61 protein-coding genes and 4 tRNA genes (1 of these 65 only partly in view) are annotated in these 55191 nt (G+C 64.0%); 39 read left to right on the plus strand and 26 right to left on the minus strand.

The features are described from left to right. Positions 1-506 (minus strand): SulP family inorganic anion transporter (locus tag CXY75_RS12015; RefSeq protein WP_146069459.1); only part of this gene is annotated, 506 nt, incomplete at its 3' end. Between the two features lie 132 nt (positions 507-638). Here CXY75_RS12015 and CXY75_RS12020 point away from each other — a divergent pair. Both CXY75_RS12020 and CXY75_RS12025 read left to right on the plus strand, forming a co-directional pair. Beyond that, positions 639-1001 carry a MerR family transcriptional regulator gene (locus tag CXY75_RS12020; protein WP_104083066.1) on the plus strand — a complete coding sequence of 121 codons (363 nt, stop codon included), beginning with the start codon at positions 639-641 and terminating at the stop codon, positions 999-1001. 114 nt (positions 1002-1115) lie between these two features. Then, positions 1116-1685 carry a hypothetical protein gene (locus CXY75_RS12025; protein WP_104083067.1) on the plus strand — a complete coding sequence of 190 codons (570 nt, stop codon included), beginning with the start codon at positions 1116-1118 and terminating at the stop codon, positions 1683-1685. Position 1686: 1 nt separating this feature from the next. Here CXY75_RS12025 and CXY75_RS12030 read toward each other — a convergent pair whose 3' ends face one another. Then, positions 1687-2058, minus strand: coding sequence for a DUF1294 domain-containing protein (locus CXY75_RS12030; RefSeq protein WP_104083068.1), 372 nt, complete (start codon positions 2056-2058; stop codon positions 1687-1689). Between the two features lie 118 nt (positions 2059-2176). Then, positions 2177-2914 (minus strand): flavodoxin family protein, encoded by a 738-nt coding sequence (locus CXY75_RS12035; RefSeq protein ID WP_233201868.1) that lies wholly within the window; start codon positions 2912-2914, stop codon positions 2177-2179. A gap of 149 nt (positions 2915-3063) precedes the next feature. Between CXY75_RS12035 and CXY75_RS12040 the strand changes: the two genes are divergently transcribed. The 5 genes from CXY75_RS12040 (at position 3064) to CXY75_RS12060 (ending at position 8751) form a co-directional block, all read left to right on the plus strand. Continuing rightward, positions 3064-3136, plus strand: a tRNA-Arg gene (locus CXY75_RS12040). 255 nt (positions 3137-3391) lie between these two features. Continuing rightward, positions 3392-4573 carry an ROK family transcriptional regulator gene (locus tag CXY75_RS12045; protein ID WP_104083069.1) on the plus strand — a complete coding sequence of 394 codons (1182 nt, stop codon included), beginning with the start codon at positions 3392-3394 and terminating at the stop codon, positions 4571-4573. A 143-nt stretch (positions 4574-4716) separates the two neighbouring features. After that, complete coding sequence (mmsA, locus tag CXY75_RS12050) at positions 4717-6237, plus strand: multiple monosaccharide ABC transporter ATP-binding protein (RefSeq protein ID WP_104083070.1); 1521 nt, start codon at positions 4717-4719, stop codon at positions 6235-6237. A 38-nt stretch (positions 6238-6275) separates the two neighbouring features. Beyond that, the gene (gene mmsB / locus CXY75_RS12055; protein WP_104083303.1) at positions 6276-7577 is read left to right on the plus strand and encodes a multiple monosaccharide ABC transporter permease; all 1302 of its coding nucleotides are present in this window, start codon (positions 6276-6278) and stop codon (positions 7575-7577) included. Positions 7578-7641: 64 nt separating this feature from the next. After that, positions 7642-8751, plus strand: a complete 1110-nt coding sequence (locus CXY75_RS12060; protein ID WP_104083071.1) for a sugar-binding protein — start codon at positions 7642-7644, stop codon at positions 8749-8751. 338 nt (positions 8752-9089) lie between these two features. On the opposite strand, the gene CXY75_RS12065 is transcribed toward CXY75_RS12060, so the two are convergent. The 3 genes from CXY75_RS12065 to upp form a co-directional block, all read right to left on the minus strand. Next, entirely contained in the window at positions 9090-9497 is a 408-nt protein-coding gene (locus CXY75_RS12065; protein ID WP_233201900.1) for a MarR family winged helix-turn-helix transcriptional regulator, read from the minus strand. Between the two features lie 375 nt (positions 9498-9872). After that, the gene (locus tag CXY75_RS12070; RefSeq protein WP_104083073.1) at positions 9873-10574 is read right to left on the minus strand and encodes a winged helix-turn-helix domain-containing protein; all 702 of its coding nucleotides are present in this window, start codon (positions 10572-10574) and stop codon (positions 9873-9875) included. Between the two features lie 499 nt (positions 10575-11073). Next, positions 11074-11706, minus strand: a complete 633-nt coding sequence (upp, locus tag CXY75_RS12075) for a uracil phosphoribosyltransferase (RefSeq protein ID WP_104083074.1) — start codon at positions 11704-11706, stop codon at positions 11074-11076. Between the two features lie 44 nt (positions 11707-11750). Between upp and tadA the strand changes: the two genes are divergently transcribed. Next, positions 11751-12227, plus strand: coding sequence for a tRNA adenosine(34) deaminase TadA (tadA, locus tag CXY75_RS12080; protein WP_233201869.1), 477 nt, complete (start codon positions 11751-11753; stop codon positions 12225-12227). Positions 12228-12230: 3 nt separating this feature from the next. Here the strand turns inward: tadA and CXY75_RS12085 are convergent, their stop codons facing one another. Continuing rightward, positions 12231-13193 carry a cation diffusion facilitator family transporter gene (locus CXY75_RS12085; protein WP_104083075.1) on the minus strand — a complete coding sequence of 321 codons (963 nt, stop codon included), beginning with the start codon at positions 13191-13193 and terminating at the stop codon, positions 12231-12233. A gap of 70 nt (positions 13194-13263) precedes the next feature. Here CXY75_RS12085 and proC point away from each other — a divergent pair, with 70 nt between their 5' ends. Then, positions 13264-14112, plus strand: coding sequence for a pyrroline-5-carboxylate reductase (gene proC / locus CXY75_RS12090; RefSeq protein ID WP_104083076.1), 849 nt, complete (start codon positions 13264-13266; stop codon positions 14110-14112). A gap of 47 nt (positions 14113-14159) precedes the next feature. Here the strand turns inward: proC and CXY75_RS12095 are convergent, their stop codons facing one another. The 3 genes from CXY75_RS12095 to CXY75_RS12105 form a co-directional block, all read right to left on the minus strand. Beyond that, positions 14160-15704, minus strand: a complete 1545-nt coding sequence (locus tag CXY75_RS12095; RefSeq protein ID WP_233201870.1) for a chromosome partitioning protein — start codon at positions 15702-15704, stop codon at positions 14160-14162. A 158-nt stretch (positions 15705-15862) separates the two neighbouring features. Then, positions 15863-16534: a TrkA family potassium uptake protein gene (locus CXY75_RS12100; RefSeq protein WP_104083077.1), complete on the minus strand. Its 672-nt coding sequence runs from the start codon at positions 16532-16534 to the stop codon at positions 15863-15865. Next, the gene (locus tag CXY75_RS12105; RefSeq protein WP_104083306.1) at positions 16527-17918 is read right to left on the minus strand and encodes a TrkH family potassium uptake protein; all 1392 of its coding nucleotides are present in this window, start codon (positions 17916-17918) and stop codon (positions 16527-16529) included. The genes CXY75_RS12100 and CXY75_RS12105 overlap by 8 nt, the downstream gene beginning before the upstream one ends. Before the next feature lie 143 nt (positions 17919-18061). On the opposite strand from CXY75_RS12105, the gene CXY75_RS12110 reads away from it, so the two are divergent. The 4 genes from CXY75_RS12110 to CXY75_RS12125 all read left to right on the plus strand — a co-directional run bounded on the left by CXY75_RS12110 (position 18062) and on the right by CXY75_RS12125 (position 19422). Next, entirely contained in the window at positions 18062-18511 is a 450-nt protein-coding gene (locus CXY75_RS12110) for a helix-turn-helix transcriptional regulator (RefSeq protein ID WP_104083078.1), read from the plus strand. A gap of 132 nt (positions 18512-18643) precedes the next feature. Beyond that, positions 18644-18742, plus strand: a complete 99-nt coding sequence (locus CXY75_RS12115; RefSeq protein ID WP_003792170.1) for a 30S ribosomal protein bS22 — start codon at positions 18644-18646, stop codon at positions 18740-18742. 114 nt (positions 18743-18856) lie between these two features. Then, positions 18857-19126, plus strand: a complete 270-nt coding sequence (locus CXY75_RS12120) for a glutaredoxin family protein (protein WP_104083079.1) — start codon at positions 18857-18859, stop codon at positions 19124-19126. Further along, on the plus strand, positions 19123-19422 hold the full coding sequence (locus CXY75_RS12125) for a Dabb family protein (RefSeq protein ID WP_104083080.1): 300 nt from the start codon (positions 19123-19125) through the stop codon (positions 19420-19422). Before CXY75_RS12120 ends, CXY75_RS12125 begins: the two co-directional genes overlap by 4 nt. Before the next feature lie 152 nt (positions 19423-19574). Here the strand turns inward: CXY75_RS12125 and aspS are convergent, their stop codons facing one another. Then, positions 19575-20903, minus strand: a complete 1329-nt coding sequence (aspS, locus tag CXY75_RS12130; protein ID WP_104083081.1) for an aspartate--tRNA(Asn) ligase — start codon at positions 20901-20903, stop codon at positions 19575-19577. Between the two features lie 340 nt (positions 20904-21243). Between aspS and CXY75_RS12135 the strand changes: the two genes are divergently transcribed. From CXY75_RS12135 to ccsB, 5 genes are read left to right on the plus strand one after another with little or no spacing between them, the layout of a single operon-like run. Beyond that, a complete protein-coding gene (locus CXY75_RS12135) occupies positions 21244-21888 on the plus strand; it encodes a histidine phosphatase family protein (RefSeq protein WP_104083082.1) in 645 nt (214 codons plus the stop codon). 8 nt (positions 21889-21896) lie between these two features. Next, entirely contained in the window at positions 21897-22496 is a 600-nt protein-coding gene (locus CXY75_RS12140; protein ID WP_233201871.1) for a TlpA disulfide reductase family protein, read from the plus strand. Then, a complete protein-coding gene (locus CXY75_RS12145; RefSeq protein ID WP_104083084.1) occupies positions 22493-23254 on the plus strand; it encodes a cytochrome c biogenesis CcdA family protein in 762 nt (253 codons plus the stop codon). The genes CXY75_RS12140 and CXY75_RS12145 overlap by 4 nt, the downstream gene beginning before the upstream one ends. Beyond that, on the plus strand, positions 23238-24935 hold the full coding sequence (locus CXY75_RS12150) for a cytochrome c biogenesis protein ResB (RefSeq protein ID WP_104083085.1): 1698 nt from the start codon (positions 23238-23240) through the stop codon (positions 24933-24935). Before CXY75_RS12145 ends, CXY75_RS12150 begins: the two co-directional genes overlap by 17 nt. Then, positions 24928-25977, plus strand: a complete 1050-nt coding sequence (gene ccsB / locus CXY75_RS12155) for a c-type cytochrome biogenesis protein CcsB (RefSeq protein ID WP_369826727.1) — start codon at positions 24928-24930, stop codon at positions 25975-25977. The genes CXY75_RS12150 and ccsB overlap by 8 nt, the downstream gene beginning before the upstream one ends. A 23-nt stretch (positions 25978-26000) precedes the next feature. On the opposite strand, the gene CXY75_RS12160 is transcribed toward ccsB, so the two are convergent. From CXY75_RS12160 to CXY75_RS12175, 4 genes are all read right to left on the minus strand, one after another. Beyond that, a complete protein-coding gene (locus CXY75_RS12160; RefSeq protein ID WP_233201872.1) occupies positions 26001-27005 on the minus strand; it encodes an o-succinylbenzoate synthase in 1005 nt (334 codons plus the stop codon). Positions 27006-27107: 102 nt separating this feature from the next. Then, complete coding sequence (locus tag CXY75_RS12165) at positions 27108-27368, minus strand: hypothetical protein (RefSeq protein ID WP_104083086.1); 261 nt, start codon at positions 27366-27368, stop codon at positions 27108-27110. Then, entirely contained in the window at positions 27365-27700 is a 336-nt protein-coding gene (locus tag CXY75_RS12170) for an ATP-dependent DNA ligase (protein ID WP_104083087.1), read from the minus strand. Before CXY75_RS12170 ends, CXY75_RS12165 begins: the two co-directional genes overlap by 4 nt. 9 nt (positions 27701-27709) lie before the next feature. Further along, a complete protein-coding gene (locus CXY75_RS12175; protein WP_104083088.1) occupies positions 27710-28780 on the minus strand; it encodes an RNA polymerase sigma factor RpoD/SigA in 1071 nt (356 codons plus the stop codon). Positions 28781-29001: 221 nt separating this feature from the next. Here CXY75_RS12175 and CXY75_RS12180 point away from each other — a divergent pair, with 221 nt between their 5' ends. Genes CXY75_RS12180 through CXY75_RS12190 form a run of 3 tightly spaced genes read left to right on the plus strand, consistent with a single transcriptional unit; the run spans position 29002 to position 32143 of the window. After that, positions 29002-29913 carry a 1,4-dihydroxy-2-naphthoyl-CoA synthase gene (locus CXY75_RS12180; RefSeq protein ID WP_104083089.1) on the plus strand — a complete coding sequence of 304 codons (912 nt, stop codon included), beginning with the start codon at positions 29002-29004 and terminating at the stop codon, positions 29911-29913. Position 29914: 1 nt separating this feature from the next. Further along, entirely contained in the window at positions 29915-31087 is a 1173-nt protein-coding gene (locus tag CXY75_RS12185; RefSeq protein ID WP_233201873.1) for an AMP-binding protein, read from the plus strand. Positions 31088-31138: 51 nt separating this feature from the next. After that, positions 31139-32143: a 1,4-dihydroxy-2-naphthoate polyprenyltransferase gene (locus CXY75_RS12190; protein ID WP_369826721.1), complete on the plus strand. Its 1005-nt coding sequence runs from the start codon at positions 31139-31141 to the stop codon at positions 32141-32143. Here CXY75_RS12190 and CXY75_RS12195 read toward each other — a convergent pair. Then, on the minus strand, positions 32117-32413 hold the full coding sequence (locus CXY75_RS12195) for a DUF4229 domain-containing protein (protein ID WP_104083091.1): 297 nt from the start codon (positions 32411-32413) through the stop codon (positions 32117-32119). The two genes, CXY75_RS12190 and CXY75_RS12195, sit on opposite strands and share 27 nt — an antisense overlap. A 72-nt stretch (positions 32414-32485) precedes the next feature. Between CXY75_RS12195 and CXY75_RS12200 the strand changes: the two genes are divergently transcribed. From CXY75_RS12200 to CXY75_RS12215, 4 genes are all read left to right on the plus strand, one after another. After that, entirely contained in the window at positions 32486-32938 is a 453-nt protein-coding gene (locus tag CXY75_RS12200; protein WP_104083092.1) for a PLD nuclease N-terminal domain-containing protein, read from the plus strand. Beyond that, the gene (gene menD, locus CXY75_RS12205; RefSeq protein WP_104083093.1) at positions 32931-34643 is read left to right on the plus strand and encodes a 2-succinyl-5-enolpyruvyl-6-hydroxy-3-cyclohexene-1-carboxylic-acid synthase; all 1713 of its coding nucleotides are present in this window, start codon (positions 32931-32933) and stop codon (positions 34641-34643) included. Before CXY75_RS12200 ends, menD begins: the two co-directional genes overlap by 8 nt. A 298-nt stretch (positions 34644-34941) precedes the next feature. Further along, the gene (locus CXY75_RS12210; RefSeq protein WP_104083094.1) at positions 34942-35409 is read left to right on the plus strand and encodes a hypothetical protein; all 468 of its coding nucleotides are present in this window, start codon (positions 34942-34944) and stop codon (positions 35407-35409) included. A gap of 22 nt (positions 35410-35431) precedes the next feature. After that, positions 35432-35788 (plus strand): hypothetical protein, encoded by a 357-nt coding sequence (locus CXY75_RS12215; RefSeq protein WP_146069460.1) that lies wholly within the window; start codon positions 35432-35434, stop codon positions 35786-35788. 30 nt (positions 35789-35818) lie between these two features. Here CXY75_RS12215 and CXY75_RS12220 read toward each other — a convergent pair whose 3' ends face one another. Continuing rightward, the gene (locus CXY75_RS12220; RefSeq protein WP_233201874.1) at positions 35819-37051 is read right to left on the minus strand and encodes an isochorismate synthase MenF; all 1233 of its coding nucleotides are present in this window, start codon (positions 37049-37051) and stop codon (positions 35819-35821) included. A 78-nt stretch (positions 37052-37129) separates the two neighbouring features. On the opposite strand from CXY75_RS12220, the gene ubiE reads away from it, so the two are divergent. Genes ubiE through CXY75_RS12235 form a run of 3 tightly spaced genes read left to right on the plus strand, consistent with a single transcriptional unit; the run spans position 37130 to position 40354 of the window. Further along, positions 37130-37831 carry a bifunctional demethylmenaquinone methyltransferase/2-methoxy-6-polyprenyl-1,4-benzoquinol methylase UbiE gene (gene ubiE, locus CXY75_RS12225; protein ID WP_104083096.1) on the plus strand — a complete coding sequence of 234 codons (702 nt, stop codon included), beginning with the start codon at positions 37130-37132 and terminating at the stop codon, positions 37829-37831. Between the two features lie 22 nt (positions 37832-37853). Next, positions 37854-38924 (plus strand): polyprenyl synthetase family protein, encoded by a 1071-nt coding sequence (locus CXY75_RS12230; protein WP_233201875.1) that lies wholly within the window; start codon positions 37854-37856, stop codon positions 38922-38924. A 47-nt stretch (positions 38925-38971) separates the two neighbouring features. After that, complete coding sequence (locus CXY75_RS12235; RefSeq protein ID WP_104083097.1) at positions 38972-40354, plus strand: FAD-dependent oxidoreductase; 1383 nt, start codon at positions 38972-38974, stop codon at positions 40352-40354. A 355-nt stretch (positions 40355-40709) separates the two neighbouring features. Here CXY75_RS12235 and CXY75_RS12240 read toward each other — a convergent pair whose 3' ends face one another. Next, a complete protein-coding gene (locus tag CXY75_RS12240) occupies positions 40710-41198 on the minus strand; it encodes a YajQ family cyclic di-GMP-binding protein (protein ID WP_104083098.1) in 489 nt (162 codons plus the stop codon). A gap of 291 nt (positions 41199-41489) precedes the next feature. Between CXY75_RS12240 and CXY75_RS12245 the strand changes: the two genes are divergently transcribed. From CXY75_RS12245 to CXY75_RS12255, 3 genes are all read left to right on the plus strand, one after another. Beyond that, positions 41490-41574 (plus strand) — tRNA-Tyr (locus CXY75_RS12245). Positions 41575-41654: 80 nt separating this feature from the next. Next, positions 41655-42482 (plus strand): inositol monophosphatase family protein, encoded by an 828-nt coding sequence (locus CXY75_RS12250; protein WP_104083099.1) that lies wholly within the window; start codon positions 41655-41657, stop codon positions 42480-42482. Positions 42483-42685: 203 nt separating this feature from the next. Beyond that, a complete protein-coding gene (locus CXY75_RS12255; RefSeq protein WP_104083100.1) occupies positions 42686-43846 on the plus strand; it encodes a M23 family metallopeptidase in 1161 nt (386 codons plus the stop codon). 220 nt (positions 43847-44066) lie between these two features. Here CXY75_RS12255 and CXY75_RS12260 read toward each other — a convergent pair whose 3' ends face one another. Further along, positions 44067-44858 carry a GTP pyrophosphokinase family protein gene (locus CXY75_RS12260; protein ID WP_233201876.1) on the minus strand — a complete coding sequence of 264 codons (792 nt, stop codon included), beginning with the start codon at positions 44856-44858 and terminating at the stop codon, positions 44067-44069. Next, on the minus strand, positions 44834-46531 hold the full coding sequence (locus CXY75_RS12265) for a glycoside hydrolase family 13 protein (RefSeq protein ID WP_104083101.1): 1698 nt from the start codon (positions 46529-46531) through the stop codon (positions 44834-44836). The genes CXY75_RS12260 and CXY75_RS12265 overlap by 25 nt, the downstream gene beginning before the upstream one ends. A gap of 126 nt (positions 46532-46657) precedes the next feature. Between CXY75_RS12265 and CXY75_RS12270 the strand changes: the two genes are divergently transcribed. Together CXY75_RS12270 and CXY75_RS12275 are read left to right on the plus strand one after the other, a co-directional pair. Continuing rightward, positions 46658-46729, plus strand: a tRNA-Thr gene (locus tag CXY75_RS12270). A 31-nt stretch (positions 46730-46760) separates the two neighbouring features. Next, positions 46761-46834, plus strand: a tRNA-Met gene (locus CXY75_RS12275). On the opposite strand, the gene CXY75_RS20760 is transcribed toward CXY75_RS12275, so the two are convergent. Then, positions 46832-46963, minus strand: coding sequence for a hypothetical protein (locus tag CXY75_RS20760; protein WP_255411788.1), 132 nt, complete (start codon positions 46961-46963; stop codon positions 46832-46834). The genes CXY75_RS12275 and CXY75_RS20760 overlap by 3 nt on opposite strands. Before the next feature lie 58 nt (positions 46964-47021). On the opposite strand from CXY75_RS20760, the gene CXY75_RS20105 reads away from it, so the two are divergent. Together CXY75_RS20105 and CXY75_RS12280 are read left to right on the plus strand one after the other, a co-directional pair. After that, entirely contained in the window at positions 47022-47186 is a 165-nt protein-coding gene (locus tag CXY75_RS20105) for a hypothetical protein (RefSeq protein ID WP_199182447.1), read from the plus strand. A 251-nt stretch (positions 47187-47437) separates the two neighbouring features. Continuing rightward, on the plus strand, positions 47438-48334 hold the full coding sequence (locus CXY75_RS12280) for a carbohydrate kinase family protein (RefSeq protein ID WP_369826722.1): 897 nt from the start codon (positions 47438-47440) through the stop codon (positions 48332-48334). 68 nt (positions 48335-48402) lie between these two features. Here the strand turns inward: CXY75_RS12280 and CXY75_RS12285 are convergent, their stop codons facing one another. The 3 genes from CXY75_RS12285 to CXY75_RS12295 form a co-directional block, all read right to left on the minus strand. Next, the gene (locus tag CXY75_RS12285; RefSeq protein ID WP_104083102.1) at positions 48403-48975 is read right to left on the minus strand and encodes a HEAT repeat domain-containing protein; all 573 of its coding nucleotides are present in this window, start codon (positions 48973-48975) and stop codon (positions 48403-48405) included. A gap of 99 nt (positions 48976-49074) precedes the next feature. Further along, positions 49075-49521: a GNAT family N-acetyltransferase gene (locus CXY75_RS12290; RefSeq protein WP_158251191.1), complete on the minus strand. Its 447-nt coding sequence runs from the start codon at positions 49519-49521 to the stop codon at positions 49075-49077. Between the two features lie 48 nt (positions 49522-49569). Next, entirely contained in the window at positions 49570-50835 is a 1266-nt protein-coding gene (locus tag CXY75_RS12295; protein ID WP_104083104.1) for an ATP-binding protein, read from the minus strand. A gap of 246 nt (positions 50836-51081) precedes the next feature. Here CXY75_RS12295 and CXY75_RS12300 point away from each other — a divergent pair, with 246 nt between their 5' ends. From CXY75_RS12300 to CXY75_RS12310, 3 genes are read left to right on the plus strand one after another with little or no spacing between them, the layout of a single operon-like run. After that, positions 51082-51528: a MaoC family dehydratase N-terminal domain-containing protein gene (locus tag CXY75_RS12300; protein WP_104083105.1), complete on the plus strand. Its 447-nt coding sequence runs from the start codon at positions 51082-51084 to the stop codon at positions 51526-51528. Further along, positions 51525-51962, plus strand: coding sequence for a MaoC family dehydratase (locus CXY75_RS12305; protein ID WP_104083106.1), 438 nt, complete (start codon positions 51525-51527; stop codon positions 51960-51962). Before CXY75_RS12300 ends, CXY75_RS12305 begins: the two co-directional genes overlap by 4 nt. A 4-nt stretch (positions 51963-51966) precedes the next feature. Then, positions 51967-53130 (plus strand): UDP-N-acetylmuramate dehydrogenase, encoded by a 1164-nt coding sequence (locus CXY75_RS12310; RefSeq protein WP_104083107.1) that lies wholly within the window; start codon positions 51967-51969, stop codon positions 53128-53130. 8 nt (positions 53131-53138) lie between these two features. On the opposite strand, the gene CXY75_RS19505 is transcribed toward CXY75_RS12310, so the two are convergent. After that, complete coding sequence (locus CXY75_RS19505; RefSeq protein WP_146069461.1) at positions 53139-53543, minus strand: hypothetical protein; 405 nt, start codon at positions 53541-53543, stop codon at positions 53139-53141. A gap of 10 nt (positions 53544-53553) precedes the next feature. Then, positions 53554-54981 carry a PspC domain-containing protein gene (locus tag CXY75_RS12320; protein WP_104083109.1) on the minus strand — a complete coding sequence of 476 codons (1428 nt, stop codon included), beginning with the start codon at positions 54979-54981 and terminating at the stop codon, positions 53554-53556. Between the two features lie 117 nt (positions 54982-55098). On the opposite strand from CXY75_RS12320, the gene CXY75_RS12325 reads away from it, so the two are divergent. Further along, positions 55099-55191: the 5' portion of an ATP-binding protein gene (locus tag CXY75_RS12325; RefSeq protein ID WP_104083110.1), read on the plus strand. It continues 1320 nt past the right edge of the window; 93 of the gene's 1413 nt are visible here — the first part of the coding sequence; its start codon is at positions 55099-55101; its stop codon lies off the right edge, out of view.

The raw sequence follows: 55191 nt of genomic DNA on the forward strand, positions 1-55191 counted from the left end.
ATCTCGTCGACGAACTTTGCGGTCATGAGCGATTCGAGGATTCCGACCAGGGCCATGCCGAGGGCGTAGGGGGCGATGATGGTGATTGTCTCCCAGTTGAGCGGAATGTTCGGGAGGAACAGTTCCGGCAAGCTCTTTGGAAGTTCGCCCTGGTCGCCGATCGTGGGCACGGTGATGGCGGTCGTGACGGTTACGACGGTGAGCACAACGATGGCCACGAGTGGGGCGATGACGAGGGCGATGGCGCCGGTGGCGGCGGTAATCATGGCGGGGCGCCCGCCGACGAATGAGATGGTCACGGCCATGACGAACGAGGAGAACAGGCCGACGCGCGGGTCGACGCCGGCGATGATCGAGAAGGCAATTGCCTCGGGGATGAGGGCCATGGCCACGACGAGGCCGGCGAGCACCTCGCGGGTGAGTAGGCGCGGCGTGCGTAGCGCGGTGCGAACGGATGGTTCCGCTTTGTAACGGTCGGCTGAAGCGGATTTTTGAACGATGGCCATGTGGCCTCCAGAAGCTGGGCAGCATACGCGGCCAAATGGATAGGAAGAGTTTAAGTGGGCGCCGCAGTGCGCACCTCCACCAGTCAACGAGGACATCCGGTGACATTAGGCGCAATAGGGTCCGCGGTCACGATGCACATTGGCGAACTCGCCGAGAAAACAGGGCTGTCGCTGCGAACGATTCGGCACTACGACGAGGTTGGCCGGCTGAAGGCATCCGCTCGTACCGACGGTGGTTTTCGGCTCTACTCACCCGACGACTTCACCCGGCTGATGCTCATTCGCCGCATGAAACCGCTCGGCTTCACCCTCGACGAGATGACAGCCCTGCTCACGGTCATCGACACCCTGCAAAGCGGCGAAGCGGATGCTGAGAGCCCAGAGACGAAGCGGCAACTGGATGCCTTCATCACCGAAACCGTTGCGCGCCGCCAGAAGCTCGAGGAACACCTCGGCATGGCCGACGAGTTCCTCGCCCTGCTCCGCGCGCAGTAGCACTCTGATTCACCGATAAAATAGAGATCACCTGCACGAGGAAGTGGTGGCGCAATCATCTGGAACCGGTCCCGGCGTCGTGCTGACGCTCACGCGCACCTCGGTGAACCCGACGTGAACGCTGCGCTGCCCGACCTCGAACGCACGGTTGACGAGGGGCTGCTCATCGCGGTGTCTGCCGTGCGCATGGCCGTGAAGAACGACATTATCGTCGGCGCGCTGCGGGAGCACGACGACTATGACCCGGGGCGGTACGCCGACAACGCCCGAAAAGAGCTGCACTATTTGGCCCGCCAGAATGAAGAGTATGCGCAGCGGGTCAGCCGCATGACCAAGGACCTCGCGTCGATGAAATGGCGCCTGGGCCTGACCGACGACCAGCGACACGACCTCAAGCAATTCGCCTTGCGACTACGGGTCCACGAACGCTTGAGTGTTGCCCTCGACGCCGTGGCCGATGACGACGATCAGGTGGCCCGCATCGTGGCGAGCGCTCAACGGTCGGCCAGCGAAGAGGTCAGTTCGGCCGTCTCATCGAAGCTGATCGAGTTGGCCGTCGATCAGCGCGAATCAGACTATGCCGAGCATCGCGGTGAGCGCATGGAAGCATTTGTGCTGATCAACCTGGCCATTCTGAAGGCCAAGCACGATGCAGATACCGGTGAAGAACTCAACGAATACTGACCTATCGACGTGCCTCGAGCAGCGCTGAGCTCAACGCGATGAACAGAAGCACATTGAGCACAACGGTGAGCCAGAAGGCGCGACGAAAGCTTGTTTTCTTTGTTTTGTGCCGAAATACCTGCTGGGCCACGATGGCACCAGGCCAGCCGCCGACAAAACCCCACAAAAGCAGCGTTCGTTCCGGCACCCGTCGTTGCCTGGTGCCGGACCGACGTTTATCCACCAGATAGAGCGTGAAACAGATCAGGCTCGCGACCAGGTACAGCCCGGCTACCCAGACAGGGAGTGTCCAATACCAACTGACGGCCAGGTAGATCAGCGCGAAACCGACGATCGCAGGGTAACTGCCCCGGCGGGAGCTGGCGATGACCATGGACTCATGCTACGGCGACCAGCCCGGCAGAAACTGTTGCCGCCCGTGTCGGCGCTCGCCGGTCGCCGAAACTGTGTGGCGCACCACGGGGTTCCCCCGTTTGTGGCGTGCTGGAGTGTTATCGATATTCCGGGTTCGGTTCGAACCCGAACCGTTCGCCGCGGTCCCAGTCCTTGAACAGATTGCCGAGCGCCGGGATACCGCCGTTCGATTTCAAAATTGAGGCGAGGTGCATGAGGTTCCAGCTCATGAAGGTCGTGTTGCGGTTGGTGAAGTCGTTCCCTGGGCCGCCCGATCCCTCATCGAGGTAACTCGGGCCTGGACCGATTTCGCCAATCCAGCCGGAGTCGGCGGCTGGAGGAATTGAGTAGCCAATGTGCTGCAAGCTGTAGAGCAGGTTTGACGTGCAGTGCTTCACGCCATCCTCGTTGCCGGTGATGATGGCGCCGCCGACCTTGCCGTAGAAGATGTACTGGCCCTTGTTATTGAATTCGCCCGAGTGGGCGTACAGCCGTTCCACGATCCGTTTGGTCACCGAGCCGTTGTCGCCGAGCCAGATCGGCCCGGCCAGCACGAGAATGTCGGCGGCCAGCACCGTCGGAAAGAGCGTGGGCCAATCATCCGTTTGCCAGCCGTGTTCGGTCATGTCTGGATAGACGCCGGTGGCAATGTCATGGTCGATGGCGCGGATCAGGTCGACCTGCACGCCCTGCTCCCGCATGATGTTCGCGCTCAGATCGATGATGCCCTGAGTATTGCTGATCTCGGGGCTGCGTTTGAGCGTGCAATTGATGAAGACGGCGCGCAGGCCGGAGTAGTCAAAGGCTGTGCGTTGGGCATCGCTGGTCTCGTTCACCCGGTTAGTAAACCACTCGATCCGCAGCGACAATAGGGGTTGATTTTGTCGTCGCTAGCGCGCCACGGCCGGGCGTCGGCGCGGAGAGCTCTCGATAGCTGGTATAGTTTTCAAGTTGTCTCCGGTCGTAAAGGTCGCGGGATTGACATGCGCTCGTAGCTCAACGGATAGAGCATCTGACTACGGATCAGAAGGTTGGGGGTTCGAATCCCTTCGGGCGCACATCTATAGCCCCGTCCGACATTGCGTCGGACGGGGCATTGTTGTTTCTCCCGAAAATCTCGTCGCCACTTTCATTCGCCACATTGGGTCCGATGAGGTTGCCGAGTATCCGCGGCCAAGGCGCTCGGACGTGTCGGTGGCCGGCCGCGGGCCCTCTCACCCGCGAAGATCAACCTGTCCGTCTACCGCTATCGGCCATTCACAATTTGCGTTCATTTATTGACGACATAACCAAAATGCTGCACTCTTAGAGACATGCCGGTTCGCCAAAAAAGGAATCCAGGGTCGCAGAGTGCTCTGCGGCTTTCAAACCAACAGCGTATTCTGTCCAACCTGGTCTCATCCGGGCCCACGACGCAGGCAGATATTGCCCGTGGTACCGGACTCTCTACCGCCACGGTCTCGAACATTGTGAAAGTACTCGTCGATTGCGGCCTGGTCTCGACGTCGCCCACAACGAGCTCCGGCAGGCGAGCCCGGTTGGTGAGCCTCAAGTCGACGGACGGCGCGGTCTCGGTGGGAATTGACTTTGGGCGCCGCCACGTGCGGATCATCGTGGCCACGCTCGATTACCGGGTAATCGCCGAGAAGGAAATCGAGATCCCGCTCGGCTGCACGGCGGCCGAGGCGCTCGACATCTCAGCCAACCTGCTCACCTCCACGCTCGCGCAGGCTGGCGTGCAGCGCTCGGCCGTGCTCGGCATTGGCGTCGGCGTGCCAGGGCCCATCGACCGCCGCACAGGCACCGTCGTCAAGGGCGCCATCCTGCCCGAGTGGGTCGGCTTTACGGTGGGCATGGCGGAGGCGAGCTTCGAACTGCCGGTGTATCTCGAGAACGACGCCAACCTCGGCGCCCTCGCCGAGTCCACGTGGGGCCCGCACGCTGGCACGCCTACCGTCGTCTTCGTTAAGATAGGCACAGGTATCGGCGCCGGCCTCATCTTCTACGGCAAGCCGTACTCCGGAAACATCGGTCTGACCGGGGAAATCGGCCACACTCCCATTCACGAGCACGGACTGCTGTGCCGCTGTGGTAACCGCGGATGCCTCGAGACGGTGGCCTCGACGACCATCATGATCGAGCTGCTCTCGCATGCTCTCGATCGGCCGGTGCGCACGCGCGACATCGTGCGTCTCGTGCTCGACGGCGACGAACGCGCCATCCGCGTGGTCGACGACGCCGGCTTCGCCGTCGGTCGGTCGATCGCCGCCATGGCCAATCTGGTCAACCCGCACACCATTATTGTCGGCGGTCCACTGACCGATCTAGGGGAAATGCTACTGCGTCCGATCCGCAGCGGACTCGAACGCTATGCGGTGCCGATGATCGTGGAGACCACGGAATTGGTGATGTCATCCCTGGGCGAGCGGGCCGAGGCGCTCGGCGGCGCGGCGTTAGTGCTGCAACAATCGGGGATTCATTCCACCCTGACCTGATCGTTATCAAAGCCTTGTGTTTATAAGTTGACGACAAGGGATGTGAGAGCTAGGTTCTAATTCGGGACTTCAAAACGTGGTCCAGCCAGACGAGGAGGTCAGACGTGGAGACGGCTCACAGCAGTCACCCAACCATCCTGGAGATGAAGTCCATCACCAAGGAATTTCCGGGTGTGAAGGCTCTCGATCAGGTGTCGCTCACCGTCAGAGCTCAGGAGATCCACGCGATCTGCGGCGAGAACGGTGCGGGCAAGTCCACGCTGATGAAGGTGCTCTCCGGCGTGTACCCCTTCGGAACCTACGACGGCGAGATCGTCTACGAGGGCTCGGTTGTGCGCTTCCGCGACATCAAACAGAGCGAGGCCGCTGGCATCGTCATTATCCACCAGGAACTCGCGCTCATCCCAGAGCTTTCGATCACCGAGAACATCTTCCTGGGCAATGAGCCCGGCCGCCGCGGCATCATCAACTGGGTTGAAGCTCAGCGCCGGTCGGTCGAATTGCTGGCCCGCGTCGGCCTCGATGACGACCCAGACACGCAGGTCAAGAACATCGGTGTCGGCAAGCAGCAGCTCGTCGAGATCGCCAAGGCCCTCAATAAAAACGTGAAGTTACTCATCCTCGACGAACCCACCGCCGCGCTCAACGAAAACGACTCACAGCACCTGCTCGATCTGATCCTCGGTCTTAAGGGCAAGGGTGTTTCGTCGATCATGATCTCCCACAAGCTCAATGAGATCGAACAGATCGCGGACCAGATCACCATCATTCGCGACGGTAAGTCGATCGAGACGCTCGATGTGAAGGCCGACGGTGTCGACGAAGACCGCATCATCCGCGGCATGGTTGGGCGCACGCTCGGAAATCGCTTTCCCGAGCACACCGCCAAGATCGGTGAGGTCTTCTTCGAGGTGCGCAACTGGACGGTGCAGCACCCGCTCACCAGTGAGCGTCTCGTGGTGAAAAACTCAAGCTTCACCGTGCGCCGCGGCGAGGTCGTCGGGTTCGCCGGGCTCATGGGTGCCGGCCGCACCGAGCTCGCGATGAGCCTGTTCGGCCGCTCCTACGGCAAGTTCCTCTCTGGCCAGGTCTTCAAAGACGGTGAGGAGATCAAGTTGCGCACCGTCTCCGAGGCGATCGGCCACGGCATCGCGTACGTGAGCGAAGACCGCAAATCGCTCGGCCTCAACCTGCTCGACACCATCAAGCGATCCGTCGTGTCGGCCAAGCTGAGCAAGATCTCCCGCGGCACCGTGGTGAACGAGCTGGAGGAGGCGCGCATCTCCGAGGGCTACCGTACGAGCCTGCGCATCAAGACCCCCACCGTGGAGGAGGGCGTCACTAAGCTGTCCGGCGGAAACCAGCAGAAGGTCGTGCTGGCCAAGTGGATGTTCACCGATCCCGACCTGCTCATCCTCGACGAGCCGACCCGTGGCATTGATGTGGGGGCGAAAGCCGAGGTCTACCAGATCATCCGCGACCTCGCGGCGCGGGGCACTGGCATCATCATGATCTCCTCTGAGCTGCCCGAACTTCTCGGCGTTTCCGACCGCATTTACACGATCTTCGAAGGAAAAATCACCAGTGAACTCCCGGTCGCCCAGGCCGATCCCGAAACCCTCATGCGCAGCATGACCTCGGCCTCACAGAAAGTAGTCGCGTAATGAGCGCACCTGTTACCGAGAAACGCGGCGGATTCGACATCCGCGACCTGAAGAAACTGTTCGGTGGCGGTGGTTCGCTCAAGCAGTTTGGCATCCTCGGTGCCCTCGTTGTCATCATTATCTTCTTCCAGATCTGGACGGGGGGTAAGACCCTGCAGCCCGGCAACATCATCAACATCGTGCAGCAGTACTCCTACATCTTGATCCTGGCGATCGGCATGGTGATGGTGATCATCGCTGGCCACATCGACCTCTCGGTCGGTTCGATCGCAGCTTTTACCGGCATCATCGTGGCTCTCTCCATGCAGGAATGGAACTTCCCGTGGTGGGCCGGGATCATCCTCGGCCTCGTTGTCGGAGCGCTGATCGGGGCCTGGCAGGGATTCTGGGTCGCCTATATTGGGGTCCCGGCGTTCATCGTGACGCTGGCTGGCATGCTCATCTGGCGCGGTGGCAACCAGTTCATCGGCGACTCGGCCACTGTGCCCGTCGGCTCCGGTTTCCAGGTCATCGGCAAGGGCTACCTTCCCGAGATCGGACCGAACTTCGGTCTCAATAACCTCACGATGCTCCTCGGAATCCTCGTCGTGCTTATCCTTATCGGCCTCGAGGTGCTCGGCCGCCGCACCCGCAAGGTGATGGGCGCGAAATCCGAGCCCATCTGGCTCAGCACGCTCCGTGTCATCGTCCTCGGCGGCGTCGTCTTGGTGGCCGCCTACCTGTTCGCCACCGGCCGCGTTGGCACCAGCTTCCCGGTCTCCGGCATCATCCTCGCCGTGCTGGTTGTGGCGTACTCGTTCCTCACAAACCGAACGATCATCGGCCGTCACATCTACGCGGTCGGCGGCAATAAGCACGCGGCCGAGCTGTCGGGCGTCAACTCGAAGCGCGTCGACTTCTTCGTGATGATGAACATGGCCGTACTGTCCTCGCTGGCCGGCATGATCTTCGTCGCCCGCTCGCAGGCTTCCGGCCCGTTTGACGGAACCGGCTGGGAGCTCGACGCGATCGCCGCAGTGTTCATCGGCGGTGCGGCAGTCTCCGGTGGTATCGGAACCGTCGCTGGCTCCATCATCGGTGGACTCGTCATGGCCGTGCTGTCGAACGGCCTGGCGCTCAAAGGCATTTCGTCTGACCTCGTGCAGATCATCAAGGGCCTCGTGCTCCTGATCGCCGTCGGCGTCGACGTCTACAACAAGTCGCAGGGACGTCCGTCGATCATTGGACTGATGACGCGCAACAAGAGCGGCCAAGGGCAAACCGACAACTCCACCTCGGCGCAGGTCACGCCGGGTGGTGGAACGCCCGACACCGCGGTGCCGGCCGACCTCAAGAACTAATGCTCACCCACTGATTCAGACATCCACCCCCTGCACGACCACACACAGAAAAGAAAGAAATCCAATGAAGAAGATCCTTCTTGCTGCGACCGCCGTCATGGCCGTCGCAGCACTCGGCCTCACCGGCTGCAGCTCCAACACCGGCCGCGGCAGTGCGACAGGCACCGATGCGCCAGCGAGTGGCTTCCCCGCCGACTCTCTCATCGGCGTCGCACTTCCCGACAAGACTAGTGAGAACTGGGTTCTCGCCGGCAGCCTCTTTGAAGAGGGACTCGCCGGCGCCGGCTTCGAGGCCGACGTGCAGTACGCCGGTGCCAGCAATGCGGTCGCCGACCAGCAGCAGCAGATCTCCACGATGGTTACCAATGGAGCCAAGGTCATCATCATCGGCGCCAAGGATGGCGCGCAGCTCGGCACCCAGGTCGCTGACGCCAAGGCTGCTGGCGTGACAGTTATCGCGTACGACCGCCTCATCCTGAACACCGACGACGTCGACTATTACGTCGCCTTCGACAACTTCAAGGTCGGCCAGCTCCAGGGCCAGGCTCTCCTTGACGGCATGGCAGCGAAGTTTCCGGACAAGACCACCTACAACGTGGAGCTCTTCTCCGGTTCCGCCGACGATTCGAACTCCGCGGTCTTCTTCAACGGCGCCATGGACGTGCTCCAGCCGAAGATCGACGATGGAACGCTGAAGATCGTGTCCGCCCAGACCGACATCAGCCAGACGGCAACCGATGGTTGGAAGCCGGAGAATGCCCAGCGTCGCATGGACACCCTCATGCAGGGCACCTATCAGACCGAGTCCATCGATGGCGTTCTCTCGCCCAACGATACCCTCGCTCGCGCCATCATCACCTCGGTGAAGGATGCCGGACAGGCCGAGATTCCCGTTGTGACCGGTCAGGACTCCGAGGCTGCCTCGATCCCGCTGATCATGTCGGGCGACCAGTACTCGACCATCTACAAGGACACCCGCGCGCTGGTTAAGGAAGCCATCGCCATGGCATCCTCTCTGCAGACCGGTGGCGAGCCGACCGTCAACGACACTAAGTCGTACGACAACGGCAACAAGATCGTCCCCGCCGACCTGCTCACGCCGGTCATCGTTACCGCGGCGAACGCTGCCGAGGCGTACGCGGAGAACCCCGAGCTGTCTTTGCTCACCAAATAGCACCCGTTAGACACGAAGAGACCGGTCGGCCCTTGGGCCGGCCGGTCTCTCATGTTTTCAAGCGGGGACCATCCGCAGCGCAGCGCGATGCTGTGTGGTTACGCAAGATTGCGGGCTTTCGTGCCGTAGCTGGGCTAACATCGTCAGGAGTGAGCAATCCTCCACAAATCTGTCAGCGTTTATCGTCAGTGATCCAAACGTGTTTGGACCCAAATTTCTCACCGGGCAATGTTCGGGCGCTCGGTGAGGAAGGCATTCCTGCAAAGGATTGCCTCGGTGGGACGAGGGGTAGGGCCCTCGTCCCATCGCCCCACCCTGCGGTAGGCGCCCGACAGGGATCAGGCTTCGGGGATCGAGTCCTCGTAGCGCTCGCTGGGGCAGTCGATGCGCAGCTTGTCGCACAGCACGGCTAATTGAACCAGTTCGGCTTGGGTCAGAGACTCGCCAATGCGCTCGGTGATCGACCCCATATGCGCCACGGCAACCCGGCGAAACAGCGCTAGGCCTGCGTCGGTGAGCTCAATGATAGCGCCGCGCCCGTCGGCGGGGTCGATGTGCTTGTGCAGGTACCCGCGTGACACCAGACGATCCACGAGGCGACTCACGCTCGGCTGGGTCAGGAGTACGTGCTGGTTGAGATCGCGTAAACGGATGCGCCGGTCCGGCTGCCGAGACAGGTTGAACATCACGTCGTATTCGTTGAGGGAAATTTCCTTGGATGGAAAATTCGCGGCCAAGCTGCGCATGACGGCGACCTGGGCCCGGAACAGTGATTCCCATGCGGTCACCGCGATCGTCCGATCCACCACCTGCGGCTCCTTACCTCGTTCTCTCAAGGATAGAGACTCGGTGGACATCCGGTGCACCGTGCGGCGGTCGTGCCGGCAGCATCCGCTTGACCAGGCAATAGTCAGCTATTTGGCATGAAACTCGCAGATGATTTTCTGGACGAAAGGTGGCGCCCGTTACCTATTCGTTATATATTTTAGGTGCGTCAACCGTTTGCTGTGGCGGACGACGTGAAATGTGATTGCAGGACACTCTTGGTGCAAGGGAAGAGGGTCAGTCGTAGCCTCTGCGACTGGCCCTCAGTTCGTTAACGCCACCGCGTTGCCGACCGTTTAGAACAGGTCGGGGCTCGGCGTTGTCGACTGACGGATGGCGACGTCTGCGTGACGGTCAAAGCGGTAGCCAACGCCGCGCACCGTGCGCACGATGTCTTCGTAGCGCCCGAGCTTGGAGCGTAAGCGGCGTACATGCACGTCGATGGTGCGCTCGTTCGGAGTGTCTTCTTCGTCGGCGGAGTTCCACAGCGAGGAGATGATCTCGGCCCGGTCGATGGTGCGGCCCTCACGCAGCACGAGGTACTGCAGCAGCTCGAACTCCTTGTAGGTCAGCGCGGCCGTCTCGTTGTCAAGAATGACGCGCTTGCGGGAGATGTCGACGACGACGCCACTGTGGGCCCGGTCAAGCTCTTTGGGTTCTGCACGGTGCGCAGCGAGTGCGGCCGGATCCTGCAGCGCCAGGCGCACGACGTCAACGTCGCGTCCGCCTGAGCCCTGAGGCGCCAGGGCGACGGCGGCATAGGTTTCGGCCGAGGGGGCAATGTCGGCGGCCAGGGCCTTCAGCGCCTCGACAATGCGGTTCAGGCTCGTGCCGGCGGCAGCCGCCTTGGCCTCGTCGATTCCGACATACAGCACGAAGCCGCGAGCCTCGGTGCCGCTGGGCACTGCACGAATGCGGGGGGCGGGCACCGGCGGGGCGAGGGTCAGATCGGGGCGGGCGAACGTCGGGCGAGTGGCGTGGATGTGTGCGAGAGACATGGGAGAGGTCCTTGACTGTTCGTTCGAAGGGAGCCCAGCGGATGCGCGGAAAGCGCGAGTGCGTGCAACGAGGCTCGGAGTGTGACCCAAGGGGCCGGAGAACGGATGCGACAGATGGGCATCCGTGGCGTCGGCCTGAACTATCAGGCAGGGGACGCGAAGGGGAAGGTCTCGGTTAGCGGCACATTCGGCAACAGCGGATGGCGGGGATGCCGGCCATCATCATGGCGGCAGTCCCGGGGGCCTCGAGGGAGGTCAGGGGGCGTGCGCTGGTTGTCATAACTGCGAGTAAAGCGGAATGTGACGTCGTGTGTCAATTTGATGTCGCGGTAAGTCGCCGAATGACGTGCAACACGTTCGCAGCGTGCTGCCTATTTAGGCGATTCCGTGCAAAATTACGCCTTTGTAAAATATTGCATGATGGAACTTGAATTAATCAAAGATTATTGATGTGATACCGCCCTGGCGTGTTGTGGGTCGCAGGACCTGCGCAGGCGGGTTAGACCAGACCGTACAAGCGGTCTCCGGCATCACCGAGACCGGGCACGATATAGCCCAGCTCGTTGAGCTTCTCGTCGACGGCACCGAGCACGATGGTCACTTCGCGGCCGGCCAGTGCCTTTTCGACGGCAGCGAGTCCCTCAGGGGCCGCCAGAATGCAGATTGCCGTTACGTCAACAGCACCGCGGTCGAACAGAAAGTTGATCGCGGCGATGAGCGAACCGCCGGTGGCGAGCATCGGGTCGAGCACAAAACACTGCCGATCCGACAGGTCGTCGGGCAGGCGTTCAGCGTAGGTCGTCGGCTGCAGGGTCTCCTCGTTGCGGGCCATTCCGAGAAAACCAACCTCAGCGGTCGGCAACAACTTGACCATGCCCTCGAGCATGCCAAGTCCGGCGCGCAGAATCGGTACGACGAGCGGCTTGGGATCGCTGATCCGCACACCCTGGGCGGCCGATACTGGTGTCTGCACCGTGACGGCTTCCACCCGAACGCCGCGCGTTCCCTCATAAGCGAGCAGCGTCATGAGCTCTTCGACCAACGATCGAAACACTGGCGACGGTGTGTTCTTATCGCGAAGCACGGTGAGCTTGTGCGTGATGAGCGGGTGGTCGGCAACGTGAACTCGCATAGGCTCGATTCTACTAGAGGCACACCGACGGGTTGAGGTGACACATGGGCGCGGCAGACCAGCACGAAGAGTGGATGCTGCTCGCCCTGAGCGAGGCGCGCGCGGCCCTGGCATCCGACGACGTGCCGGTCGGAGCCATCATTGTCGACAGCGCCGGCACCGTCGTCGGCCGCGGTCGCAATGAGCGCGAGTTGCACCAGGATCCCACTCTGCACGCCGAAATCGTGGCCATCCGGCAGGCGGCGGCCAACACCCGGGATTGGCACCTGACCGGCTGTACCCTGATCGTCACGCTCGAGCCCTGCGTCATGTGCGCCGGAGCCATCCTCGCGGCCCGGTTACCGACGGTGGTCTTCGGCGCCTGGGACGAAAAAGCGGGGGCGGCTGGGTCGGTCTACGACGTGCTGCGCGACCGGCGTCTTAACCATCGCGTCGAGGTCTTCGCTGGTGTCAGTGCGGGGGAGTGCGGCACAATCCTGCGGCAATTCTTCGACGATCCCGCCCACCGAGCCCCACGCTGAGCCCTATTCGAGTCCCTTGATGACGATCGTGTCGGTCGGTGGATTGGCCTGCGCCGGGTCGAAGTAAATGTCAGGCTCAAGATAGATCGTGCGGGCCAACGGCACGGCAGCGCGAATACGGCTTTCGACGGCGTTGATATTGGCGGCGACGTCGGCAAACCGGTGGCCGCCATCGAAAGCGACCTTGGCTCCGACCAGAATCTCGTCCGGGCCCAGGTAGAGGGTCTTCAGATGTAGGATGCGCTTAGTCTCAGGGCCGTCGAGAATGGCCGCCTCGATCGCGTCGAGGTCTTTTTTGCTGGCACCCTCCCCGACCAGCAGACTCTTGGTCTCAATGCCGAGAATGATCGCGACGAGCACGAGTAGTGCGCCAATGAAGAGGGTGCCGATGGCATCCCAGATTGGCTCATCGGTAATGATGGTCAGTCCGACGCCCGCGAAGGCGAACGTGAGACCGGTCAGCGCTGCCGCGTCTTCGAGCAGCACGACGGGCAGCTCGGGTGCCTTGGCGTGTCGAATGAACTGCACCCAAGTTTCGGCGCCTCGCACATGATTCGATTCTTTAATCGCGGTGCGCAGGGAAAATCCTTCGAGCACCATGGCGATCAACAGCACCAGAATCGGCAACCAGGCATTTTCGAGCGGATGCGGGTGCTGCAGCTTGTCAAACCCCTCATAGAGCGAGAACACACCGCCGATCGAGAACAAAATGATCGAGACGACAAAAGCATAAACGTAGCGTTCCCGACCGTAGCCAAACGGATGCTCCAGGTCGGCCCGCTTCTTCGCCTTGCGACCGCCCAGCAGCAGGAGTAGCTGGTTGCCGGCATCCGCTACCGAGTGCACCCCCTCGGCGAGCATGGAGGACGAGCCGGAGAAACCCCAGGCAACGAACTTCGTGATGGCAATACCCAGATTGGCCGCGAAGGCAGCCACGATTGCCTTGTTTCCGCCCGATGCGCTCATGAAATCATCTTAGAACCGTGCAGCCAAGCAATTCTGGGCGTCCCGGCGAGCGGAAAAGTAGACTGGACCGATGACTTCTTCCTCGAATGTGACTCTGCCCACAATCGCCTTTCTCGGTGCCGGATCCATGGCTCGCGCCATTCTGGCCGGTCTGCTGAAGCCCGGCGTGACCGTTGAGGGCGGCATTCGCGTCACCAACCGCACCGCGGCCAAGGCCGCCGAACTGGCCGACACCGACGGTGTCACCGCCTACGCGACCGAGGTCGATGCCGACGCGAATCTCCAGGCTATCGATGGCGCCCAGATCGTCATCATTGCCGTCAAGCCGTACATGGTCGCCGATGTGCTGACCGAAATCGGCTCGTCCCTGGCACCAGGAACGCTCGTCTTGAGCGTCGCGGCCGGCGTGACCATCGACACCTTCGAGTCGCTCCTGCCGAGTGCCGTGCACGTCATCCGCACCATGCCCAATACCCCGGCCGTGGTCGGCATGGCCGTCACCGGCATCAGCGCCGGCACTCGGTCGAGTGACGCCGACCTCGAACTCACCCGCAGCCTGTTCGCCACCGTCGGCGACGTTCTGATCGTGCCGGAGAGCAAGCTCGACGCCCTCAGTACCATCTCCGGATCCGGCCCGGCCTACGTGTTCTACCTGATTGAACAGCTCACCGAAACGGCCATCACCAAGGGGTTCACTGCTGAAGAAGCCGCCGTCATGGTTAACGGCACCTTCCTCGGCGCGAGCGCGCTGCTCGCGGTCTCTGACAAGTCGCCGAGCGAATTGCGTCGCGAGGTGACCAGCCCGGCCGGCACCACAGAGCGCGCCGTGTGGGAACTCGAAAAGGGCGGCCTCAAGGCGCTTTTCGACACCGCAACGGATGCGGCCCTCGCGCGCGCGCAGGAACTCGCCGCCTCCTAGACGTCCGCGCGAGTCAGGTCTGAGGAACGGCTCGCAGAAGCCCGGCGCTACAGCCCCTCGGCGATGGCGGCCGTCGCCTGCAACCAAGCGGCACGGGTGCGTGCTGCCAGCGCGTCGACGTTGAGCGGTCCACCGCCGACCAGTGAGGCGTCGTAGGGAACATCGACAACGGTACGGGTGAGTTGGCGAAAGTGGTCGTGCAATCGCGCGGAGAGCTGTTCATCGGCCGTCTTCGACGGTGACGCGAGCACGGTCACGGCCTGCGCGACCTTATCGGCATGCCCCTTCTGGCGCAGTCCGTCGAGCAGTGACGCCGCGCCGTAGCCGGTGTCCTCACGGATAGTCGAGACGATCACCAGCTGGTCGGCCGTCTCCACGGCGGCCTCCCAGTTGCTCGCCCGCATGTTGTTGCCGGTGTCGATGACGAGAACGCGGTAAAACCGGCTGAGCGTCGTATGCAGTTTGCGGAATGCAACATCATCAATGCTCGCCGCCCCGGCCGGGTCGAGGTCGGAGGCGAGCGCGTCGAACTGGGCATCGCCCTGCGACCGCACGTAGTTGTCGAGATCGCCGACCCGCGAGCGAGCATCGCCGAAGCGATCCAGGTCGCGCAACAGGTCGACGGCGGTGTTGGTGTGCCGGGCGGCTTGGGCGCGCACGCCCAGGGTGCCCATGGTCTCGTTGTTGTCCCAAGCGAGGGTGTAACCGCCGCGATAGATGCCGAAGGTCGCGGCGATGAGCAGTGTTGCCGTGGTCTTATGTGCCCCTCCCTTGGGGTTGAGAACCACGATCGTGCGGGGGCCGTTGAGGCTGCGCTGCACGGCGGTGATGGCGCTGCGCTGCATCTGCTCGGTCGAACTCGGCGCCAGGGAAACCAGGCCGCCCGTGAAGCGGCGCATTGCGCCCTGCCAGCCGTGCTCGGCCGGTCCGGTGGGTGCTGGTGGACGGGAGCTGAGAAAATCCGCGAGGTTGGGAGGAACGTTGGCCGTTGGCGTCGCGACGGCGGCAGCCGGTGATGTGACGAACGGCGAGGTGGTAGCGCGCACCGAGCTATTTGGAGCCGCAACGACGGATACCCGCGGTTCCGGTTCAATCTCCAGCGGGGCGAGCAACGAATCGAACAGCGAGCTGGCGGGCTGCGCTGCGGACGGCTGGAGAAGAGCGGCAAACGGGGTGGGGTCATCCGCTTCAACCGATGCAACGGGTACGGCCGGCCTGGGCGCGCCGGTGTCGACCTGAGCCGGCAGTGGCACGGTGTGCGCTGGCTTCGGATGCCGCGCCACGACGACCGGTCCGGCAGATTCAACTCGTCCGTTGGGGTGCACGGTGAGGGGCCAATCGCCCTGTTCGTCACTGACTTGCAGCAGTACGGACTGCCCGCGGGTGCGAGCGGTCTCCACCACGAGGCCAATGATTTCTTCGCGCACACCGGCTTCGTCGTCACCGGTCACAGTGCGGGTAGAGCCGTCAATGGTGACCTCACCGGTCGTATCCGTTTGTACTGCGGCGATGATGTCAGCCGCGGCGTCGGAAACCGTGAATGCGGCCTCGGGCACAGCCGCATCGGGGAGCGCGGGAACGTTTCGTGACATGGGTGAGCCTTTCCGTCCTCGGATATGCCGCCGCTGGCAGCCTCGGGGTGAGCTGCGACGGGTTATGTCCGTAGTAGGAGAATAGCCGGTTGCCGTCCCCAGATTGGAGGAAAATTCATCGAATCAACGCACATTTCACCGGAGCGGATGCTCATCGGTTATGATCCGAGCGCCGCAAACCGTTCGATATCGGCCTCGGCGCCCGACACGATGATGAGGTCATGGTTGGACACCACGGTCTGCGGGGTCGCATAGGTGAATGGTTTGCCGGGGCTCTTGACCCCGACCACCGTTATGTTGTACTTGCGGCGCACCGAGGAATCGACGAGGCTGAGGCCGCGAATAGGCTTCGGCGGATACATCTTCACCAGGGCGAAATCGTCGTCGAACTCGATGAAGTCGAGCATTCGGCCCGACACTAGGTGGGCGACTCGTTCGCCGGCTTCCGCCTCGGGATAGATCACGTGGTTGGCGCCGATTCGTTCGAGAATTTTGCCGTGCGACTTGGAGATTGCTTTGGCCCAGATCTGCTGAATCTTCAGGTCAACCAGGTTGGCGACGATGAGCACGCTGGCCTCGACCGAGGAACCGACGGCACAGACCGCGATCGAGAAGTCCTGTGCACCGATTTGCTGCAGGGCCTCGAGCGAGCGGGCATCCGCTTGAACCGCGTGGGTGACCCGCTCTGACCATTTCTGCACGAGTGCATCGCTGGTGTCGACGACGAGCACTTCGCGGCCGAGTCGGTCGAGCTGGCCGGCCGTGGCTGCACCGAAGCGTCCCAGCCCGATAACGAGTACGGGGGCGTCGTGTTTGATGCGATCAACCAACGATGGGTCTCTCTTCCGGGCGTTTGAACAATTGCCTGCTGTGACTTGCGGCCAGTGCTGCCGCGAGTGTCACTGTACCAACCCGTCCCATGAACATCGTCGCGGCCATGACGTAGACACCCTCGGGTGGCAGGTCAGCCGTGAGCCCGGTCGAGAGCCCGCAGGTCGCGAATGCGCTGATCACGTCGAATAGCACAATGTCGAATGGTTGTTTGGAGATGTGCAGAATCAGGATGCTCGCAACGGCTACGGTCGTCGCGCCCCAGAGCACCACGCTGACCGACAGGCGAAGAATATCGCTCGGGATTCGCCGACCGAATGCCTCCATCTCCTGCTTGCCGCGAGCTTCTGCAAACGCGGCCAGAAAGAGGATGGCCAGGGTCGTGACCTTAATACCGCCGGCGGTCGACGCTGACCCGCCGCCGATGAACATGAGCATGTCGCTCAATAGCAGGCTCGAGCCGTGTAGGTCGCTGATGTCGATGGTTGCGAAGCCGCCGGACCGGGTCATCACCGACATGAACAGCGACTGAAAAATGGTGTCGCCAGCACCCAGCGACCCGAAGGTTTTTGGATTGTCGAATTCGAGAATGATGTAGAACACCATGCCCAGAATCATGAGCGCGATGGTGGTCACGAGGGTCAGTTTCACGTGCACTGACCACCGGCGGGGGGTGCGCCAGCCGCGGGCGAAAGCGTAGATCACCGGAAAGCCCAGGCTGCCGAGAAAGACGCCGATCATGAGCGCGCCAAGAAACCAGTAGTCCCCGGCGAACTGGTCGAGTCCGCCAGCGTTGGGGTTGAAGCCGGTGTTGGTGAACGCCATCGCGGCATAGTAGAAGCTGTGCCAGATCGCTTCGCCGGTCGCGACGCCGGCTCCCAGCATTCGGGGAAAGAGCAGGGCCGCGACGCCGACCTCGATCACGAGCGCGCTGATCGCGACGGTCAGCAGCAGGCTGCCGACCTCGCCCAGCCGTACGGTTTGCCCCTCATTGACCGGACCGGCATGAATGCGGGAGGGGTTGGAGTCGCTCGCGGCCATGAGCTTGGCCCGCAGCCCCAGTCGACGCGAGATGACCAGGCCCATCAGCGACGCCAGGGTTAAAACGCCGACGCCGCCGATATTGACGCCGACGAAGACGAGAATGTTGCCGAACGCCGACCAGTGCGTGGCCATGTCAACGGTGGTGAGACCGGTGACACAGATAACCGAGACGGCTGTGAACAGGGCGTCGTGTAGCGGTGTCATGATGCGGTCCGCCGAGGCGACCGGCAGTGAGAATAACAGGGTGAACAGCATGATCAGGGCGGTGAACACCAAAATCGCGAAGCGCGATGGCGACTTGTGCGCGAGGGCGTCCACACCGTCGCGTATTCGCGCCAAGACGGAAATCGGGTGCGGAAAAAATGGTTCGGTTCCGGTTCTAGACAACACCTGGAACCCTCCGATTGACCTGCGACCCGTGAGTTTGACATGGTACTACCGCCCGGTAGTGATTTCCCAGTGCTACTGACTACCCTGAGGTTATGGCAGACATCTTTACCGTGGTGGCGGACTCGGCAAGGCGCGACATCTTGCGCATCCTTTTGGAACGAGCCACTCCCGGCGAGCCCGTTGGCGATGTGCACCGCGAATTGAGCGTGTCTGACATTGTCGGACACCTCGGGCTGAGCCAGCCGACGGTGTCCAAGCACCTCAAGGTGTTGCGCGAGGCCGGTCTGGTCACGGTGCGCGAAGACGGGCAGCACCGCTTCTATCGGCTGGAGTATTCGCCGCTCGAAGAGATCGAGGACTGGTTGATTCCATTTCTCAGCGTCGACTTCAACCAGGTCGTAAAGGGTGCCGAGCTCGAGGCTGGTCTCAAGGATGAGCAACGGGCCTTTGCTTCGGCCATCGGTAAGGCCTTCGCCGACGCCTCCCAGATGTCGCATGTTGTGAAGGACGCAACCGCGAAAAAATGGCGCAGAAACAGCTGAAACTGCGCCATCCGGTTGGTCAATCGGGCCCAGATTCGGCCACTGAGTAGTTGGAGGCGGTTTTGTCCGATAGAATGGTGTTTTCGTGTCAGTCGCGGGCCCCGCGGCTAAACCAATACTTGTGAGGTCCGTGTGGGTTCTGTAATTAAGAAGCGACGCAAGCGTATGGCGAAGAAGAAGCACCGCAAGCTGCTTCGCAAGACTCGCCACCAGCGTCGTAATAAGAAGTAGAACGGCTCCTCGTCGTTCTGTGAGCAAAGCGCTAGCCCCTCGGGACTGGCGCTTTTTGCTGTCTCGTGATCGGCGTCGGTGTCAGCGTTGGGTTCGTCGGCCTAGGCTGGAGTAATGGCTAGCGCACACCTGACCCTGATCGGTAAGCCCGGTTGCCACCTCTGCGATGACGCACGTGACATGATCGGCAGCGTTCTGGCCCAGCTCGAAGGCGAAGCGTCTGCCCCAGAGATCACGTTCGAGGAACGTTCCATTCTCGATGATGCCGAGTTGCACGACCTTTACCTGGAGGACATCCCGGTGCTCCTCATCAACGGCAAGGTGCACAACTACTGGCGCATCGATCCCGTGCGCTTGCGCACAGCCCTACTGGAGGTCTCATGACCATTCGTCACATTGTCTGCTGGAAGCTCAACGCCCTCACCCCGCGCAAGAAGGCCGACGACGCCGCCGCGATAGCCGCCGGCTTGCAGGCGTTGGTTGGTGTCGTTCCTGAGATTCGCGTGCTGACGGTGGGACCGGATGTCGCCGGTGACGAAAACTGGGACGTCGCACTGATCGCTGATTTTGACGACCTCGAGGCCCTCGGTCGCTACCAGAATCACCCAGAGCACAAAAAGGTCGGCGCGTTCATCCGCACCGTCGTCGCCGACCGCCTGGCCGTCGACCTCAAGGTCTAGCTGACGCCAGCGCTAGTTCCGGGCCGCGGACATCCGCTGGCGTGGCTAATGCCGGTAAATTTGCGACACGCCGGGTCAGACGGATGCTCCCACCCGGCGTGTCGCAAATTTTGCCGGTTTTACGCACCAGCGAGTCGGGCCAGCGGCTGGGATTACGGCTCCAGGCGGGTCGGGCCGCGGAACAGGTAGGTGACCTCGCGAATCGATGTCTGGTGCAACATGAGCATCAAGACCCGGGCCAGGCCCATGCCGAACCCTCCGTGCGACGGAACACCGTAACGGAAGAAGTCAAGGTACCCCTCGATCTCCTTCGGGTCGAGGCCCTTCTCGATCGCCTGCGCTTCGAGCACCTCGATGCGGTGCTCGCGCTGGGCGCCGGTGGAGATCTCGGTGCCGTTGAAGATGAGGTCGTAGCTCTTGGTGATCGAGGCGTCACCTTCGTGACGCATGTGATAAAACGGGCGGATGCTCGAGGCGTAATCCGTGAGGAACACGAATTCGTGCCCGTATTTCTCGGCCACATACGCGGCGATCTGGCGCTCGCCCTCCGGGTCCATGTCGTCGTCGTCGCGGGGAACCTCGTAGCCGCGGCTTTTGACGATCTCCTTGGCCTCGGCCAGTGGGATGCGCGGGAATGGCGTGCTCGGAACGGTCACCTCAACGTCGAACAGGGCGAGCACCTCGTCGCCGTGCTTCGCCTTGACGGCGGTGAAACCGGCGACCATGAGGTCTTCGTGCAGCTGCATAACGTCGTCGTGGCTGTCAATCCAGCTGATCTCGGAGTCAACGCTGGTGAACTCGGTGGCGTGGCGGCTGGTGAACGAAGGATCGGCGCGGAACGCCGGCCCGACCTCGAAGATCTTGCCGAAGCCGGCCGACTGCGCCATCTGCTTGAAGAACTGCGGGCTCTGCGCGAGGTACGCCGTGGTATCGAAGTAGCCCACCTCGAACAGCTCGGCGCGCGATTCACTCGCGCTCGCCATGAGCTTCGGGGTGTGCAGCTCGATGAAGTCGTGCTCGATCCAGTACGTGCGTAGCGCGTGCTCGAACGTGGTCTGGATGCGGAAGATGAGGTTCTGCTTGGGGTTGCGCAGGTCGAGAAAGCGCCAATCCATGCGCTTGTCGAGGCTCGAGTCGGCCGCTATGGGTGTCTCGGGAATGGCAGCAGACACCACGGTGAGGGTGGCCAGCTTGATTTCGATGCCGCCGAGCTTGACGCGCTCGTCGTGCTTGAGCGCCCCGGTGACGGTGACGAAGGTACCCTGGGCGAGGCCCGAGATGCTGGTGGCCGGCTCGTCGGCAACGACGACGCCCTCGGCATCCGTTGTGCGGGGGTTGACCAGCTGCACAGCGCCGGATTCGTCGCGGAGAACGACGAATTGCACTTTTTTCTGGTCGCGCACCGTGTCGACCCAACCCGACACCGAAACGGGGCCGTCGTCGAGAGCGGACAGATTCTTGATTAATACGCGCGAAGTCACTGTTCGAGTTTAGCCGGAGCCGCTCGCGCGGCCAGCGCGACCTGCGCCGGTAGGTGCGAGTATGGGGCAGGGGTGAGGACATCGGCAGGCGCAGGACAAGACGCGGCACGCTTGCGTTTTCAGAAAATGGCTGAGAACGTAACGTTCCTGGTGAGCTGGGTGGCGGGTTCCTTGGCGTTCCTGGAATCATGAATGAGGGGCTGTGGACCGGCTTCATCTTCATGGCGGCGTGGGTGCTCTTCGTCGTGCGCGACATCCTGGGCTGGTTACATCGTGTTCCGCGGTCGTGGAGGAGCGCCTCACGGCGGTTTCTAGGTTGAGCCCTCCGTAGAATAGTTAGGTGGTAGCCAGTCAAGTGCATCTCGTGCGTCACGGTGAGGTTTTCAACCCCGAACGCGTGCTCTACGGACGGCTGCCGAACTATCGACTCTCCGAACAGGGTGTGCTCATGGCCGCCGCCGCCGCCGCCGAATTGGTCGAGCGCGGACGCCCCGTCGTTCGCGTGATCGCCTCGCCGCTGCAGCGCGCGCAGGAATCGGCGGCCCCCATCGCCGCAGCCTTCGCGCTATCGCTCGACACCGAGGAACGCATCATCGAACCGACCAACGCGTTCGAAGGCAAGCGGATGCGCGGCCCCGATGGCGCGCTGCGCGACCCCCGCAACTGGCCAGCCTTGATCAACCCCCTGCGGCCGAGCTGGGGCGAACCTTTTCGTGCGGTCGCCAAACGGATGCTCGCGGCGGTCGACGACGCCTGGAACTCGGTCGACGACGGCGACGTCGTTCTGGTCAGCCACCAGCTGCCGATTTGGATGGTGCACCGATACCTCGCCCACGAACGCCTAGCCCACGACCCGCGCAAACGCCGGTGCGATTTGTCAAGCATCACTACGGTCTCCTGGCACGGTGACCATTTCGCCGAAACCGGCTATGCCAGCCCAGCGGTGGCCTTGCTCAACCCGAGCAACGATGTGGGCGCCGTATGAGGCGCCGTATGGTCCCTCTGCTGGCAGGTCTCGCCACTGCCGCATTCCTTCTCGCCGGATGCTCCTCCGATCCGCTCGCCGAGCAGTACCGCGAAGGATCCAGCAAGGGCTTCATTGCCGGCGACGGCAGCGTCACCGAGATCCCCCTCGAAGGCCGCGGTGAGGCCATCGAGTTCTCCGGCGTGACCGAGACGGGTGAAACGGTCAGCAGCGCCGACGCGCTCGGCGAGGTTCTGGTCGTCAACTTCTGGTACGCGAGCTGCGCGCCGTGCCGCGCAGAGGCATCCGATCTGCAAAGCCTGAATGCCCAGTTCGAAAACGAGGGCGCGAGTTTTCTCGGCGTCAACGTGCGCGACCAGGCCCCGAACGCGATTGCCTTCAACGAGACGTACAGCGTGACCTACCCCTCGGTGCTCGACGTCGACACCGGGGCCATGCAGCTCGCGTTTAGCGGCAGCATCCCGCCAAACGCGGTGCCCACCACCCTCGTACTCGACGCCGAGGGGCGGGTCGCCGCCCGCATTCTCGGGCAGGTCACCTCGCCGTCTATTTTGGAAACTCTGATTCGCGACACCATCGCAGAGACTGACGGCGGCGCCACCGAGTGAACAATCCCTTCGGTGAGATCGTGTTCAGCGGCCAGTTGCTCTTCGCCATTCCCATCGCACTCCTCGCCGGGCTGGTATCGTTCGCCTCCCCCTGCATTTTGCCGCTCGTTCCCGGCTACCTCGCTTACATCGGTGGTTTCACCGACGGTCGCACCGGCGCCTCCAAGCGGGATCGGCGCGGCCGCACCCGGCTGCTGGCTGGCGTCGGCCTCTTCGTGCTCGGCTTCACCGTGGTGTTTGTGCTGACCGGCGTCGTCTTCGGTGCCGCCGGATTCTGGCTGAACTCCTACCGCGACCTGATCACCCGACTGGCCGGTGTCGTGGTCATTCTGCTCGGTCTGGTTTTCGTCGGCCAGTTCGGGGCGATGCAGCGCACCATCAAGACCAACTGGCGCCCCAAGATGGGTCTGGCCGGAGCGCCAGTGCTCGGCGCGGTGTTCGCGGTCGGTTGGACGCCGTGCACCGGCCCGACGCTCACCGCCATCAACTCGCTCAGCCTCGGCACCGGTTCGCCCTGGCAGGGTGGCCTGCTCGCGCTGTTCTACTCCCTCGGCCTTGGCATTCCGTTCTTGTTGATCGCTCTCGGTCTCAACTGGGCCACGGGATCCGTCGCATTCCTGAAACGGCATATACGTGCCATCAACCTGTTCGGCGGCGTTCTGCTCGTCGTCATTGGAGTACTCATGGTGACCGGAATCTGGAACACCTGGCTCCTCGATTTGCAAGGGGTGATTGGCAACTTTGTCCCGGCCATCTGACCACTACGATTCTCGCCCGCAGACACCGCAGGCCGGTATTGTGCAGCCCAAGCTCAGCCTGATCGGCTGGCTCCGCTGGTTCTGGCGTCAGCTCACGAGCATGCGCACGGCTCTTTTCTTGCTGCTCATGCTCGCCATCGCGGCCATTCCCGGCTCGCTCGTGCCGCAACGAAGTTCCGACCCGAACGGGGTCACGCAGTACTTCGCCGACAACCCCGATTTGGCGCCGACGCTCGACAAGTTGCAGGCCTTCGACGTCTACACCTCGGCCTGGTTCTCGGCCATCTACCTGCTGCTGTTCATCTCGCTCATCGGCTGTGTCATACCGCGAACAAAGCACCACTTTTTGGCCCTACGCGCCAAGCCGCCGGCCACGCCGGCCCGCCTGGCGCGGCTGTCGGGTTTCACCGAACGCGATGCACCAGCGCGAACGGATGCCACAGCCGCGATCACCACCGCCAGCGCCCTCCTAAAATCCAGCGGATACCGCGTCGCCCGGTTCAATGCTGCCGGAGAATCATCCGTCTCGGCCGAACGTGGCTACCTGCGAGAGACCGGCAACCTGACCTTTCACATCGCCCTGCTGGGCGTACTGGTCACCGTCGGATTCGGCGGCGGCTACGGATTCAGCGGCCAGCGCGTGCTGGTGGAGGGCCAGACCTTCGTGAACACCCTGCTCGCCTACGACTCCTTTAACCCGGGCCGTTTCTTCGACGACACCACGCTCGACCCGTACACGTTGAGCCTGGATGACTTTTCGGTGTCGTACGAACAGCGCAACCTCCAGGCCTATGGCCAGCCGATCGACTTTACCGCCGACGTGTCCGTCACGCCCAAGAACGCAAAGCCCAATCCCGCCGAGGTCAAGGTCAACGGTCCGCTGCGCACCAACGGCACGAGCATCTACTTGCTCGGCAACGGCTACGCGCCCACCATCCAGGTCACCGCCCCCGACGGCACCGTCGTCTTCTCCGACTCTGTGCCGTTTTTACCGCAAGACGCCAACCTCACGTCGCTGGGCATCGTCAAGGTTCCCGACGGGCTGACCGAACAGCTCGGCATGATCGGATTCTTCTACCCCACACAAGACAAAGCCGAGTCCGGCGCGAACTTCTCCAGCTATCCAGACCTCGAATATCCGTTGCTCACGCTCAACGTCTACACCGGTGACCTCGGTCTTGATGACGGCGTGCCGACATCCGTGTATGCCCTCGTTACCGATGACCTGACCCAGCAGACCGGCGGCAAGACCGGTGTTGCCTCCATCGAGCTCAAGCCGGGCGAATCGGCAGAGCTGCCCGATGGCCTCGGCACCGTCAGCTTCGTCGACAACGACCCGGCCGCCTCAGCTGCCGGCGATTTCAAGCAGTCGGTTCCGCGCTTTGCAAGTTTTGACATTCACCACGATCCCACCCAGATTTGGCTGATTTCCTTCTCTGTACTCGTCTTGTTCGGCCTGTTTACCGGGCTGATGGTGCCGCGTCGCCGGGTCTGGGTGAAGGCGACCACCGCCAGTGACGGAACGGTGCACCTCGAATACGCCGCCCTGGCACGAGGCGACGACCCTGCCCTCGAAACTGCCGTCACCGCGCTCGCCGACCGGCACGAGAAGCTGTTGAACAACGCCCAACCCACCGCTACCCCCCGAAAAGATTTAGGCTTACAACGTGAATCTGACTGACTCCGCACTGCTCAACTCGTATTCGGTGTACGCGCTGTACTCGGCGATGGCCGTTTACGCCCTGGCCTTCATCGCCTTTGCGGTTGACCTGGCCCGCCGATCGAGTGCCGTCGATGCCATCGAGGCGACCGACTTGCTCGAAGCGGATGCTGCTTCCCCGGCCAGAGCCGGCGGCACGCTGACTCTGAAGCGGCCAGTGTTGTCGCGCATCAGTGCCCGGATGGACAACGATGCGGCCCTGCCATACGGCCGGTCGTCGAGCCTGCGAATTGGCGTCTCCCTGACCGTTCTGGCCTGGGTACTGCACCTCGCAGCCACGGTCATGCGTGGTTTTGCCGCCGACCGGGTGCCGTGGGCGAACATGTATGAGTTCGCTATGACCGGCACCCTGCTCATCATGACCGTGTTCCTGCTCGTGTTGCTGCGCTCCGACCTGCGTTTTCTCGGCACCTTCGTGACCGGCCTGGTGCTCGTGCTGCTCGGCATTGCCGCGCTGCAGTTCTACGTGGAGGTGGCGCCGCTGCCGCCGGCGCTGCAGTCGGCCTGGCTGGTGATTCACGTCTTCGTAGCGTCACTCGGAACCGGACTATTCGCCCTCGGCTTTGCCCTGTCGACCGTGCAGCTGTTGCAGGCGCGGCGGGAGAACCACGTGGCCGACGGTGCTGAAGCGCCGCGCGGGGCGATCGCATCCGCTCTGCGCCTGCGTTTCTTGGCCACGCTTCCGTCGTCGGCGACGCTGGAGAACCTCTCTTACCGCATCAATATCATCGGGTTCATCCTGTGGACCTTCACCCTCATGGCCGGGTCTATCTGGGCCGAGCAGGCCTGGGGCCGGTACTGGGGCTGGGACACCAAGGAGGTCTGGACCTTCATCATCTGGGTCATCTACGCCGGCTACATCCACGCCCGGGCGACCCGCGGCTGGCGCGGATCGCGCTCGGCTTGGCTCGCGATCATCGGTTTCAGCGCCGTCATGTTCAACTTCGGCATCGTCAACGTGTTCTTCAACGGCCTGCACTCCTACTCGGGCCTCGCTCTCTAACCCTCACCCGCAGCCACACGGATTTACTCGGCGGCGAGGAGCGCGTGGGTGCGTGCTAGGCGAGCGAGCCACCAGTCGCGGCGAGCGGGGGTCGTCGCGTACTGCTCCAGCAAGGCCGGGGCTGGCGTGACCCGGCGCACCGGAATGGCGCCGTCGACGGGAAGTAGCGGGTCAGTCGTGACGTCTTCGGCGAGCAGCGAGGCTGTGCCGAGACCACAATCAAAGTAGAGCCCCGGAACGGATGCTGCCAGGTGCGCGCCCATAGACAGCCCGATCGAGGTGTCGAGGGCACTCGACACGACGACCGGCAGGCCGGTCTGGCCAATGATTGACAGCGCTGCGCGAATGCCGCCGAGCGGCTGCGCCTTGATCACAAGGATGTCGGCGGCGCCGGCCCGGGCGACGGCAAGCGGGTCACCGCTCTTGCGCACGCTTTCATCGGCGGCGATCGGCACGCTCAGGTAGGTCGTACGCTGGCGAATCTCGGCGAGCTCCGGCACGGTCATGCAGGGCTGTTCGACGTACTCGAGGTCAAAGGCGCTGAGGGCATGAATGGCGTGCTCGGCTTCGTCGACGTTCCAGAGGCCATTCGCGTCGATACGGATGCGTCCCTCAGGGCCGAGCACGCGGCGCACCTCGGCGACGCGGGCGACGTCATCGGCCAGGGTCTGGTCGGGGCTGGCCACCTTCACCTTGGCGGTGCGGCAGCCGGGAAAGCGGGCCAGCACCGCGGCGACTTTGTCGGCGGGAACGGCGGGCACCGTTGCGTTGACCGGAATGCTCGTGCGCAGCGGGTGGGGTGCGTCCTGCCAGCCGAAATCGATCGCCGCGCGTAGCCAGTTGGCGGCCTCGGCGTCGTTGTATTCCACGAACGGGGAGAATTCGGTCCAGCCCTGTGGGCCGTGCAACAGCAGTGCTTCCCGGCTATCCAAGCCTCGAAACCGATCGAACAGTTTCAGGGATACGACGTGCGCGGAACCGAGAAGCTCTTCCAGGGGCGGGACCGTGGCATCCAGTGAGGTCATCATGCTTCCAGTGTGCCAGCCCCCGGCTGGGAGTGAGCCAGAGCTGGTTGGCCAGAGCTGGTTGGCCAGAGCTGTTTGGTCAGAGCAGGATCAGTGGAAGCCTGACTACAGCGAGTCCTGACTGTAGAGCTCGTCTCCTTCATGGTCGTCGTCGACGCCGCTGGGCTTGACGTTGACCATGGCAACGCCGATGCCGGGGGCGATCAGCAGGTAAGCGTCTTCGAAACGACCCTCGCCGCTATTGACCCGCAGCCAATACGGCAGGCCGGCGGCGATCGCCCCGTCAATCTCCACCTGAATCGACTCGATGGAACGCCCGCCGAGGGAATACGGTTTGCCGCCGTAGACAATGTCGATGCGGTTCATGGCTCCTCCTTCGCGGTGGTCGATTGTGCCGTTGCTGAGCGGGGTTCCTGCACGATCTGTAAACCGGTCGCGGAGTTAGCGGTGGCCATGAGAGCTTCGATCCACTCGCGATTAAGGGTGGGGGAGCGGCTTCCGAAATATTTGTAGGCGAGGGGAATGCTGGGGTGCAGCCAGATGGTGCTGTGCCCGTCGCCAGCCTGTGGGTCATCACGCCAGGTGAAATAGAACGATTCCCCGCGCCGAAGTTTGGCGCCGATAACCACTTGAATATGTGCCAGCACGCGATCGTCAAAGTCAGCGGCGAGGTTCGAGTCGTAGGTCAGCTTTCCCATGTCTGCCTCCTAGTCCTGCAGGTAGTGCTCCAATCGCGGCACGTGCAGCAGGGCCAAAGCCCGCTTCTCTATCTGGCGCACGCGTTCCCGGGTCACGCCCTCGATGTGGGCGATTTGATCAAGCGTGCGCGGCTCGTTGCCGTCGAGCCCGAACCTGGCCCGCAATATGGAGCGTTCCCGCGGCGGCAGCGTCTCGAGAAAGAAGCGGATGTCGGCGGCCCGCAGGGTCAGCGTGGCGTGTTCGTCTGGCTGGGGGAGGTCGTCGTCGATGATGAGTTCGGCCATATCACCGGCGCCGTCGCCGACCGGGGTGTGCAGGGAAATCGGTTCATTGTCGTACTGCAGCAGCCGCAGCACGTCGCGCATGGGAATCTGGGCGGCTTCACCGATCTCACGTGCGGTCGGATCGCGGTCGAGCACGCTGGTGAGGTCGCGACGAATGCGCTTGATCTTATTGAGCTTCTCGGCGGTATGCACGGGGATTCGAATCATGCGCGATTTGTCGGCCATGCCCCGGTGAATCGCCTGACGGATCCACCAGGTGGCGTAGGTAGAGAACTTGTAGCCGGTCATGAAATCGTACTTTTCGACCGCGCGCACGAGGCCCATGTTGCCATCCTGCACGAGGTCCATGATGGGTACGCCACGGCCGGAATAGTGCTTGGCAATGCTCACCACCAAGCGCAGGTTGGCCTCGATGAATCGATTCTTGGCGCGGCGCCCGTCGTGCATGAGCCAGACCAGCTCCCGTTGTTCGACGGAATCGGAGGCCGTTGAACTGTGCTGGGTTGAATCTTGCTGCATGGCATTGCCTTCGCGCAGCAGTCGGGCCTCGGCGAACAGCCCCACCTCAATGCGACGCGCAAGATCAACTTCCTGCTCGGCGTTGAGCAGGGTTCCCTTGCCGATGCGTCGCAGGTAGTCGCCGAAGGCATCCGTTGATGCTGCGCTGTAATTGGCCGGTGACGCGGTACGGCGGGAGGCTGTTGTGCTCCCGGATGCTGCGGCCGGTCGCGGCTGCTGCACGGTAGTGGTCTGAATGGTCGGCTGTGCGGTCGCGGTCTGGACAGTAGTCGTCATGAGTGTTTACCCCCGCGCTGGCTAGTGATGCTGTCTGTGATATTCATGGCCACCTCCCCGTGCATTTCCTGTCATTAGTACACCCCCGAAGGGGGGTGGTGATCAAGGGGTTGACATTGTGTTCGGTACAGGTTACCTGAGGTTATTTCGTCTTTTCAACCGTAGATATTACGAGTTGGCAACAGGCGAAACCGCCTGTCTGCCCGCGTAGGCTGAAGCGCATGAGCGAACAGGTATCTGAAATCTTCGATGCGAGCCAATGGAAGGCCGTCGTGGGCTTCGAAGATCTCACCGATCTGACCTATCACCACGATCTGAGCGGGCGAATCGCCCGCATCGCCTTCGACCGGCCCGAGGTGCGTAACGCTTTCCGCCCGCGCACGGTGGATGAGTTGTTCTCCGCGCTTGACGACGCCCGGCTGAACTCGAAGATCGGCGTCGTACTACTCACCGGCAACGGCCCCAGCGCCAAGGATGGCGGGTGGGCATTCTGCTCCGGTGGAGACCAGCGCATTCGCGGCCGGGACGGCTACAAGTACTCCGAGGGTGAGACGGCGGCTGGGATCGACCGTGGGCGCGCCGGACGCCTGCATATTTTGGAGGTGCAGCGGCTCATCCGTTTCATGCCCAAGGTCGTCATCGCCGTCATTCCCGGCTGGGCAGCGGGCGGCGGACACTCCCTACATGTGGTCTGCGACCTGAGCATCGCCAGCGCCGAGCACGGCAAATTCAAACAAACGGATGCCGACGTCGGCTCCTTCGACGCCGGTTACGGCAGCGCATACTTCGCCCGTCAGGTCGGCCAGAAGGCCGCCCGCGAGGTGTTCTTCCTGGCCAGGGAGTATTCGGCGGAGCGGGCACTAGAAATGGGTGCGATCAACGCCGTCGTACCGCACGCCGAACTTGAAACCGTGGCACTGGACTGGGCCCGTGAAATTCTCACCAAATCGCCCACCGCCATCCGCATGCTCAAGTTCGCCTTCAATGCCGTTGACGACGGGTTGGTCGGTCAGCAGGTGTTCGCCGGCGAGGCGACCCGCCTCGCCTATGGCACCGACGAGGCCGTCGAAGGACGGGACGCTTTTCTGGAGAAGCGCGAACCGGATTGGTCGCCGTACCCGTGGCAGTACTGACGTGAGCAGGCCGCTGCTGGCGCTCGCGCCGGAGCATCCGCTCGAGTTTCTCGCAATACTGCGGGACGCGCTGGCCGGCAATGGTCCGGCCGTGCTGCCGTTGGCCCCCGGAGCCGATGCCGCGGTGGATCTCGGTGACGCACCCCAGCGGGTCGCCGTCGTCATTGAAACCTCCGGGTCAACGGGGGTACCCAAACGCGTTATGCTCGCCACCAACGCGCTGTTGGCCGGCGCTGCGGCGTCGGCGGTCACCCTCGGCGGGGCCGGGCAATGGTTGCTTGCCCTGCCAGTGCACTACATCGCCGGGGTGCAGGTGCTCGTGCGGTCGATCGCCGCCGAAACCAGCCCGCTCGTGCTGAAGCCTGGACATTTCGACCCGCAGACCTTTCGGCGCCTGGCCGAGACCATGACCGAGCCGCTGCGCTACACCGCGCTGGTGCCGGTGCAGCTGGCCCGATTGCTTGACGCAGCGGATGACCCGGCCCTGCTGGCCGTGCTGCGTCGCTTTACCGCGATTTTGGTTGGCGGGCAGGCCATCCGACCGGACCTTATCGCGCGGGCGGCGGAACTGGACGTGCGGGTCGTGCGCACCTATGGGTCGTCGGAGACTGCCGGAGGCTGCGTCTACAACGGTGTTCCGATCGGCGACACCCTCGTGCGCGTGGTTGACGGGCAGCTCGAACTGTCTGGCTCTGTGCTCGCCGAAGGATATCTGGGCGATGCCGAACGCACCGCTGACCGCTTCATTCTCGAGCACGGCGTGCGCTGGTATCGCACCGGGGATCTCGGCGAAGTGGACCCGGTCACCGGCCGAGTCACGGTGCTGGGCCGGGCCGACAACGTGATCATCTCCGGCGGTGAAAAGGTATCACTCGACGCCGTCGAACGGATCGTGCGGTTGCTGCCGGGGCTGGAGCAGGCGGTCGTGGTCGGCGCCGATGACGCCCAATGGGGGCAGGTTCCGGTCGTGGTGCTGGCGGGAGGGATAGGCGCGGCGACGGAGCTGGCGGGAGTGGCGGCATCCGTTGTGGCGTTGCTCGGGCGTGCGGCCAGACCCGCGCGCATCGTGATGGTGGGCCAGATTCCGCAGCTGGCCTCGGGTAAGCCCGACCGAGCCGCGCTGGCGCAGTATGCTGCGGCCGGGAACGACGGCCGGTCCTGCGCTGGCCACTAACATAGTTGCGTGGCACAAGGAGCTCGGCCGGTCAGGCCCAAACAACAAAGATTGAATCCTGCGGCAAAGCTGGCCGGTGCTGACACCGGTACCCGGGCTACTGGACCGGGTAGTGGTAAGTCGGGGCACCCTGCCCGCAAGAACGGCCCGGCACGCAAGGGGCCGGCCAGGGTCAAGCCAGCCACCGCCGCTGACTGGATCTCGGGCGCGCGCCTGCGCACCCTGCCGCTCGCTATCGCTCCTGTGCTGCTCGGCACTGGCGCCGCCATCGTCGCGGCGGGCCCCGGCGTCTACCACCCGGTGCGCGCGCTGCTCGCGCTCGCCGTGGCGTTGCTGCTGCAGATCGGCGTCAACTACGCCAATGACTACTCCGATGGTATTCGCGGCACAGACGCCTTCCGGGTCGGGCCGGCCCGGCTCACCGGCGGCGGCGGCGCGAACCCACGCACCGTGCTGCGCGTTGCACTCGCCTTTTTCGGGCTCGCCGGAGTGGCCGGGATCACTCTCGTCGTGTTGACCCAGCACTGGTGGCTGCTGATCGTCGGCGTTGTCGCCGTGGCCGCTGCATGGTTTTACACCGGCGGCAAGAAGCCGTACGGATATTTGGGTCTGGGCGAACTGTTCGTCTTCGTCTTCTTCGGCCTTGTCGCCACCGCCGGCACCACCTACGTGCAGGTCGGCGACTTCACGACCGAGAGCGTGCTCGGCGGTGTGGCGATGGGGCTGATCGCGTGCGCGGTGCTCATGGTCAACAACCTGCGTGACATCGTGCCAGACAAGGCCGCCGGCAAGCGCACCCTCGCGGTGCGCATCGGACGAACGGCCTCCCGGGTGGTGTTCTGCGTCTTCCTGCTGCTGCCGTTCGTCATTGCCGGACTGTTCAGCCTGGTCTATCCGCTGGGGATATTCACGTTCTTCGTGCTGCTGCTGGCCCTGCCGGCCTGCCTCATCACGGTCACCGCGACCACGGCCAGGGAACTCATTCTTGCGCTCAAGCTCACGAGCTTTGCGGCGCTGGCTTACGGGTTGCTACTGGGAGTTGCTTTCGCGTTCTGACTTCTGCTCACGTGCGGTGATCGCCCGGTCTTCAACGTCGGCATCGGCGTTCACCGGTTCCTTGGTGGGGTGCCTGGCCTGGTACAGGTCACGCGCAACACTCTCGCGGGACTTACCGAGAAACAGATACGACAGGCAGAGCCCGAGCATGGCGGCGATCACCGCTGCTGCCCAGGGCCACAAGCCGAGGGACAGCAGAATCGCCAGGGGCACGGCGAACATCAGCACGCGCATCACGGAGTAGTACAGCCAGGGGGCCACGAATTTCATGGATCTAGCTTAGAATGCCGCGGCTGAGCATCCGCACATGTCTCTCACGGCGAAGCGGCTTAGACTCAAGGCATGCCCAAGCTCTTGATCGGACTAGGACTGGCCCTGGTCATTCTCACGGTCTATACCCTCGTGGATTGTGCCGTTTTTGACCGTAAGCGCATCCGTGGTCTGCCGCGCTGGGTCTGGATCTTCGTCATCGTGCTGGTGCCGCTGATCGGCCCGCTGCTCTGGTTGCTCGTCGGCCACGGTCGTTCAACGCCGACCAGCCGGTCGTTCCGATCGGTGGCTCCCGATGACGACCTCGACTTTCTGCGTGGATTAAACGGCGGCGGTGTTACGACCGCGACCAGCGAGAACCGGCCATTCAACCAAAAAGATCAGCAGGAGCGCATCCGCCGAATGGAACAAGACCTGGCCGAGCTCGACAAGAACGATCCAGCACCCGGCAAGGGTACCGGCGCTGACCCGAAGAAGAAGCAAGAACCGGGCGAGGGCGAGCAGCCTGGCCGGCGGGATGTCTGAGCGGATTACCAGCCACCGCGGCAGCCCGGCAACCGAATTCAGCGTCGCCATTCTGCATGAATTTATTCGACTTGGCGTGGGGGACCTCGTACTCTGTCCTGGAGCGCGCTCGCAAGCCCTCGCGCTGGCCGCGGCCGAACTTGAACGGGCAGGCAGCATCCGCTTGCACGTGCGCACCGACGAACGCAGCGCCAGCTTTCTCGCGCTCGGCCTTGCCCTCGAGACCGGCCTGCCCGCTCTCGTCGTCGTCACGTCGGGAACGGCCGTGGCCAATTTGCACCCGGCGGTGCTCGAGGCGCACCACGCCGGGGTGCCGATGATTCTGCTGACGGCCGACCGCCCGGCCGAGCTGCGCGGCATCCGCTCGAACCAGACCACCGTGCAGGCCGGCATTTTTGGCGGCGCCACCCGGCTCTGCCTCGACGTTCCGGCGCCGGTCGGCGAACCAGACGAGGCCGGCATTGCCGTGGTGCTGGCCCGGCAGGCGATGGATGCCGCCACCGGCGTTGGTACCGCCGCTCCCGGCCCGGCGCAGCTCAACCTCTCCTTTCGGGAGCCGCTGTCGACCGCGCTTGCGGCAGGACTGCCAGCGGTAACTCCGGTTACCCGTGTTGCACCCGCCACGTCGGCCGACGGGCCGACCATGCTGCTCACGCCTGGACCACGCACGGTCGTCGTCGCCGGTGATGGGGCCGGTCCGGCGGCCGAAGAACTGGCCAATGCCGGCGGCTGGCCGCTGCTGGCCGAAGTCTCCAGTGGCGCCCGCTTCGGCCCCAACCTGATCGTGCACTACCGCGAACTGCTCGGCGCGGTTGACCTGGGCGGCGAAGTTGAACGGGTCATCGTTTTCGGACACCCCACCCTCAGTCGAGAGATTCCCGCCCTCATTGCGCGGGCCGGCGTGGAGACCATCGTCGTTGCCCCAAGTGGGCTCGAATGGTACAACCCGGGCCGAGCCGCGCGCGGGTTCACCCGCTCGATCGGAGCGGATGCTGCATCCGTTCTGGCCGCGCGCTCGCCGGCCGGCCGCGAGTGGCTGGGGCGGTGGGTGATGACCAGTCGGGCCCTCGTCGAAGCGACGGCGAACGAAGGTCGGGCGCCGATGGACAAACGTGGCATCACTCGCGCCGAACTCGCCGTGCTGCGAGCACCGCTGACCCGGGAGTTGCTCGTCGATGCCGTCTGGCGCGCGTCGTGGCCGCATGACCGGCTCGTGTTTGGTGCCTCCCGTCTCATTCGGGAAGCCGACAAGCGGGTGCCCGGCAAGAAGATCACCGTGCTGGCCAACCGTGGGCTCGCCGGCATCGACGGCACCATTGCGACCGCCCTCGGCGTAGCCCTGGCCAGTCAGGCCGAACCCGAACCGCGCTCGGTCGGCGTGACCCGGGTCCTGCTGGGTGACCTGACCCTTCTGCACGACGTCGGTTCGTTGCTGCTCGCTCCGGGCGAACCGCGCCCGCGGCTGCAGGTCATTGTCGGCGTCGACGGCGGCGGCGGCATCTTCGACGGTCTCGAGGTAGCACAGACCGCGCCGGCCGAGGCGATGGATCGCGTGCTGTATACACCGCGGCATGTCGATCTCAAGGCGCTCGCCGCCGCCTACGGCTGGGAGTACAGCGTTGCTGCCACGCGCAGCGACCTGGAGCGCGCCCTCACCGGAGCTCCCACGAGTCCTACCATCCTCGAGGTTCCGCTCGTTCGTTGAGCTGTGCCGCAGCGCGGAGATCGTGAGGGGTCGCAACTCGACCGTCCGGGGGTTTGCGTCGATTTGCGACCCCTCGGCGGCGAGGCGGGCCGCGGCGACCGCGCGCGGCTGCCGGGGTTCGCGAGAGCGGGAAGAACGTTGCTTCAGCACCCGTGAAGCAACATTCTTCCCGCTCTCGCGAGATGTAGGGACGGTTAATCGAGGCCGGGCATTGAGTTATGCACAGATTTGTTGGAGGGAGTTGGCTCCAACGTGGTGCTTGCTACTTTGTACGGCACACAGATGCCGGGAGGCCCAGATGACCATCGACTCGCCCCAGAACCACCCGCAGGCCGCAGGCCTCCTCGAACGCGGCCCAGTGCCGAACACGCCAAACCCGCCGCAGCGTCGCGGTGGCATTGTTCTCGCGGCACTCACCGTGGGCATCGGCGCCTTCGTCACCGGCTGGATTCCGATTCTGGGGCTGCTGCTGGGTATCGCCGGCATCCTTCTCGGGATACTGGCCATTCGCACGCCGGGTGGCAAGTCGTTCGGCCTCGCGGGCCTGATCGGTTCGAGCCTGGCGGTGCTCACCAATATGCTCGTGACCATGGTGATTGTCGTCGGTCTGGTGAGCTCGGGAATTGGCACGGCGATCCTGGCCAAGGGCCAACCCGTTGTCACCCCCCTGATACTCCTTCACTGGGCCCGGCGACTACACCAATTCTCTGGGGAACACGCGAAGTTGCATCACGGCGCCGGAACTGCTGGGCGAACGCGACGCTGACGGTGCCATCTACGATACGGGGATGGGCAACGTTTTAGGTAGCGTCATGGTGACACCGGACGCGTTGACTATCACCGACTCACGGACGCGGAACGGCAGCCTCGACGACGTGGTCGAGTTTCTGAATGAGACCTATTTTGCCGGCGAGGTCACCCGCCCGAAAGAGGCCGTCAGCCTTGACGGCGTCGACGCCAACCTCACGCGCCTGATCAGCACCGACGAAAACATCCGGACCAAGGCCTTTCTCACTGTCCTCGCGCCGAAGCACTACGTCGTCGCCGGGGACCCAGTGAAGTTCTTCCTGATCTCCTTCGTTATTCCCGAGGACAACGGCGAGGAGATCATCGCCGCCGTGATCGATTCCTGGCGCTGGCTCTAGTTCGCGAAAAGAGGCGGGGCGAGGCGCAGGCTACCCGAAGGCCTCGACGATGGGGCGAAACTTCATTTTGGTTTCGGCCAGCTCGCGGTCGGGGTCGGAGCCGGGCACGATGCCGCAGCCAGCGTAGGCCGTGATGCCGCCTTCGGGGGCGACCTGCGCGCAGCGCAGGGCGATCGCCCACTCGCCGTCGCCGTCGGCGCCGACCCAGCCGACCGGGCCGGCATAGCGGCCACGGTCGAAGGGCTCCAGCTCGCGAATGAGGTTCAACGCATCACGAGTCGGGGTGCCGGCGACAGCGGCCGTTGGATGCAGCGCCGCGATGAGGTCGAGCGACGTCGATCCGTCGCTCAGGGTGCCCTCGAGGTCGGTCGCAAGGTGCCAGAGGTTGGGCAGCTTGACCGTGAACGGAATCTCGCTCGTGGCGAGCGTCGACGTGTGCGGGCGCAACGACTTCAGCACGCTCTGTACGGCGAACTCGTGCTCGTCGCCGTCCTTGGCCGAGGTAGCCAGGGTGAGGGCAGCTTCGCGGTCGGTGTCGGCATCCGCTCCGCGCGAGATGGTGCCGGCCAGCACCCGAGCGTTGACCGAACCGTGGTCGGCGCGAATGAGGGTTTCCGGGCTTGACCCGATGAGGCCGTCGACGGCGTAGGTCCAGCAGTCCGGGTAGCCAAGCGCGAGTTTGCTGATGGCGCGGCGCAGGTCGGACTCGGCCGGCACCCGCCCGACCAGGTCGCGGGCCAGCACCACCTTGTTGACCCGTCCAGACCGAATGTTCTCAACGCCGGAGCTGACCGCGCTGCGAAAGTCTTCCGGGGGCAATGCGCCGGGCAGCAGGGTGATGCGGTACTCGTCGCCGAGCGGATGCAGCACGAGCGGGTTCTCGGGGGCCGTCTCGCCGGTCGCCCAGATGCGGGTCACCCAGCACTGGCCGCCGAAGCGGCCGACGATGATCTCGGGCACGATCAGCACGCTGGTCTGGGCGGACGACTCATCGAAGGTGAACGCTCCAAGGGCCAGAAGCCCGGTGCCGGTGCGGGCCAGCGGGTCGGTCACGGTGGCCAAGGCGACGACCTGTTTCCAGGCGGCCGCGGCATCCGTCATGCGGGTGGGGCCGGAAAACTCGAGTCGAAGAGCGCAGCCGATGCCTGCCAGGCCCTGGTTGCGACGCATCCAGAGCAGGGGCGCGCGGTCGTCAAGCAGCAGGATCAGTTGGCGGATATCGGCTATCGGGGAGGTTTCGACCGTCAAGGCCTGCACATTCACTTCTGTAGCCTACGCCCGCGCCGCTCGGCCCCGGCAACCGTGCAGTTTCGGGCACTCTTCGCGACCTAGAATAGGGGGGTGAATAGAGCAGACCTGAACAAACGGCCCGCGCAGGTGGCTGCCATGTTCGACGAGGTCGCCGCCCACTATGACCGCACGAATGCGCTGCTGTCGGTCGGCAACGCGTCGCTCTGGCGCCTTGCGACCACCAAGGCCGTCAACCCCGAGGCTGGTGAACGCATTCTGGACATCGCAGCGGGCACCGGCACCTCCAGCGCAGCCCTCGCACACAGCGGAGCCCACGTCGTCGCCGCCGACTTTTCGGCCGGCATGATCGAGGTCGGCCAAACTCGCCACGCCCACAACGCGAACATTGAATTCGTGCAGGCCGACGCCATGGCTCTTCCCTTTAAAGACAACGAATTCGACGCCGTCACCATCTCATTCGGGCTGCGCAACGTCGCCCTGCCGAAAAAGGCGCTCGCCGAGTTCTACCGGGTGACTAAGCCCGGCGGCCGCGTCGTGATCTGTGAGTTCTCGACGCCGCCGCTCACGCTCGTGCGCCAGAGCTACTTCGCCTACCTCAACCACGTCATGCCGCGGGTTGTGCGGCTCGCGTCGTCGAACGCCGCAGCCTACGACTACCTCGGCGAATCCGTCGCGGCCTGGCCGACCCAGCCAGTCTTAAGCGGATGGCTGCGCTCGGCCGGCTACTCGCACGTCGCCTACCGCAATCTCACTCTGGGTATCGTTGCCCTGCACCGCGGCACCAAGTCCTGATCAACTCGATAGGCTGAACCACGTGAAATCCAGAGCCCCCGTGATCCGACGCAGCGCGTCGGTGGCGAGCCAGGTGGGCCTTGCCGATCGTATTTTCTCGACCTCCGCCGATCGCGGCCTGGCCGCGAACATTGATGCCGGCATCGAACAGGTCGAAGCTACGCTGCTCGCCGAACTGGTTTACGCCAACGAAATTGCCACCGTCACGAGCCGGTATCTGCTCAACGCCGGGGGCAAGCGGGTGCGTCCGATGCTGGCACTGCTCACCGCGCACCTCGGCAACGGCACCGTGCCCGACGTGATCACCGCGGCGACCGCCATCGAGCTGACCCACCTCGCCTCGCTCTATCACGACGACGTGATGGACGACGCAGACAAGCGTCGTGGTGTTCCGAGCGCGCAGACCGTCTGGGGCAACTCGATCGCCATCCTCACCGGCGACCTGCTGTTTGCCCGCGCCAGCCAGCTGATGGCCCGGCTCGGGGAGCGCGCTATCAAGCTGCAGGCGACCACTTTCGAGCGCCTCGTGCTGGGCCAGTTTCAGGAGACGGTCGGCCCGCGCGAGGGCGACGACCCGGTCGAGCACTACATTCAGGTGCTCGCCGGCAAGACCGGTTCGCTCATCGCGGCCGCCGCGCAGGGTGGCGTGGTGTTTTCCAACGCTCCGGCTGAGTTCGAGCAGCCCGTTGTGGACTTCGGCGAGAAGATTGGCGTGGCTTTTCAGCTGATCGACGATGTGCTCGATTTGTCGCCGCAGCCGCGGGAGACGGGCAAGGTGCCGGGAACGGACTTGCGGGCGGGCGTCGTGACGCTTCCGCTGCTTCGGCTGCGGGAACGCGCCGTCAGCGATGGGGCATCCGCTGATCTGCTGCAACGGCTCGAACGCGACGTGATGAGTGCCAACGTCGAGTCGACCGAGGCCGCCGATGCGGCGATCACCGCGCTGCGGGAGCACCCCGTCACCGCTGAAACTCTCGCGGAGGCGCACGGCTGGGCCCGCGACGCGGTCGCCGCCCTCGCTCCGTTGCCGAACGGTTCGGTTAAAAAAGCCCTCACCCGATTCGCCGAGTCCATCGTCGAGCGCTCCAGCTAGAGCGTGTTGGGGTTTGCCCCGACTGCTCGCGCAGTAAGGAATCTTCCGTGACCAAATTGAGACTCGCCATCGTCGGCGCAGGACCGGCTGGAATTTATGCTGCCGATATTCTGCTTAAGGCTGAGCGCAACTTTGAGGTCTCGATCGACCTGTTTGACCACCTGCCAGCGCCGTATGGCCTGGTGCGCTACGGCGTCGCCCCCGATCATCCGCGCATCAAGGGCATCGTCACCGCACTGCGCGGCGTGCTTGACAGTGGCGACATTCGCGTGTTCGGTAACGTGCGGTTCGGTGTGGACGTCACCCTCGACGACCTTAAGAAGCACTACAACGCGGTCATTTTCGCGACCGGCGCGGTTCAGGACGCCGATCTGAACATTCCGGGCGCCTCGCTTAAGGGCTCGTACGGCGCCGCCGAGTTCGTGAGCTGGTTTGACGGCCACCCCGACGTGCCGCGCACCTGGCCGCTTGAGGCGCGCGAGATCGCCGTGATTGGTAACGGCAACGTGGCGCTCGACGTGTCCCGCATGCTGATCAAGCACGCCGACGACCTGCTTCCGACCGAGATTCCCGGCAACGTGTACGACGGGTTGAAGGCGTCACCGGTGACCGACGTGCACATTTTTGGGCGCCGCGGGCCGACATCCGTTAAATTCACACCGCTCGAGCTGCGCGAGGTTGGCGAGCTGAACGATGTGGACATGATCGTCTATGACGAGGACTTCGACTATGACGAGGCCGCCACGGATGCCGTCGCAAGCAACAAACAGGTTTTCGTGATCGACAAGACGCTGAATGCCTGGCGTGCCCGCGAAACCGGCACGGCCAGCCGCCGCCTGCACCTGCATTTCTTCGCTAAGCCGGTCGAGATCGTCGATGACGGCACCGGACGGGTGACCGCTTTTCGTTGGGAACGTACGGCAACGGATGCCGCCGGCGGCGTCGTTGGCACCGGCGAAATTCGCGAGATCCCGGTTCAGGCCGTGTACCGGGCGGTGGGCTATTTCGGGTCGGAGCTGCCCGACGTGCCGTTCGATAAGAAGCGCGGCGTCATTCCCAACCGCGAGGGGCAGGTACTGCGCCGCGACCCATCGGCAGGCACTGGCGGGCTGTTCAACCAGCAGATGTACGGCGTCTACGCGTGCGGCTGGATCAAACGCGGGCCGGTCGGCCTGATCGGCCACACCAAGAGCGACGCGATGGAAACCATCAAACACGTGATCAACGACACTGGCAACTGGTGGCGGCCGGAGTCTCCGTCGGAGGAGAGCATCGTGGCGCTGCTGGACGCGCGCGGCGTGCGCTACACCGGACTTGACGGCTGGCATAACCTCGACCAGCACGAGCTCGCGCTCGGCGAGGCTGTTGGCCGCACCCGCATCAAGGTCGTCGACCGCGACGAAATGGTGGCGGTCTCCCGCGCGGAGTAGCCCCGCGCCCCGTCCCGGAGGTGGGTTGGGTCGAGTCTACGCGGGTCTCGGCAGGCTCGACCAACGGGATGGGTGCGTCTCGGGGACGGGTCGCGTCGTGCCGGGCGTGACCACTGTTTCGGCCAGTCACCAGCGCGGGAGCTGCGCCAGTACGCGGGAGTTATGGCCGGACCAGAACTCCCGCGTTACACGTTACGCGGGAGCTGCGCCAGTACGCGCGAGTTGGGTCTCCCGCGCAGCGGCGCAGCTCCCGCGCACCGCGAACCGGACTCGGGACGCCCCATTCCGGAGTCGAGTCTGCCGAGACCAGCGTGAGGCTTAACGCAACGTTGCCTAGGCGATGCGGGGCCCGCGGCTAGCGGAAGTTTGTGAACTGCAGGGCCACGTCGAGGTCCTTGCCCTTGAGCAGGGCCATCACGGCCTGCAGGTCGTCACGGCTCTTCGAGCTGACTCGCAGTTCGTCGCCCTGAATCTGGCTCTTGACGCCCTTGGGGCCCTCGTCGCGAATGATCTTGCCGATCTTCTTCGCATTTTCCTGGTCGATCCCAGCCTTCATCGACGTTTCGATGCGGTATTCCTTGCCGGAAGCGAACGGCTCGCCCGCGTCGAGGCTGCGCAGTGAGATGCCGCGCTTGATCAGCTTGGCCTCGAACACCTCGAGGATGGCTTTGACGCGCTCCTCGGTGTTGGCCTTCATGAGCACCTTCTCACCGCTCATCGCGATCGAGGCTCCCACATTTTTGAAGTCGTAGCGCTGGGCGACTTCTTTGTGCGCCTGGTTGAGGGCGTTGTCGACCTCCATCGGGTCGACCTTGCTAACGATGTCGAACGTTGAATCTGCCATTCCCCCATGGTATCCGAACCCCGAGAGCGCAAAAAGTACCCGATTGGACCCTTCAATCAGACACCCGTCCTCGTCAACGCGTGCGCTCTCACGTGACTGATCGGACGCCGAGTCGGCTTCCAGCGGACTTCGGCTTCGACCAGCGCGACCTCGGCTTCGCGCCCCGCCCGCCGGGTAGCGGATGCGCCTGATCGGCGACTCGGCATCCGCTGATTTCTCGGTGAGGCGTTTCGTCTTGTATTGTTAACCTCGCGTCTCCGGTCAAGTGATTACACCTGGTCGGGAGCGCCTGGCGAGTTACCCAAGCGGCCAAAGGGATCTGACTGTAAATCAGACGGCGTAGCCTTCGTGAGTTCGAACCTCGCACTCGCCACCAGCAGTTCAGTACAAAACCACATCAAGCAGGCCCTCGGGCCTGCTTGATGTGGTTAAGACGGCTACCTGTAGCGTGGTGGCATGACACATCCCGCCCCGACCGAGCTGCTCGACCTCGCGCGCACCATCGCCCTGACGGCTGGCGCGCTTGCCCACCGGCGCCGCGCCGAGGGGGTCACGATCGCCGCCTCCAAGTCGTCACCGGAAGACATCGTCACCGCGGCCGACCGCGAGGTTGAACTGCTCATTCGCGGCCTGCTCGCCGACGCGCGGCCGAACGACGGGTTCTACGGCGAAGAATCCGAAGCCACCGGCGGCACGAGCGGGCTCACCTGGGTGGTTGACCCCATCGACGGAACCGTCAACTATCTCTACGGCATTCCGTTCTACGCCGTTAGCATCGCCGTCGTGCAGGGGGAGCCAGACCCGGCCAGCTGGAACACCCTGGCCGGCGCCGTCGTCAACCCGGCCCTCGGCGAGGTGTTCACCGCGTCGAAGGGTTCGGGGGCCTGGCTCGGCGATCAGCGCCTGCACGTGAATCAAGACGTCCCGCTCTCGCTCGCCCTGGCCGGCACCGGCTTTAGCTATGAGGCGAACCGGCGGGTGTGGCAGGCGAACGTCGTTGGCGGTCTCATCGGCCAGGTGCGGGACATCCGTCGGATCGGTTCGGCCGCGCTCGACCTATGCTCGGTCGCTTGCGGTCGCCTTGACATCTTTTTTGAGCGCGGGTTGAACCCGTGGGACCACGCAGCGGGCGCGCTGATCGCCCGTGAGGCTGGCGCCCGGGTCGGTGCTCTGCAAGCGGATGCCGAGGGTCGCGACCTGCTGATTGCCGCAGCTCCCAGCCTCTACACGCAGTTCGAGCCGGTACTGTCCGCACTATTTGAGCGCTTTCCGCTCGCTGAGTGAGCCGGCGCAGTCAGTCCGCTGCCTCCCCCGGCCGCGTGTGATCAAGCACGTTTCTTTGGAATTCACAGGGTTGCACGCTATCCTTAATCAATTCGTTATATTGGTCAGTCGTTATCTGGCGTTGTCCAGTACGAGAATCCACTCCCGTCCGTCTCGCCGAAAGCTGAACTTTGTCACGTCACACTCCATCTAGGGACATCTCCGTGCCCGATGAGAGTGACCGCACCAACTTTTCGCCAGAGGCTCCCGCGGCCCTAACCCGTCGCGAACTACGCCAGCGCGAGCGGGTGGCCTTCACCGCGGCCGCGCCGGTCAGCGCGGTCGTCGCTGACGTTCGATTGAGCCCCGCCGCCGACCTGATCGTTGCCGCCGACCTGGTCGAGCCCAACCTTGAGCCGGCTGTCGTGATCGAGACCGATCGCATCGTTGCAGCCGTTCCGGTCAAGGTCGCGCCGACCACCGACTTTGAGCTGCTGCTGGCTCCCGGCGGTACCCAGTCGATCCCGACTGTCATCCCCTCCCCGGGTTCCGCCCCGCGCCGGCGGTTGAGGGTGGAGGAAAAGCTCGGCGAATCCTTCGCTCCTGCTCGCAAGTTCGTGCCAGCCGCCGCCGCGCCGCGCCGCACGCCGTCTGCTCGGCCGCTCGGCCGCAGCATGCGCCGACGGGCCGCCAAAGGCGCGTCCGTGCTCGCGATGTCATTCGTGTTCTTGATGGCTGTTGCCACGTCGATTCCGGCCGAGGCGCTGCTATCGTCGCAAGACGTGGCGGCATCCGCTCGTGAAGCGCAGCGTGCCACTCCGGTTCAGGCCAGCCAGACCATGGACCTAGCCGGCGGCGACACGGTCACCGTTGAACGAGAGGGTTACAAGTCGACCACGATCGCCGAAGTCGCCGCAGCCAGCGGAATCCGCATGGAAGATACCTTCACCAACAATCCCAACGGCACCATTCAATGGCCGTTTGCCGTCGGCGTGCACATTGGCGACCAGATCGGCTATCGCAATTGCGCCGGTTGCTCCGTCAACCACGGCGGTCAGGACTTCAACCCGGGCGTCGGTGCACCGATCCAGGCGGTAGCCGACGGCGTGGTCAGCGTGGCCGAAGACGGTGAGGGCAGCCTCGGCGTGCATATGATGATCGACCACATGATCAACGGCGAGCTCGTTACCAGCGTCTACGCGCACATGATTCACGGGTCGATGCTCTTCGCAACGGGCGACATCGTCAAGGTCGGCCAGGTTATCGGCAAGACCGGCAGCACCGGAATGTCGACCGGACCGCACCTGCACTTTGAGATTCGTCAGGGCGGCATCAGCGGAACCAAGATCGACCCCCTTGCCTGGCTATACGCCAACACAAACTAGCTCGAGGCGGCTGGGTCAGTGCTGCGGGGCGGGGCGGGGCGGGGCTAATTCAGGCAATCCGGATCGCCAGCGCCGAGACGCCCCGTGTTTTCGGGCCGCGAATGTTCGATGGACTCGGATTTCCTGATTGAGCCACCGGGGCGGTCGCGCTGGTGGCCTGACCGGGCGTGAGTTATGCGGGTTGGGTGCCGGAGACCACGTGACGCGGGACCGTGAATGCCTATTCCGGGTCGGTGCGCCCGCGCATGAAGGATTCGAGCAGGCCCTTCGGTAGCGGAAACGGGGGCAGGCCGTCGAAGCTGAACAGGTCGGCATCATCGGAATCGCCGGACTCAAGCGCCACGACCTGGTCGTGCATCAACTCCATCTTCACGTCGAGGCGATTGGCGGCATCCGCTGCCTGCCGCAGGTCATCGACGAGCGTGTCGGGCACCGCGCCGTTGTACTTGTAGTAGATCTTGTGTTCCAGGCTCGCCCAGAAGTCCATGGCAATCGTGCGAATCTGAATCTCGACCGTGACCGGCTGCACGCGGTCGGACATGAACACCGGAATCGCCACGATCAGGTGCAGGCTCTGGTACCCGTTCGTCTTGGGTTTCCGAATGTAGTCTTTCTCCTTTAGCACCGTCACGTCTCGTTGCCCGGCGAGCAGGTCACGGATGCGATAGGTGTCCGAGATGAAGCTGCAGGTGATGCGAATTCCCGCGATGTCCTGAATATTGTCGCGGATACCGTCAAGCTCGAGTGGATAGCCCTTGCGGATGGCCTTCTTGAGAATTCCCTCCGGCGACTTCAGCCGTGAGCTGACGTGCTCGATCGGACTGTAATCATGAATCGAGCTGAACTCTTCCTTCAAGATGTTGATCTTGGTCAGCATCTCATCGGTCGCAAACTTGTACGACATCAGGAATCGGGTCAATTCGAGCTTGAGCTCCCGCAAAGCACCCACGGTGGCCAGCGCGTCGCCCGGCCGGCCCGGCGCATCGGTCATGACCGGGCGTCGCGCAACCATGCCGTCGCATCTCCCGGAAGGGTGCGTCCGACGAGGTCTTCGCTCGCCAGCAGCACCTCACCAGCTGGCAGCTGAACGGATGCCGGGCCCGTGTTGGCCACAATAGTCACGTCGCCGTTCCGGTACGCCACGACATCGGGTCCAAAGCCTGCGACCCACTCCACCGCGCCGGCGGCAAGAACATACTCCCGACGCAGCCGCAGCGCCAACTTATACAGCTCGAGCGTCGATCCGGCCACGCCGTTTTGCTGGTCGCGGGCAAGCCCGGCCCACGCGATTGGTTGCGGCAGCCAGCTCTTCGCGCCGGTGCTGAAGCCGAACGATTCGCGCTCGCCCTCCCACGGAATCGGCACGCGGCATCCGTCTCGCCCGTAACGTTCGCCGTTGGTGCGAAACCAGGTCGGGTCTTCGCGGGCATGGTCGGGCAGGTCGACGGCCTCTGGCAGGCCGAGTTCCTCACCCTGATAGAGGTAACTCGAGCCCGGCAGGCTCAGCATTAAAGCGGATGCTGCCCGCGCGCGTCGGAGGCCAAGCGCGGTGTCTGGCAGCCCAACGGTCTTGGGCCCGATGCCGTGTCCCTGCAAGTTCTCGCCGGTCAGGGCGAGCCGGGAGGCGTGCCGAACCACGTCATGGTTGGAGAGCACCCAGGTGCTCGGCGCGCCCACGTTGCCGAAGGCTTCGAGCGACTCGTCGATGACGCGCTTGAGTTTTGCCGCGTTCCACGGGGTTTCAAGGTAGGCGAAGTTGAAGGCCTGGTGCATCTCGTCTGGACGCACCCATTTGGCCATCTGGCTGAGCGGGTCGACCCAGGCCTCGGCGGCGAGAACGCGGTCACCGGGGTAGGCCGCGAGAACCTGGTGCCAGTCCCGGTAGATTTCATGCACGCCGTCCTGCGCCCAGTACGGTGCTGTCACGGGCGATTCGGCGCTGATACCGGGCTCGAGGGTGGCCGGGGCGCCGCCCATGCTGCCGCCCTCTGCGGGAGGCGTGTAATCGGGGAGGCCGGGAGCCTTGATCATGCCGTGCGCGACATCCACTCGAAAGCCGTCGACGCCGCGGTCGAGCCAGAAGCGCAGCACCGCGCGAAACTGCTCGCGTACCCACTCGCTGTCCCAGTCAAAGTCGGGCTGGCTGCTGTCGAACAGGTGCAGATACCACTGGCCGGGAGTGCCGTCAGGGTCGATAGTGCGGGTCCAGGCGCGGCCACCGAAGACGGACTCCCAGTTGTTCGGGGGCAGTTCGCCGGTCTTGCCCTTGCCGTCGCGGAAGGTGTAGCGGGCGCGCTGCTCGCTGCCAGGGCCGGCGGCGAGAGCAGCTTGGAACCATCCGTGGTCACTCGAGGAATGGTTCGGCACAATGTCGACGATGACCCGAATGCCGAGATCATGAGCGGTGCGCTGCAGCACCTCGAAGTCGTCGAGCGTGCCAAACAAAGGGTCGACGTTGCAGTAGTCGGAGACGTCATAGCCGGCGTCGCGTTGCGGCGACGTATAGAAAGGAGAAAGCCAGATGGCGTCGACGCCAAGGTCTTTGAGTTGCGGCAGTCGCGCACTGATGCCGGCCAGGTCGCCCATGCCGTCCCCGTTTGCATCGGCGAAGGAGCGCGGGTAAATCTGATAAATGACGGCCGTGCGCCACCATTCGGTGCCGGAAGTCAGTTTGGTGCCAGTCATACCCAAAATGCTACGGCATACCAGTGGATGCCTGTAGTTGTCGAAGTGGTCTCGATCACGCTGTCGGGGTGATAAAGTTTCTAGGTTGCCAAAAACACGGCATTGCTGCTGATTTTTAGTTGCTTTGCCCCCTTAGCTCATTGGTAGAGCACTTCCTTGGTAAGGAAGAGGTAGTGGGTCCGATTCCCACAGGGGGCTCAGGCTTGGAAGCGCACAGCCAACAAGTCGCGGCGGGGTAGCTCAGTTGGTTAGAGCACACGGCTCATAATCGTGGTGTCGCGGGTTCAATTCCCGCTCCCGCTACACGGATTCACTAAATGCCCCGGACTTCTGCGGAAGTCCGGGGCTTTTTTGCTCGAGGCGCCAGTCGATGTCGCTTTCGGGCGCGCTCATCCGCTCGACCGCGCGTGCGGCATCCGTTTCTACCCTCATTTGGGGGTAAAATTCCAGCAATCGGGAGTTTCCCGGGCATGCAAGGAAAGGTCGAACTATGAATCCGCTTCTCATTATTGTGGCCGTTGTTGCGGTTGTATTGCTGATTACCGGCGGGCTGGTGCAGTCGCTGCAGTTCCTGCTCTGGGTCGGTATCGTTCTCGCGATCATCGCCGTGATCATGTTCCTCATGCGGTCGATGTCGGGGCGCAAGAACGCCTAGCAACGCACCGCCGAGCACAGCCGGGAGAATGCGCTCATTCCCCCGGCTGTGCGGCTGTGCGGCTGTGCGGCTCAAGCCAGTGGCGCCGAGTCGGCCTTCGCCACACGACGATGCCGGTCAGACCATTTACCATAGAGTCAACGAACTGAAATCAAGGCGGATTGCGCGGTGACCATCGGCGCGATCACGGCCCTGTGACCCGGCACTGCGACCCGACGCTGTGCCCGCGGTTTGCGAAACGATTGGACCCCGTGCCTGAAATCACCACTGCCCCCCGAGTCGTTGTCGTCGGCGATGCGTTGATCGACGTGTTGCAAGACTCCGAGGCCAGCAGGGAGTTTCCCGGCGGCGCCGCCCTCAACGTTGCGGTCGGCCTGGCCGTGCTCGGTGTACCAACAACCCTGATTGCGATGGTCGGCGACGACGCCGACGGCGCCGTCATTCGGGCGTTCCTCAACCAATACGGGGTGCAGCTGATAGCGACGCCCGGCCCGCTCGGATCGTCCCGGGCGGTATCTGACCGCACGGACGGCGAACCGCGCTACTTCTTCAACGATGCGGCGAAAGCGCGCCGCATTGAATTCGGTGCGGTTGAGCGTGCGGCGCTCGATGCCGCCCGGCTTGTCGTCGTGAGCTGTTTTCCGTTCGACGACACCGCCCAGACCGAAGCGTTCATGGCCTGCGTGACCGACCCGGAACAGCGTCTGGTGATCGACCCCAACCCGCGCGCCGGAATGCTGCGTGACGGTCCGCGTTTCGTGCGCAACTTCGAGGCGCTTGCCGCGCGCAGCCTACTCGTGAAGGTCGGCGATGAAGACGCAGATCTGCTCTACGACAGTACCCTCGACGAATTGCGGGCGCGCCTGGTTGCCGCTGGGGCCGGAACGGTGCTCGCGACGGCCGGGCGCCTCGGCGCGTCGGTGGTCGTGGGTCTGAATAATCTGGTCAGCGTGCCGATATACGAGCTTGATGGCCCAATCGTTGACACGATGGGTGCCGGGGACGCAACGCTGGCGGCATCCGTTTGCAGCATCGTTCGAGGCGGCGTACCGCAAGATGCCGCAGCTTGGCAGGTTCTGTTGGTCGACGCGATGCTCACCGCAGCGGCGACCTGCCGGCACGAGGGCGCCCTGCTGCGCCGCCCGTAACTCGTGCGGTCGGGCGAGCGGATGCTGCGGCCTACGTCGCCAGGGCTCCCGGGTTGGGAGCTTGCGGTTTACGCTTCGGGCGCGGCGGCTGGCTCGGTTAGGTTCAGCCGGCTGCGAATTGCGTCGCGGGCCTGCTGGGCAGCGCGGCGCACCTCTTTGTCGGGGTCGCGCAGGCGAACCTCGATCGTGGCGATGTTCTCGACGGTGCCCTGATCGGCGAGGGCGTGCAGGGCGGCCGCGCGCACCCGCGGGTGCTCGTCGGTCGTGAGACGCACGAGCTTGGGTACGACCTGTAGGCCGCGCAGCAGCACAACCTTGGCGCACATTTCGCGCACTCGCCAGGCCTGGTTGTTCAGGCCGACGACGATGTACGGCGCGGCCTGCTCGCCCCAGACGTGCAGCAGCGCGCGAGCGCCCCACAACTCGGGCCAGTACAGGGCGGGAGCACCCTCGAGAATGCCGAGGGCGTGACGCCCGCCGGCGTAAAGCAAAAAGTCTTTTCCGGCGTTCTTGGCGCGCAGCAGGGCCACGGAATTGTCGATGACGACGTTCTCGCCGTAGTGCGCGACGGCGGCGCGAATGCGCTCTTCGGTCGGGCTGTCGATCGGAAGGTCGGGGTGCGGAGTCAATTTGTTTTGCATAGCCCCCTAACGCTACCCTCCCAGCGTCCACTCCGGCTCGCGAGAGCGCAAAAAGTGCCCGTTTGAGAGTGCGAAGCGGGCACTTTTTGCGCTCTCGCGTTAGATGAGGGTGATCTCGAACCCGGAGGCTCGCTCGTAGATGCCGTAGTTGCCGATGTCGGTGAAGCCGAGGCTGCGGTAGAGGGCAAGCGCTTCGGGCTGGGCGAAGCCCGTTTCCAGGCGCATTCGCTCGTAGCCAAGATTGCGCGCCAGTGACGCCAGCTCGCGCAGAATCGTTTTTGCGTGTCCCTGGCGGCGGTAGCTGGGGTTGGTCCACATGCGCTTGACCTCGGCGGTGGTCGTGTTGAACTGGCGCAGACCGCCGCCGGAGACGGTGGTGTGGCCATCGACGAGTACCAGAAAGCCGCCGGTCGGAGGGTCGAATTCGGTGCCGTCAACGTCATGCACGGAATCGCCATCGCCGTATCGTGTTTCGTACTCACGGTGCAGGTCAAGTAGAAGAGGGGCTACCTCGGGGTCACCGAGGCGCACGGATACACATTTCACGGTACTCAGTCTGCGCCTTGGCAAAGCGTGCTCGTGACCGACTGTCGGCTAGGCGCCAAGCAGTGAGAGCGGGATCACGGCAATCCCATCGGCCCGACGGTAAGCGTATTCACCGGTATAGATGACGGCAGCATCGGTGAGTTCGCCCCGCATGTGCTCGCGGAGCCAGAGTAGGTGTTTGATATCGCTGTCGCCGATGCGGCGGTCTAACTTCACCTCCAAGGCTGCGGTTGCGCCGTTTTCGCCGTGCAGGATGAAGTCGATCTCGTGGTCGCCTTTGCTGGTTCTGAGGTGGGAAACGGTGGCTTCCGCCGCTTGAGCGTAGGTACGCAGGCTGAGCCCAACGAGAGCTTCGAAAAGTGAGCCGAGCTGCGTCTTGTCGTTCGGGCCGATCAAGGTTCCGTTTGAGTTGAGCAACCGTTGCTCATCAAGCCCGAGCAGTCGAGCTGCCAGTGCAGGATCGGCCAGGAAGTGTTTTGGTGTTGCGCCGAAGCGGGTGAAGGCGTTCCGCGGTTGCCATGGCGCTACGGGATCGAGGAGCCACAGCTGTGCGAGGACGTCGCGGTACGCCATCGTCGTCTGTTTGGCCGGCTTGTTCGAGAGGCCGGGCATCGCCAGGTCGAGGATCTTCGCGTAAGACGTCGTCGTCGCGGTCGCGGCAGCGTACGCGGACATCCATGAGCGGAGAGTCTTGGGCCTTCGCACCTGCCGTCCCTGCTCCGGAAAGTCCCGTTCGACGATCCTCGTAATGTAGCTGTCGAGCTGGGCTCGGCGAAGCCGTGCGGGGAGCTCGCGAATGCCGGGAAACCCCGATGCGACGATCTCCTCGACATAATCAACGAGCTTAAGTGAGCTTGTTCCTGAGATCTCGGCATTGCCGGACAGTATCTGTGCAAGGCTCACGGTCGCGCGTTCACGCTGTCGTTCTTCGAAAGCAAGCGGGCGCATTCGCAAAGAGAGGATGCGGCCGGCACCGGAGTGCACAGGAAGTTCAGTAGGCACTGCACTGCCTGTGAGGAGATACCTGCCCGGTTCGGCGCCGTTGTCAACAGCACGGCGCACGGCATCCCAGATTGACGGCATCCGCTGCCACTCGTCGATCAAGACCGGTGCCGTGGCGGAGAGAATCGCTTCGGGTGCTGCTCGCAGTAGCTCGGCGACCGATTGGTCGTCGAGGCGGAAAACGGTGCGTGCCCGCTCCCCGGCAGTGGCCGTCTTTCCCACGCCCTTCGGGCCGTCAATGCTGATCGCCGCGGCGCCGGGCACGAGCTCGTCGAGCTCCGAGTCGATGACGCGTCTCCTATACTCGGCCATTTCGTGCCCTTCCAGTGACCTGCGGAAATCCTAGTCTTCCATTTATCCGTCTGCTACTCTCCCATTTATCCGCTCCATACACTCCCATTTATCTATTTTCTACTCGTCCATTTTTCCTAAAATTCAGAAATGCAGCGTCATATTTCGCCAGCAGACGGGCCTCGCTGGTCGTAAAACCCCCGCGCAGAACCGGTGCCGCCGCGTGGCCAGGCTCGCGTGTGGATGGCCGCTGAGTAGAATCGACGAGTGTCAGTGAACCCAGAGTTGCAGGGGCGGGTCTTTCCGCCGGTCGCACCGTATCTTGTCGGACGTGAAAAGGTGCGCGAATTCTCCCGCGCCGTGTTCGCGACCAACCCGATCAACCACGATCCCGAAGCGGCCCGCGCGGCCGGCCACGCCGATGTCGTCGCCCCGCCCACGTTTGCCGTGGTCGTGCAGGAAGCCACCCTGGCCCAGCTGTTGGCCGAACCCGATGGCGGCATCGACTTCACCCGCGTCGTGCACGGCGACCAGCGTTTCAGCTACACCCGCCCAATCGTGGCCGGTGACGAGCTCACGGCCACCCTCGCGGTGACGAGCATCAAGACCCTCGGTGGCCACTCGATGCTGACCGCCGAGTCCACGATCGTCGACCAGACCGGCGGCCACGTCGTGACCGCTATCTCCACCCTCGTCGTCAGGGGAGACGAATGACCCCCGCCTCATCCATCAGGTCAGTGGCTGACCTCGAGGTCGGCAGCGTCGTCGCCGAGGCGAGTTTCTTGCTGACGCGGGATTCCCTCGTGCATTACGCCGGGGCATCCGGTGATTTCAACCCCATTCACTATCGCGACGATATCGCGCAGTCGGTGGGACTGTCCGGCGTACTCGCCCACGGCATGCTCACCATGGGCCTGGCCGTGCAGCCCGTCGTCGACTGGGCCGGCGACCCAGCGCGGGTGATTGATTACCAGGTGCGCTTCACCCGGCCGGTATTCGTCGATGCGACGAATGGCGCGACCGTGACGGTGGTCGCCAAGGTCGGCGCCATTGAGACCGAATCCGGTGTGGCCCGCATCGACTTGACCGTGACTTTCAACGGCTCGACGGTGCTCGGCAAGGCGCAGGCGCGCGTCAACCTGGCTTGACCCCATGATTGAACCCGTTGCCCTGAGCACCCTCACCACCTTTCGTCTCGGCGGCCCTCCCTCCGCCCGGGTCGCCCCTGTCACCGAGCAGGACCTCATTAACGAGACCTTGGTCGTCTGGGGCCTGGACGAAAATTGGTTGCTGCTCGGCGGCGGCTCCAACACCGTCGTCGCGGACGAGGGCTTCGACGGCATCGTTATTCACGTGGTGACCCGCGGCATCGAGGTGCTCGCTGATTCCAGTGAACCGGATGCCGCTGGCGACACTCCCGCCGACCGCGTGCGCCTGCGCGTGCAGGCCGGCGAACCGTGGGACGACCTCGTGGCCCACGCCGTCGAGCACGGCTGGGCCGGCATCGAGGCCCTCTCTGGCATCCCGGGATCCTGCGGCGCCGCCCCGGTGCAGAACATCGGCGCCTACGGCCAAGAGCTGTCCGACAGTCTCGTGGCGATCGACTTTCTCTCCTACGAGACGGGCGAGGTCGAACGGATCGAGCGCAGAGACCTCGGCCTCGGCTACCGCACCTCGGCGCTCAAGCAGGGCCTGCGTGGGGTCGTGCTCGCGATCGAACTGGAGCTGCACGATACCGCCGCCGAGGCATCCGTTTTGGGGAGTACCCTCGGCCAGCCGCTGAAGTATGGCCAACTCGCCGGGGCGCTCGGAGTGCAGCTCGGCGACCGCGTGCCGCTGCAGATCGTGCGCGCGACTGTTCTCGGGCTGCGGGCCAGCAAGGGAATGGTGCTCGACCCGAGTGATGCAGACACCTTCAGTGCCGGGTCATTCTTCACCAACCCGATCGTCACCGAGACGTTCGCACGCTCGCTGCCACCGGATGCGCCGCGCTGGCCGCTTGACCCTGAGCCGGCCGATCGAGTTATTCCGATTGAGGAATATATGGGCGTCGGGCCGATCCCGGGCGACGAACCGGTGCGTCTGGTCAAGCTCAGTGCTGCCTGGCTGATCGAAAATTCCGGTGTATCCCGCGGATTTCGGCTGCCGGGATCGAAGGCTGCCGTGTCGAGCAAGCACACACTGGCCCTCACCAACACCGGCGGGGCAACCGCGGAAGAGGTGGCCCAGCTCGCCCGATACGTGCTGGGCCGGGTGCAGTCCGAGTTCGGTGTGAACTTGCAAGCCGAGCCGGTGTTGGTCGGCCTGTCGTTGTAATCGGCCCGTCAGCCGGCGCGGCGGGCGGCTGCGGCGATTCCGGCCACCACGAGGGTGAGTCCAATGGCGATGATGCCGCCGAGCAGCCATAACGTGGGATCGGGAGGCGTTGGAACAAGCTGCGCCACCACCACGTAGACGGCGAAGGCGAGCAGAACGACGCCCCACAAGATGGGCGCGAAACGCGGTCGGCGGCGCGCGGCGGGCGACACCGGTGCAGCTGACACGGGGGCAGTGGATGCCGCAGCTGGCGCAGGAGCTGCTGATACTGGTGCAGCGGATGCGTCTGTAGCGGATACCTCCGGAGCTGGTACCGGTGCAGCGGATGCCGCGACCGCCGCGGGAACGGCATCCGCTTCGGTCCTGGGTGATGCGGCCTCTGGAGTCGGCTGATCGCCGGGAAAAGTAGTCATCTGCAGGGTCCTAGCGGTTTGTCGTGTTGGCGGGTTCGATGATGGTGATCTGGCCGATGTACGACCAGACGCGGATCAGCGCTCGTGTGCTGCCGGTGCTGCTGTCGCCGCTGTTGAAGGTGCGCGTTTCGTTGAGGAACAGGCCGTTCTGCTGCTGGCCGCCGCTGTCGCTGCTGCTGTCGACGCCGCCGACGATTGCGTGGGACTGCACCCGAACGGGCGTGCTGTCCGGCAGGATGATGCGGGTCTGACCGACTCCAACCCAGACATCGATGACGCGGGAGTCGGCCGACCGCTCGCCGTCGAGACGTCTCAGGTCGATCGTGGCCTGGCCGAACCCGAGCGCGTACCCCGGGCGGTCGTCGGTCACGCTCGCGGGAACCTGCCAGGTGAGATCGCCGGCCGCCGCGAACTGGGTGCCGGCGGGAAACACGCCCACCGCTACGAGAGAGACCGTGGCGAGAAGAGCCAGCGCGCCAAGTGCCCCGCCGCGGCGGCCACGGATTCCGGACACGATCAGTCCCATGGCGATGACGCCAACGGTGACGGCGAGTCCGACCACGAGGGCGGCCGCCGACGGTACGATCGTGCTGTCAGACGCGATGACACCGGCCGTCAGAGCGCCGGTAGCCAGGGCCAGGCCCAGCACGATGGCCGTAAAACCCGCGCCGGGGAGACTCGCGCGGCGGGTCGCGGCGCGCTCGGTCCGACGAGCCTGTTGCTGCTCCTGACGCACGCGGTACTGTTCCTGCCAGAGGTGGTTCTGCTCGGTCGACTCCCAGCTCTCGCGCGGCCGGGTGGCCGAGGGTGCTGCGGTCGAAGCAGCGGCGTGGCTCGACGCGGACGTGTTCTGCGCCGGACCGAACGCCGAACCGGTCGGAGTCTGCGCGGCGCGGGGGGCGGCATCCGCCCAGGATGTCGGCCCGCCGGGGCGCTGGTTCTTGCCGCGGCGCACCAGATAGACCACGAGCCAGACAATACCAACGGTGATGGCGATCCACCAGGCCACGCTGAAGAACACGGGGAGCCATGAAGGCAGAATCCAACCGGTGTTCGGGCCGGCCCAGTGAAAGCCCTGCGCGAAGGAGGACGCGGTGGCCACGAGCAGAACGATGCTCGTGACGGTCGGGGCCGTGAAGTTGCCACGGATGGCCTCGTCGGCGTGGATGCGACCGGTCGCGCCGGGAAAGAGTGCCCAGCCGAGTGCGTAGGCGAACAAGACCGGGGCGCCCACGATGGCGAGCACGATGGCGACGCCGCGCACGATGAGCGGGTCGAGACCAGTGCGCCGGGCGATCGCCCCACAGACACCGAGCAACCAGCGGTCGCTCTCACGGTTCAGGCCCGAGAAACGGATCCAGGTGAAAAATCGGCTGAGCTGGTCGCGCCAGGTAGGGGAGCTCGCCGGCGTCGGGGGAGTGTGGGGTGCATCGGTCATAGGTCAACCGTGCCAGTGCCGGCACGGCGAAACCATCGGGGATCACCCTGATTGCACCCTGACTTTGCGGTTGCAGCCAACCCGGCATGCTTGGATAAGAACGTGAGAACAGAACGGATGTCCCGCCCGAGACTGCGCCTAATCGGCGGTGTCTGTGCCGGATTCGCCCAGCACACCGGACTGCCCGTTGGCACCGTGCGCATCGCCACC

Origin of the sequence: Cryobacterium sp. Y11, from assembly GCF_002929535.1 — a bacterium.
In the GTDB taxonomy this organism is placed as follows: domain Bacteria; phylum Actinomycetota; class Actinomycetes; order Actinomycetales; family Microbacteriaceae; genus Cryobacterium.

Coding starts and splice junctions, on each gene's coding strand:
- CXY75_RS12305 (WP_104083106.1), top strand. CDS start 51,525: ATGACCCCCGCCTCATCCATCAGGTCAGTGGCTGACCTCGAGGTCGGC.
- CXY75_RS12200 (WP_104083092.1), top strand. CDS start 32,486: ATGCCCAAGCTCTTGATCGGACTAGGACTGGCCCTGGTCATTCTCACG.
- CXY75_RS12195 (WP_104083091.1), bottom strand. CDS start 32,413: ATGAAATTCGTGGCCCCCTGGCTGTACTACTCCGTGATGCGCGTGCTG.
- CXY75_RS12070 (WP_104083073.1), bottom strand. CDS start 10,574: ATGTCTCTCGCACACATCCACGCCACTCGCCCGACGTTCGCCCGCCCC.
- CXY75_RS12295 (WP_104083104.1), bottom strand. CDS start 50,835: ATGGCCGAGTATAGGAGACGCGTCATCGACTCGGAGCTCGACGAGCTC.
- tadA (WP_233201869.1), top strand. CDS start 11,751: ATGGGCGCGGCAGACCAGCACGAAGAGTGGATGCTGCTCGCCCTGAGC.
- CXY75_RS12095 (WP_233201870.1), bottom strand. CDS start 15,704: ATGTCACGAAACGTTCCCGCGCTCCCCGATGCGGCTGTGCCCGAGGCC.
- CXY75_RS12210 (WP_104083094.1), top strand. CDS start 34,942: ATGACCATCGACTCGCCCCAGAACCACCCGCAGGCCGCAGGCCTCCTC.
- CXY75_RS12250 (WP_104083099.1), top strand. CDS start 41,655: ATGACACATCCCGCCCCGACCGAGCTGCTCGACCTCGCGCGCACCATC.
- CXY75_RS12125 (WP_104083080.1), top strand. CDS start 19,123: ATGACCATTCGTCACATTGTCTGCTGGAAGCTCAACGCCCTCACCCCG.
- CXY75_RS12065 (WP_233201900.1), bottom strand. CDS start 9,497: ATGCGCAGCTTGGCCGCGAATTTTCCATCCAAGGAAATTTCCCTCAAC.
- CXY75_RS19505 (WP_146069461.1), bottom strand. CDS start 53,543: ATGACTACTTTTCCCGGCGATCAGCCGACTCCAGAGGCCGCATCACCC.
- CXY75_RS12060 (WP_104083071.1), top strand. CDS start 7,642: ATGAAGAAGATCCTTCTTGCTGCGACCGCCGTCATGGCCGTCGCAGCA.
- CXY75_RS12215 (WP_146069460.1), top strand. CDS start 35,432: ATGGGCAACGTTTTAGGTAGCGTCATGGTGACACCGGACGCGTTGACT.
- CXY75_RS12260 (WP_233201876.1), bottom strand. CDS start 44,858: ATGGTTGCGCGACGCCCGGTCATGACCGATGCGCCGGGCCGGCCGGGC.
- CXY75_RS12120 (WP_104083079.1), top strand. CDS start 18,857: ATGGCTAGCGCACACCTGACCCTGATCGGTAAGCCCGGTTGCCACCTC.
- CXY75_RS12285 (WP_104083102.1), bottom strand. CDS start 48,975: ATGCAAAACAAATTGACTCCGCACCCCGACCTTCCGATCGACAGCCCG.
- CXY75_RS12180 (WP_104083089.1), top strand. CDS start 29,002: ATGAGCGAACAGGTATCTGAAATCTTCGATGCGAGCCAATGGAAGGCC.
- mmsA (WP_104083070.1), top strand. CDS start 4,717: ATGAAGTCCATCACCAAGGAATTTCCGGGTGTGAAGGCTCTCGATCAG.
- proC (WP_104083076.1), top strand. CDS start 13,264: ATGACTTCTTCCTCGAATGTGACTCTGCCCACAATCGCCTTTCTCGGT.
- CXY75_RS12110 (WP_104083078.1), top strand. CDS start 18,062: ATGGCAGACATCTTTACCGTGGTGGCGGACTCGGCAAGGCGCGACATC.
- CXY75_RS12310 (WP_104083107.1), top strand. CDS start 51,967: ATGATTGAACCCGTTGCCCTGAGCACCCTCACCACCTTTCGTCTCGGC.
- CXY75_RS12175 (WP_104083088.1), bottom strand. CDS start 28,780: ATGACGACTACTGTCCAGACCGCGACCGCACAGCCGACCATTCAGACC.
- CXY75_RS12165 (WP_104083086.1), bottom strand. CDS start 27,368: ATGAACCGCATCGACATTGTCTACGGCGGCAAACCGTATTCCCTCGGC.
- CXY75_RS12085 (WP_104083075.1), bottom strand. CDS start 13,193: ATGAGCGCATCGGGCGGAAACAAGGCAATCGTGGCTGCCTTCGCGGCC.
- CXY75_RS12030 (WP_104083068.1), bottom strand. CDS start 2,058: ATGGTCATCGCCAGCTCCCGCCGGGGCAGTTACCCTGCGATCGTCGGT.
- CXY75_RS20105 (WP_199182447.1), top strand. CDS start 47,022: ATGAATCCGCTTCTCATTATTGTGGCCGTTGTTGCGGTTGTATTGCTG.
- CXY75_RS12140 (WP_233201871.1), top strand. CDS start 21,897: ATGGTCCCTCTGCTGGCAGGTCTCGCCACTGCCGCATTCCTTCTCGCC.
- CXY75_RS12170 (WP_104083087.1), bottom strand. CDS start 27,700: ATGGGAAAGCTGACCTACGACTCGAACCTCGCCGCTGACTTTGACGAT.
- CXY75_RS12265 (WP_104083101.1), bottom strand. CDS start 46,531: ATGACTGGCACCAAACTGACTTCCGGCACCGAATGGTGGCGCACGGCC.
- CXY75_RS12020 (WP_104083066.1), top strand. CDS start 639: ATGCACATTGGCGAACTCGCCGAGAAAACAGGGCTGTCGCTGCGAACG.
- menD (WP_104083093.1), top strand. CDS start 32,931: ATGTCTGAGCGGATTACCAGCCACCGCGGCAGCCCGGCAACCGAATTC.
- upp (WP_104083074.1), bottom strand. CDS start 11,706: ATGCGAGTTCACGTTGCCGACCACCCGCTCATCACGCACAAGCTCACC.
- CXY75_RS12160 (WP_233201872.1), bottom strand. CDS start 27,005: ATGATGACCTCACTGGATGCCACGGTCCCGCCCCTGGAAGAGCTTCTC.
- CXY75_RS12240 (WP_104083098.1), bottom strand. CDS start 41,198: ATGGCAGATTCAACGTTCGACATCGTTAGCAAGGTCGACCCGATGGAG.
- CXY75_RS20760 (WP_255411788.1), bottom strand. CDS start 46,963: ATGAGGGTAGAAACGGATGCCGCACGCGCGGTCGAGCGGATGAGCGCG.
- CXY75_RS12045 (WP_104083069.1), top strand. CDS start 3,392: ATGCCGGTTCGCCAAAAAAGGAATCCAGGGTCGCAGAGTGCTCTGCGG.
- CXY75_RS12320 (WP_104083109.1), bottom strand. CDS start 54,981: ATGACCGATGCACCCCACACTCCCCCGACGCCGGCGAGCTCCCCTACC.